At 64.5% G+C, this 55,120-nt stretch carries 61 protein-coding genes (2 of these 61 only partly in view); 20 read left to right on the top strand and 41 right to left on the bottom strand.

Going from position 1 to position 55,120, the window contains the following annotated elements:
- From PCO31110_RS24510 to PCO31110_RS24500, 3 genes are all read right to left on the bottom strand, one after another.
- Positions 1–272 carry the start of a methionine ABC transporter ATP-binding protein gene (locus PCO31110_RS24510; protein WP_010804450.1) on the bottom strand. The gene continues 763 nt to the left of window position 1, outside the view, so only the first 272 of its 1,035 coding nucleotides appear in the window; the start codon lies at positions 270–272; its stop codon lies off the left edge, out of view.
- Between the two features lie 359 nt (positions 273–631).
- Positions 632–1,054 (bottom strand): response regulator, encoded by a 423-nt coding sequence (locus tag PCO31110_RS24505; protein WP_150691661.1) that lies wholly within the window; start codon positions 1,052–1,054, stop codon positions 632–634.
- A 19-nt stretch (positions 1,055–1,073) separates the two neighbouring features.
- Positions 1,074–1,715 carry a response regulator gene (locus PCO31110_RS24500; RefSeq protein ID WP_010804452.1) on the bottom strand — a complete coding sequence of 214 codons (642 nt, stop codon included), beginning with the start codon at positions 1,713–1,715 and terminating at the stop codon, positions 1,074–1,076.
- Between the two features lie 64 nt (positions 1,716–1,779).
- Here PCO31110_RS24500 and PCO31110_RS25825 point away from each other — a divergent pair, with 64 nt between their 5' ends.
- On the top strand, positions 1,780–1,953 hold the full coding sequence (locus PCO31110_RS25825) for a hypothetical protein (RefSeq protein ID WP_168162863.1): 174 nt from the start codon (positions 1,780–1,782) through the stop codon (positions 1,951–1,953).
- 6 nt (positions 1,954–1,959) lie between these two features.
- On the opposite strand, the gene PCO31110_RS24495 is transcribed toward PCO31110_RS25825, so the two are convergent.
- Complete coding sequence (locus PCO31110_RS24495; protein ID WP_010804453.1) at positions 1,960–2,121, bottom strand: DUF1328 domain-containing protein; 162 nt, start codon at positions 2,119–2,121, stop codon at positions 1,960–1,962.
- A gap of 98 nt (positions 2,122–2,219) precedes the next feature.
- Complete coding sequence (locus PCO31110_RS24490) at positions 2,220–2,396, bottom strand: DUF1328 family protein (RefSeq protein WP_010804454.1); 177 nt, start codon at positions 2,394–2,396, stop codon at positions 2,220–2,222.
- 270 nt (positions 2,397–2,666) lie between these two features.
- On the opposite strand from PCO31110_RS24490, the gene PCO31110_RS24485 reads away from it, so the two are divergent.
- The 3 genes from PCO31110_RS24485 (at position 2,667) to PCO31110_RS24475 (ending at position 5,354) form a co-directional block, all read left to right on the top strand.
- Positions 2,667–4,205, top strand: a complete 1,539-nt coding sequence (locus PCO31110_RS24485; RefSeq protein ID WP_150691660.1) for a sensor histidine kinase — start codon at positions 2,667–2,669, stop codon at positions 4,203–4,205.
- A 170-nt stretch (positions 4,206–4,375) separates the two neighbouring features.
- Positions 4,376–4,582: a CsbD family protein gene (locus PCO31110_RS24480; RefSeq protein WP_010804456.1), complete on the top strand. Its 207-nt coding sequence runs from the start codon at positions 4,376–4,378 to the stop codon at positions 4,580–4,582.
- 457 nt (positions 4,583–5,039) lie between these two features.
- On the top strand, positions 5,040–5,354 hold the full coding sequence (locus PCO31110_RS24475; RefSeq protein ID WP_010804457.1) for a hypothetical protein: 315 nt from the start codon (positions 5,040–5,042) through the stop codon (positions 5,352–5,354).
- 97 nt (positions 5,355–5,451) lie between these two features.
- Here PCO31110_RS24475 and PCO31110_RS24470 read toward each other — a convergent pair whose 3' ends face one another.
- Both PCO31110_RS24470 and PCO31110_RS24465 read right to left on the bottom strand, forming a co-directional pair.
- Complete coding sequence (locus PCO31110_RS24470; protein WP_010804458.1) at positions 5,452–6,864, bottom strand: methyl-accepting chemotaxis protein; 1,413 nt, start codon at positions 6,862–6,864, stop codon at positions 5,452–5,454.
- Between the two features lie 216 nt (positions 6,865–7,080).
- Complete coding sequence (locus tag PCO31110_RS24465) at positions 7,081–8,010, bottom strand: LysR family transcriptional regulator (protein ID WP_010804459.1); 930 nt, start codon at positions 8,008–8,010, stop codon at positions 7,081–7,083.
- A 143-nt stretch (positions 8,011–8,153) separates the two neighbouring features.
- Between PCO31110_RS24465 and PCO31110_RS24460 the strand changes: the two genes are divergently transcribed.
- From PCO31110_RS24460 to PCO31110_RS24450, 3 genes are read left to right on the top strand one after another with little or no spacing between them, the layout of a single operon-like run.
- Complete coding sequence (locus PCO31110_RS24460; RefSeq protein ID WP_150691659.1) at positions 8,154–8,936, top strand: sulfite exporter TauE/SafE family protein; 783 nt, start codon at positions 8,154–8,156, stop codon at positions 8,934–8,936.
- A 48-nt stretch (positions 8,937–8,984) separates the two neighbouring features.
- Positions 8,985–9,980, top strand: a complete 996-nt coding sequence (locus tag PCO31110_RS24455; RefSeq protein ID WP_246189971.1) for a carbohydrate kinase family protein — start codon at positions 8,985–8,987, stop codon at positions 9,978–9,980.
- Between the two features lie 45 nt (positions 9,981–10,025).
- Positions 10,026–10,934: a LysR family transcriptional regulator gene (locus tag PCO31110_RS24450; RefSeq protein ID WP_010804462.1), complete on the top strand. Its 909-nt coding sequence runs from the start codon at positions 10,026–10,028 to the stop codon at positions 10,932–10,934.
- An 84-nt stretch (positions 10,935–11,018) separates the two neighbouring features.
- On the opposite strand, the gene PCO31110_RS24445 is transcribed toward PCO31110_RS24450, so the two are convergent.
- Together PCO31110_RS24445 and PCO31110_RS24440 are read right to left on the bottom strand one after the other, a co-directional pair.
- A complete protein-coding gene (locus PCO31110_RS24445) occupies positions 11,019–12,125 on the bottom strand; it encodes an SDR family oxidoreductase (protein WP_010804463.1) in 1,107 nt (368 codons plus the stop codon).
- 40 nt (positions 12,126–12,165) lie between these two features.
- Positions 12,166–13,041, bottom strand: coding sequence for a MipA/OmpV family protein (locus PCO31110_RS24440; RefSeq protein ID WP_174979766.1), 876 nt, complete (start codon positions 13,039–13,041; stop codon positions 12,166–12,168).
- Between the two features lie 252 nt (positions 13,042–13,293).
- Between PCO31110_RS24440 and PCO31110_RS24435 the strand changes: the two genes are divergently transcribed.
- From PCO31110_RS24435 to PCO31110_RS24410, 6 genes are all read left to right on the top strand, one after another.
- Positions 13,294–13,998, top strand: coding sequence for a response regulator (locus tag PCO31110_RS24435; protein WP_010804465.1), 705 nt, complete (start codon positions 13,294–13,296; stop codon positions 13,996–13,998).
- Positions 13,999–14,001: 3 nt separating this feature from the next.
- Positions 14,002–15,303 (top strand): ATP-binding protein, encoded by a 1,302-nt coding sequence (locus PCO31110_RS24430; RefSeq protein ID WP_010804466.1) that lies wholly within the window; start codon positions 14,002–14,004, stop codon positions 15,301–15,303.
- A gap of 167 nt (positions 15,304–15,470) precedes the next feature.
- The gene (locus PCO31110_RS24425; protein ID WP_010804467.1) at positions 15,471–16,601 is read left to right on the top strand and encodes a porin; all 1,131 of its coding nucleotides are present in this window, start codon (positions 15,471–15,473) and stop codon (positions 16,599–16,601) included.
- Positions 16,601–17,296: an ABC transporter ATP-binding protein gene (locus tag PCO31110_RS24420; protein ID WP_010804468.1), complete on the top strand. Its 696-nt coding sequence runs from the start codon at positions 16,601–16,603 to the stop codon at positions 17,294–17,296. Before PCO31110_RS24425 ends, PCO31110_RS24420 begins: the two co-directional genes overlap by 1 nt.
- Before the next feature lie 39 nt (positions 17,297–17,335).
- Positions 17,336–18,274 carry an ABC transporter substrate-binding protein gene (locus PCO31110_RS24415; protein WP_246189970.1) on the top strand — a complete coding sequence of 313 codons (939 nt, stop codon included), beginning with the start codon at positions 17,336–17,338 and terminating at the stop codon, positions 18,272–18,274.
- Between the two features lie 2 nt (positions 18,275–18,276).
- Complete coding sequence (locus PCO31110_RS24410; RefSeq protein ID WP_036661414.1) at positions 18,277–19,935, top strand: ABC transporter permease; 1,659 nt, start codon at positions 18,277–18,279, stop codon at positions 19,933–19,935.
- 73 nt (positions 19,936–20,008) lie between these two features.
- On the opposite strand, the gene fliE is transcribed toward PCO31110_RS24410, so the two are convergent.
- Positions 20,009–20,341, bottom strand: coding sequence for a flagellar hook-basal body complex protein FliE (gene fliE, locus PCO31110_RS24405; protein ID WP_150691656.1), 333 nt, complete (start codon positions 20,339–20,341; stop codon positions 20,009–20,011).
- A 214-nt stretch (positions 20,342–20,555) separates the two neighbouring features.
- Here fliE and PCO31110_RS24400 point away from each other — a divergent pair, with 214 nt between their 5' ends.
- From PCO31110_RS24400 to PCO31110_RS24370, 7 genes are read left to right on the top strand one after another with little or no spacing between them, the layout of a single operon-like run.
- Positions 20,556–21,413, top strand: a complete 858-nt coding sequence (locus tag PCO31110_RS24400) for a hypothetical protein (RefSeq protein ID WP_150691655.1) — start codon at positions 20,556–20,558, stop codon at positions 21,411–21,413.
- Positions 21,414–21,420: 7 nt separating this feature from the next.
- On the top strand, positions 21,421–21,885 hold the full coding sequence (locus PCO31110_RS24395) for a FliM/FliN family flagellar motor switch protein (protein WP_246189969.1): 465 nt from the start codon (positions 21,421–21,423) through the stop codon (positions 21,883–21,885).
- A 29-nt stretch (positions 21,886–21,914) separates the two neighbouring features.
- On the top strand, positions 21,915–22,703 hold the full coding sequence (locus PCO31110_RS24390) for a flagellar type III secretion system pore protein FliP (protein ID WP_370855854.1): 789 nt from the start codon (positions 21,915–21,917) through the stop codon (positions 22,701–22,703).
- Between the two features lie 10 nt (positions 22,704–22,713).
- A complete protein-coding gene (locus PCO31110_RS24385; protein ID WP_010804475.1) occupies positions 22,714–22,986 on the top strand; it encodes a flagellar biosynthetic protein FliQ in 273 nt (90 codons plus the stop codon).
- Positions 22,987–23,024: 38 nt separating this feature from the next.
- Positions 23,025–23,840 carry a flagellar biosynthetic protein FliR gene (locus PCO31110_RS24380; protein ID WP_010804476.1) on the top strand — a complete coding sequence of 272 codons (816 nt, stop codon included), beginning with the start codon at positions 23,025–23,027 and terminating at the stop codon, positions 23,838–23,840.
- Positions 23,841–23,844: 4 nt separating this feature from the next.
- A complete protein-coding gene (gene flhB / locus PCO31110_RS24375; RefSeq protein ID WP_150691654.1) occupies positions 23,845–24,993 on the top strand; it encodes a flagellar type III secretion system protein FlhB in 1,149 nt (382 codons plus the stop codon).
- A gap of 4 nt (positions 24,994–24,997) precedes the next feature.
- A complete protein-coding gene (locus PCO31110_RS24370; protein WP_150691653.1) occupies positions 24,998–27,076 on the top strand; it encodes a flagellar biosynthesis protein FlhA in 2,079 nt (692 codons plus the stop codon).
- Positions 27,077–27,247: 171 nt separating this feature from the next.
- On the opposite strand, the gene PCO31110_RS24365 is transcribed toward PCO31110_RS24370, so the two are convergent.
- From PCO31110_RS24365 to PCO31110_RS24215, 31 genes are all read right to left on the bottom strand, one after another.
- Positions 27,248–28,483 (bottom strand): flagellin N-terminal helical domain-containing protein, encoded by a 1,236-nt coding sequence (locus PCO31110_RS24365; protein WP_010804479.1) that lies wholly within the window; start codon positions 28,481–28,483, stop codon positions 27,248–27,250.
- A 161-nt stretch (positions 28,484–28,644) separates the two neighbouring features.
- On the bottom strand, positions 28,645–29,790 hold the full coding sequence (locus tag PCO31110_RS24360) for a hypothetical protein (protein ID WP_150691652.1): 1,146 nt from the start codon (positions 29,788–29,790) through the stop codon (positions 28,645–28,647).
- 47 nt (positions 29,791–29,837) lie between these two features.
- A complete protein-coding gene (locus PCO31110_RS24355) occupies positions 29,838–30,746 on the bottom strand; it encodes a flagellin family protein (RefSeq protein WP_010804481.1) in 909 nt (302 codons plus the stop codon).
- Positions 30,747–30,776: 30 nt separating this feature from the next.
- On the bottom strand, positions 30,777–32,111 hold the full coding sequence (locus tag PCO31110_RS24350; RefSeq protein WP_150691651.1) for a FlgK family flagellar hook-associated protein: 1,335 nt from the start codon (positions 32,109–32,111) through the stop codon (positions 30,777–30,779).
- Between the two features lie 68 nt (positions 32,112–32,179).
- Positions 32,180–32,452 (bottom strand): rod-binding protein, encoded by a 273-nt coding sequence (locus tag PCO31110_RS24345; RefSeq protein ID WP_174979764.1) that lies wholly within the window; start codon positions 32,450–32,452, stop codon positions 32,180–32,182.
- A 59-nt stretch (positions 32,453–32,511) separates the two neighbouring features.
- Positions 32,512–33,672, bottom strand: coding sequence for a flagellar basal body P-ring protein FlgI (locus PCO31110_RS24340; protein WP_010804484.1), 1,161 nt, complete (start codon positions 33,670–33,672; stop codon positions 32,512–32,514).
- Between the two features lie 13 nt (positions 33,673–33,685).
- Positions 33,686–34,393 carry a flagellar basal body L-ring protein FlgH gene (gene flgH / locus PCO31110_RS24335; RefSeq protein WP_010804485.1) on the bottom strand — a complete coding sequence of 236 codons (708 nt, stop codon included), beginning with the start codon at positions 34,391–34,393 and terminating at the stop codon, positions 33,686–33,688.
- 12 nt (positions 34,394–34,405) lie between these two features.
- Positions 34,406–35,194 carry a flagellar basal-body rod protein FlgG gene (gene flgG, locus PCO31110_RS24330; RefSeq protein ID WP_010804486.1) on the bottom strand — a complete coding sequence of 263 codons (789 nt, stop codon included), beginning with the start codon at positions 35,192–35,194 and terminating at the stop codon, positions 34,406–34,408.
- A gap of 35 nt (positions 35,195–35,229) precedes the next feature.
- On the bottom strand, positions 35,230–35,961 hold the full coding sequence (locus PCO31110_RS24325) for a flagellar basal body rod protein FlgF (RefSeq protein ID WP_010804487.1): 732 nt from the start codon (positions 35,959–35,961) through the stop codon (positions 35,230–35,232).
- Between the two features lie 4 nt (positions 35,962–35,965).
- Complete coding sequence (locus PCO31110_RS24320; RefSeq protein WP_010804488.1) at positions 35,966–37,072, bottom strand: flagellar hook protein FlgE; 1,107 nt, start codon at positions 37,070–37,072, stop codon at positions 35,966–35,968.
- Positions 37,069–37,791, bottom strand: a complete 723-nt coding sequence (locus PCO31110_RS24315) for a flagellar hook assembly protein FlgD (protein WP_010804489.1) — start codon at positions 37,789–37,791, stop codon at positions 37,069–37,071. The genes PCO31110_RS24320 and PCO31110_RS24315 overlap by 4 nt, the downstream gene beginning before the upstream one ends.
- Positions 37,788–38,198, bottom strand: coding sequence for a flagellar basal body rod protein FlgC (gene flgC / locus PCO31110_RS24310; protein WP_010804490.1), 411 nt, complete (start codon positions 38,196–38,198; stop codon positions 37,788–37,790). The genes PCO31110_RS24315 and flgC overlap by 4 nt, the downstream gene beginning before the upstream one ends.
- Positions 38,199–38,200: 2 nt before the next feature.
- A complete protein-coding gene (gene flgB / locus PCO31110_RS24305) occupies positions 38,201–38,587 on the bottom strand; it encodes a flagellar basal body rod protein FlgB (RefSeq protein ID WP_150691649.1) in 387 nt (128 codons plus the stop codon).
- Positions 38,588–38,794: 207 nt separating this feature from the next.
- Positions 38,795–39,241, bottom strand: coding sequence for a flagellar export chaperone FlgN (gene flgN, locus PCO31110_RS24300; RefSeq protein ID WP_150691648.1), 447 nt, complete (start codon positions 39,239–39,241; stop codon positions 38,795–38,797).
- Positions 39,238–39,534 (bottom strand): flagellar biosynthesis anti-sigma factor FlgM, encoded by a 297-nt coding sequence (gene flgM, locus PCO31110_RS24295; protein WP_150691647.1) that lies wholly within the window; start codon positions 39,532–39,534, stop codon positions 39,238–39,240. Before flgM ends, flgN begins: the two co-directional genes overlap by 4 nt.
- Positions 39,535–39,552: 18 nt before the next feature.
- On the bottom strand, positions 39,553–40,434 hold the full coding sequence (locus tag PCO31110_RS24290) for an OmpA family protein (protein ID WP_150691712.1): 882 nt from the start codon (positions 40,432–40,434) through the stop codon (positions 39,553–39,555).
- Entirely contained in the window at positions 40,431–41,303 is an 873-nt protein-coding gene (locus PCO31110_RS24285; RefSeq protein WP_150691646.1) for a motility-associated protein, read from the bottom strand. The genes PCO31110_RS24290 and PCO31110_RS24285 overlap by 4 nt, the downstream gene beginning before the upstream one ends.
- A gap of 14 nt (positions 41,304–41,317) precedes the next feature.
- Positions 41,318–42,175 (bottom strand): FliA/WhiG family RNA polymerase sigma factor, encoded by an 858-nt coding sequence (locus tag PCO31110_RS24280; protein ID WP_217427303.1) that lies wholly within the window; start codon positions 42,173–42,175, stop codon positions 41,318–41,320.
- Complete coding sequence (locus PCO31110_RS24275; RefSeq protein WP_150691645.1) at positions 42,172–43,419, bottom strand: flagellar hook-length control protein FliK; 1,248 nt, start codon at positions 43,417–43,419, stop codon at positions 42,172–42,174. The genes PCO31110_RS24280 and PCO31110_RS24275 overlap by 4 nt, the downstream gene beginning before the upstream one ends.
- Positions 43,409–43,708 carry a hypothetical protein gene (locus PCO31110_RS24270; protein WP_010804498.1) on the bottom strand — a complete coding sequence of 100 codons (300 nt, stop codon included), beginning with the start codon at positions 43,706–43,708 and terminating at the stop codon, positions 43,409–43,411. Before PCO31110_RS24270 ends, PCO31110_RS24275 begins: the two co-directional genes overlap by 11 nt.
- Positions 43,701–44,078 carry a flagellar export chaperone FliS gene (gene fliS / locus PCO31110_RS24265; protein ID WP_010804499.1) on the bottom strand — a complete coding sequence of 126 codons (378 nt, stop codon included), beginning with the start codon at positions 44,076–44,078 and terminating at the stop codon, positions 43,701–43,703. Before fliS ends, PCO31110_RS24270 begins: the two co-directional genes overlap by 8 nt.
- Before the next feature lie 35 nt (positions 44,079–44,113).
- Positions 44,114–45,538 (bottom strand): flagellar filament capping protein FliD, encoded by a 1,425-nt coding sequence (fliD, locus tag PCO31110_RS24260; protein WP_010804500.1) that lies wholly within the window; start codon positions 45,536–45,538, stop codon positions 44,114–44,116.
- Complete coding sequence (locus tag PCO31110_RS24255) at positions 45,526–46,098, bottom strand: hypothetical protein (protein WP_150691644.1); 573 nt, start codon at positions 46,096–46,098, stop codon at positions 45,526–45,528. Before PCO31110_RS24255 ends, fliD begins: the two co-directional genes overlap by 13 nt.
- Positions 46,089–47,372 carry a FliI/YscN family ATPase gene (locus tag PCO31110_RS24250; protein ID WP_150691643.1) on the bottom strand — a complete coding sequence of 428 codons (1,284 nt, stop codon included), beginning with the start codon at positions 47,370–47,372 and terminating at the stop codon, positions 46,089–46,091. The genes PCO31110_RS24255 and PCO31110_RS24250 overlap by 10 nt, the downstream gene beginning before the upstream one ends.
- Complete coding sequence (locus PCO31110_RS24245; protein WP_150691642.1) at positions 47,369–48,094, bottom strand: FliH/SctL family protein; 726 nt, start codon at positions 48,092–48,094, stop codon at positions 47,369–47,371. The genes PCO31110_RS24250 and PCO31110_RS24245 overlap by 4 nt, the downstream gene beginning before the upstream one ends.
- The gene (locus tag PCO31110_RS24240; RefSeq protein WP_150691641.1) at positions 48,091–49,110 is read right to left on the bottom strand and encodes a FliG C-terminal domain-containing protein; all 1,020 of its coding nucleotides are present in this window, start codon (positions 49,108–49,110) and stop codon (positions 48,091–48,093) included. The genes PCO31110_RS24245 and PCO31110_RS24240 overlap by 4 nt, the downstream gene beginning before the upstream one ends.
- Positions 49,094–50,749 carry a flagellar basal-body MS-ring/collar protein FliF gene (gene fliF, locus PCO31110_RS24235; protein ID WP_150691640.1) on the bottom strand — a complete coding sequence of 552 codons (1,656 nt, stop codon included), beginning with the start codon at positions 50,747–50,749 and terminating at the stop codon, positions 49,094–49,096. The genes PCO31110_RS24240 and fliF overlap by 17 nt, the downstream gene beginning before the upstream one ends.
- Positions 50,750–51,113: 364 nt before the next feature.
- Positions 51,114–52,712: an alkyl hydroperoxide reductase subunit F gene (gene ahpF, locus PCO31110_RS24230; RefSeq protein ID WP_150691639.1), complete on the bottom strand. Its 1,599-nt coding sequence runs from the start codon at positions 52,710–52,712 to the stop codon at positions 51,114–51,116.
- Between the two features lie 189 nt (positions 52,713–52,901).
- On the bottom strand, positions 52,902–53,465 hold the full coding sequence (gene ahpC, locus PCO31110_RS24225; RefSeq protein ID WP_010804507.1) for an alkyl hydroperoxide reductase subunit C: 564 nt from the start codon (positions 53,463–53,465) through the stop codon (positions 52,902–52,904).
- Positions 53,466–53,632: 167 nt separating this feature from the next.
- Positions 53,633–54,301, bottom strand: a complete 669-nt coding sequence (locus tag PCO31110_RS24220; protein ID WP_150691638.1) for a Vgb family protein — start codon at positions 54,299–54,301, stop codon at positions 53,633–53,635.
- Positions 54,302–54,345: 44 nt separating this feature from the next.
- A protein-coding gene (locus PCO31110_RS24215; RefSeq protein ID WP_010804509.1) for a hypothetical protein crosses the window boundary here: on the bottom strand, positions 54,346–55,120 show its 3' portion. Its footprint extends 446 nt past the window's final position; only the last 775 of its 1,221 coding nucleotides appear in the window; its start codon lies beyond the right edge, outside the window — the gene reads right to left on this strand; its stop codon occupies positions 54,346–54,348.

The following is a 55,120-nucleotide window of genomic DNA, read 5'->3' as shown; positions in this document are numbered from 1 at the left end:
AAATGCTGAAAGATCATGCCGATGCGACGGCGCGCCTGACGCAGGTCGTCCGACGACAACGATGTCAGGTCCTGTCCGTCAACGCGCACGGTTCCATCGCTCGGACGATTGAGCAGGTTGATCACGCGCACGAGCGTGCTCTTGCCGGCGCCGCTTCGGCCAATGATGCCGAAGACTTCGCCACGCTCGATCGACAGGCTAATTTTGGAAAGCGCGTCGATCGGCCCCTTGGGTCCAGCGAAACGCTGGGTAATGTTCTGGAGTTCGATCATGCAAAAAAATGGCAGCCCCACCGCCGAAACTGCCCGCAGTGCCGCCGCCCTGACCCGGTATATAGCGCAAAGGCGACATTCTAGCCCATGCATCTAAATAGTTGAAAATAATAAAATTTGATCTCTTTATACTAAATTTCAACTGAAGTTCGCATCACGTCGCAACGCGAAAATGAAGGCCATTGCTTCGTGCCGCAATGCAGCACAAATTGGGTGCACGGCAGGACACCTGCCCTCTTAAACGGGAAAAAGTGAGGTGATTTCGCTAATGGCGAACGGCATTCTTGCCCGGCGGGAATGGGTGACTAAAGGGAGCGCAGATGCCGGCTCGAACCGGCAAATCGGGAAATGGGAAAATGTCAGGCTTGCCGGCTGGACGCAAAGTCGTCCAGCACTTCGATCACGCGGTCGAATTCCAGCGATTTGTCGAAGAAATGCTGCACGCCCAGTTGTTGGCAGCGTTTGCGATACGTTGCCAAAGCGTAGTTCGTCAGCACGATGGCCATAAGGTGCGGCAACATGCCGGCGTCGTGCAGATACGAGAGCACGTCCATGCCCGAGCCGCGCCGCAACTGAATATCGACGATCACGGCATCGAACGAATCTTCCTTGAGCGTGCGAACCGCGTCGTCGGCAGTCTCCGCCACACCTGCCACCTGGAGCATCCCGGTCGAGCCGAGCGCTTCGGACAGGCTCTCGCGAATCACCGCCGAGTCTTCGATCAACAGCACCTTGAGGGGCAAACGGGACCCCGTATGCGTTGCCGCGTTCCCGGTCGACATCACAAGCCTCTCTTTTCTATCAACTGATCAGACCGTTCTTGAGCGCGTAGAGCGTCAGGTCGGCATTGGTTTTCAAATGCATCTTTTCCAGCACCCGCGCGCGATACGTGCTGACTGTCTTCACCGAGAGATGTAATTCGTCGGCGATTTCCGTTGGCGTGCGTCCTTGCGCGAGCTTGCAGAACACCTGGAACTCGCGCTCCGAGAGTTGTTCGTGCATCGGCTCGTCGATCGGCTGCTCCAACTTCTGCGCAAGCAGATCGGCCGTCCCTTCGCTGACGTAGCGGTGACCGCGCGCCACCGTGCGAATCGCCCGGATGATCTCCTCGGGCGGGGCGTCCTTCATCAGATAACCGTTCGCCCCGGCACGCAGCAGATTGACGGCGTACTGCGCTTCGGGATACGTCGACAGGAACAGCACGGCCTGCTCCGGACGCAATTGCTTGATCACCCGCAGGGTATCGATGCCGTTCTTGTCGGGCATGGCGATATCCAACAGCACGACATCGAACGGCGCCTCGCGAACGGCACGAATCACTTCGTCTCCGCTCGCAGCCTCGCCCAGCACCTCCATGTCCGACTCGTCGACGATGAACTGCTTGAAGCCAGTACGAACGATCGCGTGGTCGTCGGCAATCAGGATTTTTATTGTCGATGACATCTAAGCTCCAGAGACTGTCCTCATCGGTCAGATGGCCTCACCCACATGTCGGGACACGCAGATCATGGCCGTCGTCGCCCGTTATTCGCGCTCGGCGCAGATCGCGCATCGCATCGGCATGCGTTTGCCCGACCGTCAGCATTCCCCCAAGCCTGCGCCGCGTAGTGGTATCCCGGTCGCCCAAATAATGAATCATCTCGCGGTAACTCTCAATCGCAATATGCGCCGCGCGAAATAGGCACGTCTATCGCCGGACGACCCCGAAGAGCAGCGTGACCAGAAAGATCACCAGGAAGACAAAGAACAGAATCTTCGCGATCTCGGCCGCACCGGCCGCAATTCCCGTGAAGCCGAAAACGGCGGCAATCAACGCGATCACGAAAAACACGACAGCATAGTGAAGCATCGCAACCTCCTTGAATGGGATCGGCCCGCAAGCCGCATAACCGGCGCATCGCGGAATCGCTTCGGCGCAAGACCACAGCCTGCGCCGCAGCGCGCCGTCTAATCAACCATCTTCTTGGCGATGGTCAGTCCAAGCAGCAGGAAGATCACGAATAGCACCAAGAACAGCACAAATAGAATCTTCGCGATCCCGGCAGCACCGGCGGCGATCCCGGTGAAGCCCAACAGGCCGGCCACAATCGAGATCAGTGCAAATAGCAAAGCCCATTTCAACATAGCACTCTCCCTGGTTAATACGTCATCTCCCGGAGATATCCCTCGCACCCGATGGCCTGACAACGTGTTGCATAGTGCGGCGCAACCCATCGAGCACTAAGTGCATGGTAGGAAAAGCGCGCTGGCGGGACTGCCCGGCCGGCGCTGGTTTTTGCGTAGGAATTCGCTGACATTTCCCAAAACGACGGGAATTTCGACTTATGATCAAAGCGCGTCTCGTCCACCGCATTCCTTGCAGGATTACCCCAAAACCACCCCGACGAGCCCCTCATGCCCCGATTGTTTTCGTCCTGGCTGCGCCGCCGAAGCTGGATCATCGCCATGATTGCCGCGATCGTCATCACGGTCGGGAGCCTGATCGGTCTCGAATCGGCGCACCGCCGTCTCGCCTCCACCTATGAGACAGCGCTGCAAGCCATGATCGCAGCCAACGAACTCAACGAGATCATGGCGCACACCTCAACCGTGGTGTCGAGCCAGCGCGGGTACCTGCTCACGAACAACGCGAGCTATCTCGATCCGTACCTGTCGGCCGTGCGGCGCATTCGCGCGCTCGCGATGCTCGTCATCCAGCATTACGAAAACGTGGGCGATGCACAGGCGACGCGGGAGTTTGCCGACGTGATGACGTTGTTCTCGCAGCGCATCGCGGCGATGGAAGCAGCGCGCGCGGCGGTCAGACAAGGGGAAATGAGTCTCGAAGAGGCGCTCTCGCCTGCCAACCTCGGCATGGGCACCCTGGAGCCCGTGCAAAACGGCATCACCGATCTGTACAACCGTGAGCTGGCGCGCGCGCGTGCCGCGCAGGCCAACGGGCGCTTCGATCAGGCGATCTCGGCGGTGAGCGCCGGCGCGCTCTCCGTGCTCACCATCCTGCTGTTCATCCTGCTGTTCCGCACGCTCGGCCGGCAGATGCGGCAGGAGGAATTGGCGCGCGACCAGTTGCGCGAACAGCAGGCACACCTGGACCGGCTCGTGCGCGAACGCACCGAACAACTCGACGAACTGGCCACCCACTTGCAAAACGTCAGCGAAGACGAGAAGACGCGCCTGTCGCGCGAGTTGCACGACGAACTCGGCTCGATTCTGACGGCCTGCAAGATGGATGTCACATGGGCGCACCACAAGCTGCGGAGCACCGATCCGGTGATCGCAGAGAAGCTGGCGCGTGCACAGCGCAATCTCGACTCCGGCATTCAGACCAAGCGCCGCATCATTGAGAACCTGCGCCCGACGGTGCTGATCAACTTCGGCCTTGTCACCGCGTTGCGCTCGCTTGCCGAGGAAGCCGCCGACCAGCAACACTGGCAACTCGATCTCGATCTGCCGGAAGAAGACTTCGCACTGCCTGAGTCGACCGCCATCGCGCTTTTCCGCGTTGCGCAGGAATCGCTCACCAATGCGGGCAAGTATGCGCGGGCGACGGCCGTGCGCGTCGCGCTGGCGTGCGACGATCAGCGTGTGCGTCTGGAAGTCATCGATAACGGCATCGGCCTCACGCCGGACCAATTCAACAAACCCAAGACACACGGCCTGTTCGGCATGCGCCAGCGCGTCTCGGCCAAAGGCGGACGCATCGATATCCACTCATTGCCGCAACGCCTCGGTACCGAGATTCAGGTCGTGCTGCCGCTGTGCAGTCCGGCGGATGCGCTGGACATTGCCACGGAAGTGACCGAAAGCACCGCACCGCAGGTGCCCGCCATTGCGAATCGCGACAGCGATGCCGGCAACTCGCCCGAAACGTCCGAAACGTCCGAAACACCCGAAACACCCCAGCCCCCCTCCCCGCCCGTCGGAATGCACTGACAGCGCAACCCGACTCCGCCTACGTCGCGAGGCTGGCGCAGCTGACAGCGCGAACGTTTCGCACTCCCTATCATGGAATCACTTGCCGCCCAAACAGTGCGGTAATCGCGCGGTAACGATGCGCGAAGTTGTCGTATGGAAACACCTGAACCCAACCTCAAGGAGTTGCCATGAACTCGGATCTGATCAAGGGCAAGTGGAGTCAACTGAAGGGCGAAGCCAAGAAGCAGTGGGGCAACCTGACCGACGACGATCTGCTCAAGATCGAGGGAAACCGCGACAAGTTCGTGGGCGCGATTCAGGAGCGTTATGGCAAGGCGAAGGCCGATGCCGAGCGCGAGGTCGACACCTGGAACAACCGGCACAAGCTCTGGTAAGCAAGTGTCGCCATGCCCACCGGGAGGCGGCCTCCCTTCTTCCTCGCACCTCGGACGACATCATGTCGCGAACGCGGCATCTGCCGCTGTTTTTGCGCCACACGCCGCCCGCCCCTTGTAAATGAATGTAACAAGTGTCGCCCGAGGCGGCGCGCCTGCTTGCGGCCGCCACCTTCTGGCGCGCCAGTCGGAACGAGCGCAAACCATTGATTCTGAATAGAATAGGCGCCTAACTCACACGTTCGACGGCTGCTTTTCTACGCCCGAACGTTCCCCATGCCGTGTCAATGCGCATACTTTGCAACAATTGCGCCACGCCTGCGTTTCGGAACTTCAGTAGAGTTAAGTCAGGGAAATGTGACGAACCAGGGTGTCGGCGGGCACCAGGCGCGTCGAACGGCATGGTGCCGTTCGGGCGCTGTCATCAGTACGCTGCCAAGTCCGCAGGAGAAATATCATGAAAACCAAGTTTGCCGCCCTTGCCATCGCCGGTATCGCGCTCGCCGCGGGTGCGATCGGAACGGCGCAGGCTCACGTCTCGGTCGGTATCGGCATTGGCATACCTCTGGTCGTCCCCGGCCCGGTGTATGCCCCGGCCCCGGTATACGTGGCGCCGCCTCCGCCGGTCTATTACGCGCCGCCCCCCGTCTATGTCGCGCCTGCGCCGGTCTACTATGGTGCGCCGCCGCCGGCCTATTACGGTCGCCCCTACTACGGCCGTCCCTACTACGGCCACGGTTACTGGCGCCACGGCCGCTGGTATGGCTATTGATCGACGGCCGGCATGACCGGCCGCCGAACGTACAACGCGCCGCCGACTGCGAGGTCGGTGGCGCGTTCGCTTTCAGGGGACGAACGGTGATGTGTGCTTAGCGCTCAACCCGGTAGCCAATCCGGAAGCCGCCCCAGTGACGTCCGTTCACATAGATGGGTGCCGACGCGTCTTTCATCACCACAAACTCCCCGCCCCCCATGTCGCGCCGATAGGTTTGCAGGAGCAGCGGTTTAGTGTTGCGTCCCGCCGCAGCCCCCGTGCGATCGTTGAAGAGACGGCGGTTACGACAGTGGGCGGCGTTCCAGACAGGATCGTTGGTCGGCGACTGTGAGAACTTGCGGTTGTGCGTCGGCAGATAGCCGTTCTCGTCAACAACGGCGCAGAAGGTGATGCGCTCGTTGAGTCCGAGCAAGGGCTCCTGAATGGCTGGCAGCGTCTCGTCGGTAAAACGTGTGAAGCGCGCCATCAACTGCGGCGGGTTCGATCCCGGAATCGGCTCGTAGCGACGGTCGAACAGCTCCTGCTCGCTGATCTTGCCCTTGGCCAGCGCCGCCTCGAAACTCTCCCCCACCTGCTTGGCCGCCCGGCGCACGGCGCGAATGAACGGCGTGTCCTGCGTTTCGACGTCGGCTTCGGCAATCAGCCCGATCAGATGCTCCGAGACGGACAGCAGCCCATTGATGCGCTCGCGCGCACTTTCGACGTGTTCCGCCGAATGCGATACCCCGTCGGCCATTTCGTCGACGTGCGCAGCGAGTGTCGTGCACTCGTTTTCGATGGCTTCGCTGACCTCGGCAATCTGCCCGGCTTGACGATCGAACGTGTCGAGCGCCGTCCCGGCCGTCTCGATCACACTCGCAATGGCGCGGGTGCCTTCGCGGGCATCGTTGGCGCGGGCGACGTTGGCGTTGCTCTCGCGCATCAGACGCTCGGTGCGCTCCCCCAACGCGGCGAGCGTGCGCTCGATCTGCTGGGTCGCCTCCGCCGTCTTGCTGGCGAGCAATTTGACTTCCGAGGCAACGACGGCGAAGCTGCGCCCGGCCACCCCCGCACGAGCCGCTTCGATCGCCGCATTGAGCGCCAGCAGATTGGTTTGGCGGGCGATGACCGAAATGCCCTCCGCTACCTTCCCCACATGGTCGAGCGCTTCGCGTAGCCCTGTGATTTCGCCGGCCATGCCGGATACGCCTTCCACGAGGCCGTGGATGGAGGCAAGCGACGCGTCTGCCGTGTTGCGTGACGCCGAGATTTCCGCGCTTGCACGATCGGCCACATCGCGCGCCTCACGCGCGGCGCTGGCGATGCGTTGGTTGCCTGCGCTGGTGTCTGTCGCGGCGCGGCGAAGCGCCTGAAACACTTCGGCCTGACGCTTGATTCGAACGGCGATTTCGTCGACGTTACCGGCGACGTCGCACAATTCAATGCCGAGGGTGCCGGCGTTGGCGGCCACCTCGTTCATGATATCGACGGTCTGCGCCGCTCCCCTTGTGCGCGTGAATAGCCCCATCGTCAGTCTCCTCGCATCGCTGATCTGCTTGTTATGACGAGGGCACGACATCCGCCGGAACTGCCAAAAACGCCGGAAAGACGTTCGCGCCACACGCTGATGTGTCGAAAATTATAACGGGAGAAAAAACGGCCGACTTGAGGGTTTCGTCGCTTGTCGCGGCCCCGCACTTCCGACTTTGTGAAGCCACCCTCTCATGCACGGCTTACGCAGGACTTACTGCCCGGCAGGCAGGCCGGGAGACGCCGCAGCGCCTATCGCGGCACGCATCGCCTCGCCCACGGCCACGACCAGCCCCCCCGCGTCGCGGCGATGCAGCAACGCGATTTCGCTGTCGGCGTTCGCGTCGTCGAGCGCCACGCGGCGCACGCCCGGCCCGGCCATGGCAGCGAGACTTTGCGGCACGATGGCCACACCGAATCCCGCCGCGACCAGATTGACCAGCGTCGCCTTTCGCGACGTCGCCACGGCGGCCTTCGGGAAGAAGCCGTGCTGCTGGCACAACTGCGCAACACGGTAGCTCAATCCGCCACGCTCCCGGTGCGGCAGCGAGACAAACGGCTCGGCGGCCAGCGCCGCCACACTCACCGACGCCTGGTGTGCGAGCGCGTGGCCCGGCGGCACGAGCAGCAGCAAACGCTCCTGCGAAATGATTTCGCACACGAGCGAAGCCGCCGGGCGCAGTACCGGCAGCCGCACCAGCCCCAGATCGATACGGCCGGCCTCGATGTCGTCCTGCTGCTGTTCGGAGGACAGTGTCGAGACGTCGACGCTCACGCCGGGATTGGCCTGAAGATGTGCATACAGCGCGGCGGGCAATGCCCCGGCGAACGGCACCGAACTCGAGTGCGCCAGCCGTACGGTGCCCTGCTCGCCGCGCGCCACGCTGCGCGTAAGCGCCACCGAGCCTTCGAGTTCGGTCAGTACACGCCGCGCCTCGTTCAGAAACGTGCGGCCGGCAGGCGTGAGCGTCACACCTTTTGACGAGCGCTCGAGCAACACCGCCTGCAATTCCCGTTCGAGTTCCGAGATCTGGCGGCTCAGCGCCGATTGCGCGACGAACAACCGTTCGGCCGCCGCACTAAATCCACCGGCGTCGACCACTTCGAGGAAATACCGTAACTGCCGCAGCGACACCATGATCATGCCGTTTCGAGATCGAATATCGCCACATTCTATATTGGCGCCGCCCCGACACGCGGCCCTATGCTGACGGAAAACCTGCGCACACCCTGCTTGCTTCGTCAGGCTGCGCCTCTCTCATCTCATTTCGTCATTTCGTCCGCGCCATGCTTTCGACGTTCTCCCGGCCCCTGTTCGACACCCTTGTCGCCGCACTTCCCACACCGGGTCACTGGTTGCTGATGAGCGCCGCGCTCGTTGTGGCCTATGTCATCTTCGGCATTGCGGGCTTCGGCACTGCGCTCGTCGCGAGCCCCGCGCTGGCCTATGCGATGCCCGTTGCCCAGATCATCCCAATGCTCGCCTTGCTCGACTTCGGTGCGGCATCGGGCAACGTCGTGCGCAACGCGCGCGCGGCAGACGTCGACGAACTACGCCGCCTCGTGCCCGCGATTATCGCCGGGAGTCTCGCGGGCGCGGTGCTCCTGCTGACATTGCGGCCCGAGGTTCTGTTACGTTCGTTGGCGTGGTTCATCTGCTGCTATGCCGTGTTCTCGCTGTTCGGGCCGCGCGCAAAATCGCGTCTATCGCAGGCGTGGGCGGTGCCGTTCGGTGCGTTAGGCGGCATGTTCGGCGCGATGTTCGGCAGCGGCGGCTTTCTCTTCGCGATCTATCTGACGAGTCGTCTCGACCGTGTGGAAGCCATGCGGGTGACGCAGGCGACGCTCATCGGCTTCAGTACCCTGGCACGCGCAGCACTCTTCCTGTTTGCCGGCGTCTACGCCAACCTGTCGATGCTTGTGACGGCGGCATCGCTGATACCGGCGATGATCGCCGGCATGTGGATTGGCAAGCACATTACGCTGCGGCTCTCGCGCCAACAGTTCGTGAAGGCAGTGAATCTCGCTGTGCTGGCGGCGGGCGTCGCGCTCCTGATACGCAGCCAATAGCACTGGCGCGTCGATTCGCCGGACGCCCGAAGCACGCAGGCAGCGGGTATGCTGACGGCCTTGCTCATCACACACGGCCCTCATCTCATGTCGCTGCCCGCCTTGCTCGTCTTCGGCGAAGCCCTCACCGATCTGATTCGTCAACCCGGCGGCGACGCTCGCCAGTGGGTGAGTCGTGCGGGGGGTGCGTGCTGGAATGTCGCGCGCGTGAGCGCCGCGATGGGCGTGGCAACCGGATACGGCGGCGCGATCAGCACTCATGCGCCGTTCGGCACCGAACTGCTCGCGCTCTCCCGCGCTGCCGGATTGGACGACCGATACTTGCAGCCGGTCGATGCGCCGCCGCTCGTGGCCGTCGTGCACCGTCACGATCCGCCCGCGTACTTCTTTCTTGGCGAGGGCGCCGCCGATCTCGCCTTCGATCCCGGCGCGCTGCCGTCCGGCTGGCAAGACGCCGCTCACGTCGCGCATTTCGGCTGCATCAGCCTTGTGCGGGAGCCATTGGCGGGCACGCTCGTGTCGCTGGCCGCGCAGTTGCATGCGCGAGGTACCGCCATCAGCTTCGATCCCAACCTGCGCAATCTGATGGGCCCCGGATACCTCGCCACATTCACGCAGATGGCAAAGCTCGCGACGTGGCTCAAGCTCTCGATGGAAGACCTGCGCGGACTTTACCCCGGTCGTCCGGATGACGATGCGTTGGCGGAAGTCCGTCGTATTGCACCGCAGGCATCGATATTGCTGACGGATGGCGAACGCGGCATGCGATTGCTTCTGCCCGACGGCACAGCGCTCGTCCAACCGGCATACCCTGTCGACGTGGCAGACACCGTGGGCGCGGGCGACGCCACCATCGGCGGCTGGCTGGCCAGTCTGTCGCGCGAACCCAACGCGCCGCTTGGCCGTCACTTGCGCCGCGCGGCCGCCGCCGCAGCCCTCGCCTGCACGCGCACAGGCGCCCATGCGCCAGATTGGCAGGCGGTAGAAGCCCTCATCGCCGCGCAACGCGTTCGCGACACGTCGTCGAGTCAATCATCCAAATAATGGCTATGATGAAAGCCAATCATCACCATAGCCGATGAATTCGACATGACGCCGGACCAATTGCTGACCTTCGCGACGGTCGCCGAACTGGGCAACATCAGCCACGCGGCGCAGGCGTTGCATCTGTCGCAGCCCGCAGTCTCCGGACAATTGCGGCTGTTGCAGGAATCGTTTGGCGAGCCGCTGTATCGGCGCGACGGACGCGGTATCCGGCTGACGGCCGTGGGTGAGCAGGTCGCGGTGTACGCCAACAAATTACGGCAAGACTACCGTCAGGCGCTCGCGTTGCGTGACAGCCTGCGCGGCATGGAAACGGGGGCATTGCGCATCGGCGCGAGCACGACGCCGGCCAGTTACCTGCTGCCCTACGTGATCGCGGAATTCCATCAACGCTACCCCGCCGTGGCCCTGCACATCGTCGACGGCAACACCAGCGAAATCGTGGCGCAGCTCGACCGTCTCGACGTGGCCTTCATCGAGGGTGCGGTGCCGCCGGGCTTGTCGCCGGAGATTGCGGTGCGCCCGTGGCGCGACGACGAAGTCGTTGCGATTGCGCGCGTCGATCATCCGCTGGCGCAACAACCCGAAGGGGCGTCGTTACAGGCCATCGCCGAATATCCGCTGATCCTTCGCGAACCGGGTTCGGGGGTGCGGGCGCTGGTGGCCCGCGCGTTCTCGGTGGCCGGGCTCACACCGCGCGTGGCGCTGGAATTGGCGGGGGTGGAGAGTATCAAGGAGGCGGTACGGGCGGGCATGGGGGTGGGCTTCGTCTCGGCGATGTCGATGCGACATGAAGATGCCGCCCTCGCTTCGGTACGCATTGATCCGCCGCACGGTCTCAAGCGTTTGCTCACTGCGCTCGTGCCGCACGCCGATGCCCTGTCGCGTCCCACGGAGCGCTTTCTCGCTCAGTGCTTTGCGGGGGACGCTCCCGGTCCGGCCGCGCTGCGGTGACACGCGACAGCGACCCCATCGTACGCTGCACGGCACTCGTCGCATCGCCCGCCGGACCGGCGCGTCAGACCGTCTCCTACGGCCTTATTTGAAATCCCAAGCCATTTGCTCGGCCACCGACGTCGCTTCCGACGAGCGCACGCATACCTCCAGATAATCGGTGACGGGCGTCGGGGGACGCGTCCCTTCGGACAGCAGACGACGGTTGTCGAACACGTAATCGAGCGCCGCAAACGCGCCATATCGACGCAGCGCCTTCGCCATCAGACGGCTGTTTCCATGCCCCAGTTGACGGGCCAACGCAGGCGTCAAGCGCGCAATCTCGGCGTCGCCGATGTGCCGGAAACGCTCGCCCAGGGGCGCCACGCCGCGCGCCCTCGCCAGCGCCGCTTCGATCTGGCGAATCGTGCGCGTGCTGCCCTCGCCGGCCGAGACGTGATACAGGTCGTGACGCAAATGCGGCAGGAATGCGAGATCGATCAGCGCGTTGGCGCAGAAATCGACAGGCACCACGTCGAGCCGGTCGTCGAGACCGCAGGTGAATGCACCGAGCAACTGCACCATGCGGAACATCCAGAAAATGCTGCCGGACGGCTCACACCCGAGGCGCGTATGGCCCACGACGACGGAGGGCCGAGCAATCACCAGCGGCAGGCTCGGCCACGCACGGCGCAGGCGACGCTCGGCTTCGGCCTTCGATGCGGTGTAGGGCACGACCTGATGATCCGCGAGCGCCAGATCGTGCGACTCTCGAACCAGCCCCGAGAGCGAATCGCCACACGCCATGGCGGTGCCGACATGCACAAAGCGCTCGAGCACCGGCGACGCCGCGACCGCACGGGCAAGCGCCAGGGTGCCGGTGACGTTGACGGCGTCGAGTTGCGGGTGCGCTGAAAAGGACGCAATCGCCCCGGCGTGAACGACATGCGTGACGCTGCGCATGCGCGGGTCGTCTTCGAACGAGACCGGCTGTGCAAGGTCGCCGCACACAATGTTCGCTTCGCCGAGCGCGAGCCGATGCACGGCTGCAACGCGAAAACGATCCATCGCGGCGCGCACGCGCGCCAGACCATCGCTGCGGGTGCGCGCGCGCACGAGAAGCAACAGCGACGGACCGAATCCGTCATTGAGAAGCTGGGCGACAACGGCGCCGCCCACAAAACCGGTACTGCCGGTGACGAGAATTCGCATGGCTTTGGCCTCGCAGAAAAACGGAACCGCGACGTGTTCGTCAGAACGTGTAGTCGAGCGTTGCGGCGACCTGATAGTTGGTCTTGTTGAATACGATGGGACTCTTCGACGCGTTGCCCGTGTAGCGCATGACGCCGCCGGCTACCGTGGTGCTCCAGTGCTTCGTGAATTTGTGTGTCCAGTTCGCCGTGAGGCTCACGCCGTAAAGCCCGCCGCCCACCGCGTGCTGGCGATAGCCCGAATTGAGGCTCTGGTTCGCGCTCACGCCGAAATAGGTCTGCGCATACTTGCCGCTGGCAAAGTGCGCCGTGGCCCCGACACCGACCGAGTCCGTGGGCGACTTGAAAAGCACGCTGTCCACGGCAAAGCGGTAGACATTGCCGCGATCGCGATGGGTCAGCGGGACATCCGTCGCCACGCTCACGACGGCCAGATCGCCAATCGCATAACCGGCTTGCAGCGTGGTGAAGACCGAACCCTTGATGTCGCCCATGCCGCGCAGCTTGTCCGAGCCGGCGTCGCCCCCCTTGGCTCTGTCCTTGCGCCCGCCGTCATACGAGAGCGCCGCAGACACGAAGAAGCCCGCCGGCAGCGAGAGTCGATAGCCGATGCCGCCCAGCCCCACGAACACGCCGTAAGGCGTTTGCAGCGCAAGGTTGAGGGCCGGCGTGGCGCGATACTCGTCGCTGCCCATGTAGCGAGGGGAGTAGCCCACACCGCCGCCAATCGTGAATTCGTAGCCGCTTTCCTGTGCCTGCGTCGGCAGGCTCTGGTCAGGCTGAATGCCGCTGTATCGCGCGGGTTCGACCGAAAAGGCCTGCGACGCAACGCCCGCCAGCAGCAGCCCCACGGCGCTTGCCGCAAGACGGGGGAGATGGCGATTGCGGCGGGTGTGACTGGGATAGCGACCTTTCATGGCACTCCTACAAGTTCGATGCGTTTCTGGCGTTGGGAAATTGCGATCTGCGCACGGATCGCAAGGTGAGCGCATGGTAGGCGTGAAGCGACTCCCTGGCTGTTACCTGATTTAGGAGAGTTGTGAACAAATGTTTTCATTTGTTCGCAGGTTTGAAACGCCCGCCCGGCGGGGCTCCGGGGCAGTAGAATGCACATCACGGGAGTGCCGCCGAGCGTGTGCGGCACGGCACAACACGAAAGGAATACGGCCATGTACCGTGTCTTGCTTGTCGAAGACGATGCGCGGCTGGCCGCGCTTGTCACGGAATATCTGCATGCCTATCGCTTCGAAGTCATGGTCGTTGCCAATGGGGCGCGCGCTTTGGAGCGCTTTCGCGCGTTTTCACCGGATATCGTGGTGCTCGATCTGATGCTGCCCGGCATGGATGGCATGGAAATCTGCCGCCAGATGCGCGCGGTGAGTACCACACCGATCCTCATCCTCACGGCGCGTGAAGACACTTACGATCAGGTGGCCGGTCTGGAGGTCGGCGCCGACGATTACGTCGTGAAGCCGGTTGAGCCGCGGCTGTTGCTCGCCCGGTTGCGGGCGCTGTTACGGCGTGCCGTGCCGAGCGCCGAGGTGGAAGTCGCGAGCGACGACGGGCTGGCGTTCGGGCTGTTGCGCATCGTGCCGCGCGATCGCATGGTGTTCTGGCGCGGCGTACCCGTGGAATTGAAGTCCAACGAATTCAGCCTGCTGCTGATTCTGGCGCGCAGCGCCGGGCGTGTGGTCACGCGCGACGAGATCCTGCAACAGTTGCGCGGCATTGAATTCGACGGCATCGACCGCACGGTCGACGTAGGCATCTACCGGTTGCGCAAACGCTTCGAGGACACCGACGGTGAGCCGCAACGCATTAAAACCGTCTGGGGACGCGGCTATCTGTTCAGCCCGTCTGCCTGGGAGAGCTGAGCCATGTTTCGCGTACTTTTGAAGGTGTACCTGCTGGCCGGCATCTCGCTTGTGGTCGCGATTCTGCTGATCCAGAACACCTTCGTTTATCTGTTCTACGACCTCATGAACCGCTCCGCGCAAACGCAGTTGGGCTCGTACGTGTGGATCATCAACAAGTCTCTCTCGCAGATTCCCGAGTCGAAGTGGCCGGAGTTCATTGCCGAATTCGAGAGCAAGGGCAAAGACAAGATGGAGATCGTGCCGCTCAAGGGCTTCAAGCTCGCACGCGAGTATGTGCGGCCGCAACTCGAAGCCGGCCTGCCGGTCGTGAACGATACCCAGGGCGATCACATCGCGCTTCGATTGCGCGACTCCGACTGGGTGCTCTCCTACAAGAGCGGCACCGACCTGAATATGAAGCAGACCAACTATCTTGCCTACGCGTTGCTCGCGCTGCTCCTGCTGATGGCCGTGCTGACCTGGGTTCGATGGTATTGGAGCGATTTGCAGTCGCTCAATCGCGCCGCGATCCGCTTCGGGGAAGGTGACTTCAACTCGCGGGCGAAAGTGTCGCGCTTCTCGAATCTCGGCTCGCTCGTCCACGTCTTCAACACCATGGCCGAGCGTATCGATCGTTCCGTCAAGGCACAGAAAGACATGATCAACGCGGTGTCGCATGAATTGCGCACACCGATCGCACGCCTCGATTTCGGGCTGGAAATTCTTCAGCAGCGCCGCCATGACGGCGACGCCCGCGAGCGCATCAACGCGCTCAAAGGCGACATCCGCGAACTCGACGAACTGGTCACCGAACTGCTCTCTCTCGCGCGGCTGGACCAGATCACGGTGCCGCCCACGCGTCACGCCGTCTCGCTACGCCTGATGTTCGACAGTCTCGCGGCGAATTGCACCGAAGTGCTGGCGGCGCGTTCGATTGCGCTCGACATTGCCGCCGAACCCGGTGCGGATTGCGTCGAAGTCGAACCCAAGCTGCTCGCGCGCGCGGTACAGAACCTGCTCAACAATGCGATGCGTCATACATCGCGGCGCATCGTTTGCGGCGCGAAGACCTGCGAAGGCGGCGGCGTCATCATCTACGTCGACGACGACGGCGAGGGCGTGCCCGTAGCTGAGCGCGCCCGCATCTTCGAGCCCTTCCACAGGCTCGACAGCAGTCGCAACCGCGCGACGGGTGGCTTCGGTCTGGGGCTCGCCATCGTGCGACGCATCGCGCTGCTGCATGGCGGCCACGTTGGCGTCGACACGTCGCCGCTGGGCGGCGCGCGATTCACCATCACGCTCCCGGGCACATCCACAGGCTGACATCGAGCCCCCTCCGGGCATACCTCGATCCCAAACCTTGCGGCCGGCGAACCATTCGCCGGCCGTTTTCATTGCAGCGTCCTTTCGGATAACGATGAATTGTCATGTTCACGACATGTTGACCGCCTACATTGGCGGCTCAATCTAATCCCAAAGAGGACCTTGTCATGAAACCCAACTTCCGCATTGCGGCGGCGGGGTGCTGTCTGGCGTTCGCCAGCAGCCTGCCCATGCCCGCGCTGGCCCAGTCTAACGTTCAGCTCTACGGGCTGATCGACTCGGGCGTCGAATTCCTCACCAACGCCGACAAGAACGCCGCCGGCAACACCGTCAACCTGACACGCATCACCTCGGGCAACCTCGCCGGTTCGCGCTGGGGCATCAAGGGCACCGAAGACCTCGGCGGTGGCAACAAGGCCCTGTTCCTGATCGAGAACGGCTTCAACCTCGGCAACGGCCAGTCGCTCCAGGGCGGCCGCGAGTTCGGTCGTCTGGCCTACGTCGGCCTGTCGAACAGCTCGCTCGGCACCGTCACGATCGGCCGTCAGGGCGGCGTGTTCCTCGACTGGGTGAGCAAATTCAACCCGCTCAACAACGCCGTGTACGCCATCAAGATGCAGGACACGGCGTTCTCCGACCGTCTGGACAATAGCCTTCGCTATACGGCCAAGCTCGGCGCGTTCGACGCCATGGTCCAGTACTCGAAGGGTTACGACGACGTGAGCTTCGGCAGCGCCACGCCGGGCGACAACCGCCGGGCGCAAGTCGTCGACGCCGGTGTGCGCTATGCCAACGGCCCGCTATCGTTCGTGCTCGCTTACGATCAGAAGAACGGCGGCTCGACGCTGCCCAAAGCGGCCATGACCCCGAAGGTCGGCGGCTATGAAGGCAACATCGATCGCCGTATCGCCGCCGCCGTGCAGTACTCGCTGCAAAGCGTCGATCTGTACGTGGGTTATCGCTACCTGAACGCCAAGGCGATCCATCTCTCGGCCCTGAACAAGAGCCCGGTGGAAGCGTCGAGTTACTACTGGCTGGGTACGACGTGGCACGCCATGCCGGCGCTCGACCTGTCGGCCACGGCCATGTATCAGGACTTCTACGGAACGAACCGCGACCCGTTGTCGTTCCAGGTCAGCGCCGACTACAACTTCTCGAAGCGCACCGACGTCTACGTCAATCTCGGCTACGTCGTGAACCGCAACGGGTCCGACCTCGGTCTGAACGGTTTCGGCAACAACGTGGTCGCCGGCAAGAACCAGTTCGGTACGATGGCCGGTATCAAGCACACGTTCTGATGACGAGCGACACTCGCGCTTCGCAAGGCGTGTCCGTGTCGCTGCGCGCGCTGCACCAGACGTTTGGTGCAACGCGCGTACTCGAGGGCATCGACCTCGATGTCCCGGCCGGCACCACGACTGCCCTGCTCGGCCCCTCGGGCTGCGGCAAGAGCACCCTGCTCAAGTTGCTCGCCGGCCTGCTCGCCCCCACCGGGGGCGAAATCCGTTTCGACGATACGGTCGTCGCCAGCGACAGCATTTGCCACGCCCCCGAGCGGCGCTCGCTCGGCATGGTGTTTCAGGACTACGCGCTGTGGCCGCACATGAGCGTGGCCGCCAACGTGGCGTTCCCGCTCGAGATGCGCGGAGTTAAACGCGCCGAGCGCAGCGACCGTGTGGAAGAGGCGCTTTCGCTCGTCGGTCTGGCCGGGCTGGGCCCGCGCAGACCGCAGGCGCTCTCGGGCGGGCAGCAACAACGCGTTGCGCTCGCGCGCGCCATCGTCTCGGCCCCGCGCCTGTTGCTGTTCGACGAACCCCTATCCAACCTCGACCGCGATCTGCGCACACGTTTGTGCGCCGATATCGGGGCGCTGCTCTCGCGTCTTGGCACCACCGCCGTCTACGTCACACACGACCGCGACGAAGCCGAGGCGCTGGCGGACCAGATCGTGATCCTCGCCCACGGGCGCGTTGACAAACGTATTACGAGGTAGCCCATAATGTTTCACCGCAAAATTATCGCGACACTCACCATGGCCTTTGCTGCAAGCGTCGGCGTACAACACGCGCATGCGCTGACCGTCTATACCGCCGGCCCCGGCAACCTCAGCAAGAAGCTCGCTACAGGTTTCGAGAAGAAAACCGGCATCAAAGTCGATGTGTTTCAAGCCACCACCGGCAAGGTGATGGCGCGGATCGAGGCCGAACAGGCCAACCCGCGTGCCGATGTTCTCATCTCCGCCTCGTGGGACACCGCGCAGGATCTCGAGAAACGCGGCTGGCTCGCGCCCTACCAGAGCGCTAACGCCGCACGCGTGCCCGCTCCGTTCAAGACGCCGCACTACGTCGCCCAGGGCCTCTCGGCGCTTGGCATCGTCTGGAACGCCAAGTCGGGCACGCCCGAACCGCGTGACTGGCGCGATCTGACCAAGCCGGCCTACCGCAATCTCGTGACGATGCCGGACCCGGCGCTGTCGGGCGCATCGGCCGATCTGTTGCTGGGTCTGCAAGCGCGTCTGGGCGGCGAAGCCTGGAAGCTCTTCGAGGATCTCAAGCACAACGGCATGGTCGTCTCCGGCCCGAACGCGCAGGCGCTCAACCCGGTGCTGCAAGGTGCGAAGGCTGCCGTGTTCGGCGCGGTCGATTACGTTGCCTACGCGGCGGCGGCGAACGGCGAAGCGGTGAAGGTCATCTTTCCGACGAGCGGCACGGTCATCGCACCGCGTCCGATGATGATCCTGAACACGTCGAAGCAGCAGAGCGAAGCGCGTCAGTTCATCGACTATGTGCTCTCGGAAGAAGGTCAGCAGATGGTTGCCGAGGCGTGGCTGATTCCCGCGCGCGAGGACATCGCGATCAAGCGCGCCTCGTTCAAGGATCTGCGCCTGCTGCCGCAGGGTGACGCGCAATCGTCGAGCGCTTCGCGCGCCGATGTCCTGGCACGTTTCGCCAAACTCAACGGCCAGCACTGACGGTGAAATCGTTCCGACTACTCCCCGCGGCGACGGTTGCAGCCCTCGCCGTCGTGGTGGCGTTGCCGGTTGCGTTCGTGCTGTTGCAGGCGGTCTTTCCGCACCTCGCGCAAGGCTCGTTCGCCAAGCCCTTCTCCGCCGTCTGGCCCACGCTGTCGCATGACAACACTTTGCCGTTGCTGACCAACACCTTGCGGTTGGGACTCTCGGTGGCGTTGGGCACGGCACTGGTCGGCGGCGCGCTGGGGGCGGTGCGCGGCCTGTTTCATGTACCGGGCGCCCGGCTCTGGGATCTGTGCTTCCTGCTGCCGTTTCTCGTGCCGCCGTATCTCGCGGCACTCGGCTGGATGCTGCTGCTGCAAACGGGGGGGTATGCCCAGCAGCTTACCGGGCTGGATGCCGGACAGTTCCTGTTCTCGCTGCCGGGCCTCGTCTTCGTGATGACGCTCAACATCTTCCCGGTCGTGTACTTCGCCGTCTCGCGCGCACTGGCCACGACGGGGTCGCGTCTGGCCGACGTCGCTCGGGTACACGGCGCATCGGCATGGCGGGCGTTCGCCCGTGTGACGTTGCCGCTCGCGCTGCCCGCGTTCGCGGCCAGTCTGCTGTTGGCCTTCACAATGGCCATCGAGGAATTCGGTGCGCCCGCCGCATTGGGAGCGCGTGCAGGCTTCTCTGTGCTGGTAACGTCCATCGAGGGGCGCTTCGCCGACTGGCCCATCGATCTGCCGGGCGCGTCGATCCTGTCGGTCGTGCTGGCAGTCATCGCGCTGTTCGCCTTCGTGTTGCAGCACCGGCTCGCGGCGGGCAAGGACTTCGAGACGCAAACGGGCAAGCCGATCGCCTCGCCGCCGCGTGCGTTGGGGCGTGGGCGGGTGCCGGTGCTGTTCGGGTTCGGTCTGGTTGCGCTGCTCGCCACGGTCGCGCCACTGTTCTCGATTCTGGCCACGGCGTTCTCGGGCACGCTCTCGGGCGGCTTGTCGCTCGCCAACCTGACGACCGCGCACTTCGCGGCGCTGCTGGGTCAGGGCGCAGAGGGCGTCGAAGCGCTGGCGACGAGTCTGTCGCTGGCGCTGGGCACGTCGCTCGTGACCGGGGTATTGGGGTTCCTGTGTGCGTGGTGCGTCGTGAAGTCGACGATGCGCGCCCGTGTGCTGATCGACGGGCTCTCGCTGCTGCCGCATGCACTGCCGGGCATCGTTGTCGGCGTGGGGTTGATCCTTGCCTGGAACCTGCCGTTCTGGCCGGTGACGCCTTACAACACATGGGGCATTCTGCTGCTGTCGTATAGCTGCCTGCTGCTGCCTTACCCGGTGCGTTACACCAGCGCCGCCTTGCGTCAGACGGCCGCCTCGCTCGAAGCGGCCGCCCGCGTGCACGGCGCACCGGCCGGTGTGGCGCTGCGGCGCATCACGTTGCCACTGGTCATGCCTGCGCTCGGCGCGTCGCTGATGATCGTGTTCGCTATCGCGTCGCGCGAGTTGGTGACATCGTTGCTGCTGGCCCCCAGCGGGGTTCAGACGGTCTCGATCTTCGTATGGCGTCAGTTCGAGCAAGGCTCCATCGGGCAGGGGATGGCGATGGGTGTCGTGTCGATGACGGTAAGCGGCACGTTGCTCGCGCTCGCATCGAAGCTCAACGCAAAACCAGCGAACGGCTGAAGCCATCGGGTCGCGCCCGGCGTGGAGGCCGGGTGCGACCCTCACGCCACGCTCGCCACACAGTGCGTGCGACTCAGAACGACATGCGCACCAACTCTTCCACCGCCCCTACTACCTTGTCGCGCGTTCGCATCAGCATGGAAAACGACAGGTCGGCCTGAGTGCTCGCCAGCATCGCGCCGGTCAGATCGTCGCTATGGCCCAGATCGACCGCCTTCATCCGGTCGCCCGCGTCGCGTTGGGCGGCGTCCACCCCCCGCAGCATCGCACCGAAATCGGGCTTGCCCGAGGCCCCCGCCAGTGCAGGCGCCGCCTCGCGCACGCCAGCGGCCATATCCAGTTCGCGTTGTGCCGCTTGCATGCGACGCATTTCAGTCATCAGCGACTGTTCCATCGAGACGGGCATTCGAATCTCCGTGAGGCGTTTAAACGTGTGCCCCCGCGCGATGCGCAGCGGCACTGACTAGACTCCGCACTCTACGCACACCCGACGCCACCGTGATTGGGCAATCCCCTAAAGCGCGCGCGGTTGAGTCTTTCCCCATCAACAAGGACGAGCGACGCCTTTAGGATGCGAACTCCCCTGCGCGCTGAAGCGCTGCGAACCGTCTATCAACCAAATGAACACTATGCACGCGCCTACGCCGCCCGGCGCGATCCGGGCACTCGATCCGTGCCGGCTCGGACAGCCGACGCAGCTCCTCGATCCTCTGACCGAGCGGCTGCGCTCACGCCTCGATGTTCAATTACCGCAGCACGTCCGTCATCGCCATGCTATGGCGTGGCGCGTCGCCGCCATGTCGGTGAGTGCCAGCGCCCCGGCTACCGCCGACGTCATCGTGCAACGCTTTCGCGTCGACGGGCATTGTATCGACGTGACGCTCGACGCCGGCCTGTTGCGCGACGCGTTCCGGTTGCGCTACGACGCGGATGAATTCGTCGGCCCGCCAGCCTTGCATGCCACGCTGCCGGCGGCAACGTACGAGCGCTTTGTCACACGCTTTGCGAGGCAAATGCTCGATGCGCTGCGCCAGGCGGTCTCCTCCGAGATGGCACAGGTGCCGTCGGATGTCGAGACGATGGACCTCGATCCCCGATCGACGCCCCCGTCCCTATGGATCGGTGCGCGCATTGCGGATCGCGCCGGCGACACGCCACTGGGCACCGTCACATTCCGGCTCGCGGCCGAAGACGCCCGCCGGTGGCTCACGATGCTGGGCCCCGATGCAAGCGAACGCGCAGCACAACACACCCGGCCGGCATGCGACATCGCCACGATTCCGGTGCGTCTGAGCGCACATTGGCTTGACATCGACCTGTCGCTCGGCGCGTTGCTCGACGCACAGCCGGGCGACGTGTTGCCCGTGCGCTTCGTGCAGCGCGCCCTCGTTTGCGTGGACAACGACCCGCTGATGAGCGCCGACATCATCGAGCGCGATGCGCATCTGTGTCTCACGCACTTCCAAACTCTTGAGTAAGGTTCCCATGTCTACCCAATTCCCTCACGATCCCTCCGGTCTGGTCTCCGGCGCCGCCGATGCGAGCGACCTACGCCCGGACGCGCACATCGACGATCTGCCTTCCCTGGACGATCTCTCTCAAGACCTTTCGGGCGACTGGCTCGGCGACGCAGGTGCGCCATCAACGTCGACGCCGCCCCTGTCGCAAGCCGGCAGTCCGGCACAGGTGCCGCTCGCCATGCGCGAGACACTGCGCCGCGTGCCTGTGAAACTCACACTTGAGGTCGGGGCGACCCGCCTCACGCTGGGTGAGCTGGCGGCCCTGCGCGCCGACGACGTCCTGAGCCTTGATCGCGCAGCGGGTGCGCCGCTTGCGGTGCTGGTCAATGGCGTACCGGTAGGACTCGCGGAAGTCGTCGCCTCGGGCGCGCAGTACGGGCTGAAGATCCTCACGCTCGACGCAATCGAGCTGGACCGGCTAGCCCGATGAACGCCGCCCTACAGGTCGTGCGTCAGCGGGTGCTGCGCCCGCTCAGGGCGCGCGGCTTCCCGCTGGGCGCCTCGGAGACCTTCATTCTCGCGATTCTGGCGATCGGGTTCGCCCTGTTCGCCACCGGTGCCCGCGCCGATGAGACGGGCGACCTGATGCGCCTGCGCTCGCAGGGCGGCACCACCGACTTCACCGTCAAGACGCAGTTGCTCATTCTCATGACGCTGCTGGGCCTGCTGCCCATGATGCTGATGGTGATGACCACGTTCGTGCGTTTCGCCATCATTCTTGCGCTGCTGCGTCAGGCGCTGGGGCTTCAGCAGGGGCTCCCCGCGCGCGTGCTGACCGGCATGGCGCTACTGCTCAGCCTGCTTGTCATGCGCCCGGTCGGCGAGGCAATCTGGACTCAAGCCGTGGTGCCTTACGACGAAAACCGGATCACGCTGACCGAAGCGATCCGTGCCGGCGAGGCACCGCTCTCGCGCTTCATGCTCGCGCAAACCCGTCAGTCGTCGCTCGACCTGATGGCCCGCCTGACCGGTGAGACTGACATTGCCGAGCCGCAGGCCCACAGCTTTCTGGTCAAGGCGTCGGCCTTCCTGTTAAGCGAACTCAAAACAGCGTTTCAAGTCGGCGCCATGCTCTTCGTGCCGTTTCTCGTCATCGATCTGGTGGTGGCCTCGGTGCTCATGGCAATGGGCATGATGATGCTCTCGCCGCTGGTCGTCTCCCTGCCGCTCAAGCTCTTGCTGTTCGTGCTCATCGACGGCTGGACGCTCACCGTCAGCACGCTCGTCACCAGCGTGCAGGCAGTTTGAGGAGAACGTCATGCTCACCAGCGATATTGCCATCGACATCGGACTCGACGCCCTGCGGCTCGTGATCGTCATCGTGCTCGTGTTGATCGTCCCGAGCCTCGTCATGGGACTGGTGGTGGCGTTATTTCAGGCGGCCACGCAGATCAACGAACAGACACTGTCGTTCCTGCCTCGCCTGATCGTCACGCTGCTCACGCTCGGGTTTGCCGCGCCGTGGCTCGCCGGCACGCTCACCGATTTCGCCGCCGAAACCTTCGCCCGCGCGGCTTCACTGGCCGGTTAGCGCTGCGCGCCCCGACGCCCGCAGCCGGACGAACGATCATGCCGTTTCCCCTGCCCTTTACCGCGTTCCCCGGCCTCGAAGGCTGGCTCGCCCAGTGGCCCGCACAGCTCGTGATGCTGTGGTGGCCGTTCTGCCGCTTCGTTGCGGCACTGAGCATGCTGCCGCTCGTTGGCGAAGGCGTGGTGCCGATGCGCTGGCGTGTGCTCATGTCGCTGGTGCTCAGCCTGGCGCTGTGGCCGGTGTTCGCCCAGACCGGTGTGCCGCCGACCGATCCGTTCTCGCTCGCGGGCATTGCGCTCGCCGCCGAACAAGCGATCATCGGCGCGTGCCTCGGTCTGGCGTTCTTCATCGTGCGCAGTCTGCTCACGCTCGTGGGGTATCTCTGCGCGTCGCAGATGGGATTAGCCATGGCGGCCATGAACGATCCGATGAACGGCGAGGCCAGCGAACCGGTGTCGCTGCTGATGGTCTGCCTCGGCACGTTGCTCTTCTTCATCGCCGATGCCCACCTGATCGCGGTATCCGTCGTCGCTCGCAGCTTCGAGGTGTGGCCCATCGGCGCCGGCCTGCCGCTCGCCGATCTGAGCGGACTGTTGCGCGCCCTCGGCTGGACGCTGGCTGCTGCGATGACGCTGGCGTTGCCCGTCGTGCTGACGACCTTCATCGTGCAATTCGGTCTCGGGTTGCTCAATCGCGCCGCGCCGGCCCTGAATCTGTTTTCGCTGGGCTTCGCCGTCACGACGCTCGTCGGGCTGGTCGTGCTCTCTGCGATCGTGCCGGCCCTGCCCGCCCATTACCTGACGTTGACCGAGCGCGTACTCGACTCGCTCGGCCCCGTCGCACGACCGGGGTGAGCGCATGACGACCCAAGACACCGGCGACAAGTCCGAAGCCGCCTCCTTCCAGAAGCTGCGCCGCGCGCGTGAGCAAGGGCAGGTAGCGCGCTCGCGCGATACCGCCACTGCGGTGGGCATCATGGCCAGTGTGGCCGTGCTCGCGGTCGCCGCACCTGCGCAGCTCGACGATTTCCACTCGCTCTACGCGGAGGCGTTCGCCGACCTCGCGGGCATCGGCTTCGACGACGCCTGGACGGCCCTGCTGCCCGCCGCGATGTGGCTGCTCGTCAAACTCGTCGCGCCGCTGGCCGCCATTCCGCTATGCATCAGCGTGGCCGCCATGCTGCCCGGCGGCTACGTCTTCAGCACCACGCTGCTCAAACCAAAATGGCAGCGTCTCTCGCCCAAGGCGAACCTCGGCCGGTTGGTCTCGATGAAACACTACGCGCAGGTCGGCGCCGCCGTCTTCAAGGTCGCATTGGTCGTGACGGTGCTGGTCCTTGTCGTAAGCGCACGCTGGAACGACTTGCTTGTGTTGCAGGCGAGCGCACCGGGTGAGGCGATCACCGTGGGCTTATGGCTGTTGCGCGATGCCGTGCTCGTGCTGGGCGGCGCCTTCGTCGCCTTCGCGCTGCTCGATCTGCCCTTGCAGCGTTTCCTGTTCATGCGCGATCAACGCATGACCAAGCAGGAAGTGAAGAACGAGCACAAGCAGACCGAGGGACGCCCCGAAGTGAAGCAGCGCATTCGCCAGATCCAGCGCCGCATGGCCGAGCGCAGCTTGCGGCGCACGGTGCCCACTGCCGATGTGGTGATCGTGAACCCGACGCACTACGCCATTGCTCTGAAGTACGACACCGGCCGGGCACAAGCGCCCTATGTGGTGGCGCGCGGCCTCGACGAAATGGCCGCCGTACTGCGACAGATCGCCCGCGAACACAAGATCGACGTCGTGAGCGCCCCGCCGCTCGCGCGAGCGCTGTACCACACCAGTCAGGTCAACCAGCAGATTCCGGTCGCCCTTTACGACGCGGTCGCCGTGATTCTGGCCTACGTCCTGCAATTGCGCGCCTGGCGTACAGGCGAGCGCACTACCCAACCCGACCGTCCGGACACGCCCGCCGTGCCCGCGACGCTCTCCGATCCACCCGTCACGCGACCGAATCCCTGAACTTATGAGCCGACTACTGACCGACCTTCGGCGTCACAAATTTCTGACGCCGCTTATCGTCTTCGCCATCCTCGCGATGGTGATCCTGCCGTTGCCGCCGCTGCTGCTCGACACGCTTTTCACGTTCAACATCGTGCTCTCGATGGTTGTGATTCTCGTGAGTCTGTCGGTGCGGCGTCCGCTCGATTTCTCCGTCTTCCCGACGGTCATTCTCGCCACGACGCTCATGCGTCTGACGCTGAACGTGGCCTCTACGCGCGTGGTGCTGCTCAAGGGCAACGAAGGCACGCACGCGGCGGGTAGCGTCATCGAATCGTTCGGCAATGTGGTCATCGGCGGTAACTTCGTCGTGGGTCTCGTGGTGTTCGTGATCCTGATGATCATCAACTTCGTGGTGGTCACCAAGGGGGCGGAGCGCATCTCGGAAGTCTCGGCGCGCTTCACGCTCGACGCACTGCCCGGCAAGCAGATGGCCATCGATGCCGACCTGAACGCGGGTCTCATCAATCAGGAAGCCGCGCAGACGCGCCGCCGCGAGGTGGGCTCGGAAGCCGACTTCTATGGCGCGATGGATGGCGCATCGAAGTTCGTTCGCGGCGATGCCATTGCCAGCATCCTGATCCTGCTCATCAACCTGATCGGCGGTGCTGCCATCGGCGTGACGATGCACGACATGAGCGCCGGCGACGCCTTCCGTCAGTATTCCCTGCTGACCATCGGCGACGGGCTGGTCGCACAGATTCCGGCGCTGCTGCTGTCGTCGGCTGCGGCCATCATCGTGACCCGCGTGTCCGACGCGGGCGACTTCGAGAAGCAGGTGGGCAACCAGTTGCTCGCGTCGCCCTCGGTGCTCGCGAGCGTGGCGGTGTTGATGTTCATCCTCGCGGTGATCCCGGGTATGCCAACGGTGCCGTTTCTGGCTTTTGCCGGCGTCATGGGGTTCGTGGCATGGCGCGTGAGCCAGCGGCGTGCGCCCGACGCCGCCGACGACACCGAAGCTCTGGAAGCCGCACTGACGGCGCATGAACCTCCGGCGCTCACCTGGCAGCAACTGCCGTTCGTCTCACCGGTAACGGTCAGCCTCGGCTACCAGATCGTGGGGCTTGTGGACAAACGCGAAGGCGCCCCGCTCGTGCAACGGCTCTATGGCATGCGGCAAACGCTTTCGCAGGCGATGGGCTTCGTGGTGCCTGCGGTCAGGCTCGACACCGGCCTCGGACTCGGCGCCAGCGAATATGCCATCGACGTTGGCGGCGTACGCGTTGCAAGCGCGTCGGTACCGCACGATCGTCTCATGGCGATTGCCGCGCCCGATTGCTACGGCGAACTCGACGGCATGCCGGCCATCGATCCGTCATTCGGCATGCCCGTGGTGTGGATCGAGCCCGAGCAACGCGCGCATGCGCTAGGGCTGGGCTACCAGATCGTCGATCCTGCGGGGGTGATCGCCACGCACGTTCAGGAGGCGATGAAGGCGCATCTGGCCGATTTGTTCACCTATCAGGATGTGACGTCGCTCGGCGAACGGCTGCAGGAACTGTCGCCATCGCTGGCCGATGCGCTGGACAAGGCGCTGACGCATCAGCAGCAGTTGGCGGTTATCCGTCTGCTGCTCGCGGAGGCCGTGTCGTTGCAGGATATCGACGTGTTGGCGACGGCGCTGGTCAACGCCTCCGCGGTGAGCAAGGAGCCGCTGGTGCTGGCTGCCGAGGCGCGCAGCGCGCTCAAGCGGCGGCTGGTGCACGGGCTGATCGGCGACGAGCCGACGCTTCACGTCTACCAGCTCACGACGGATCTGGAGAACTTGCTGCTGGGCGCCTATACGGCCGCGCAGCAAGCGGGCAAGTCAACCGCCGATGCCTTCCCGCTCGACCCGCAATTGCTTGAGCAATTGCAGTCGCACATGCCGCAGGCCCGCGAGAACATGACGCAAACAGGCCGCGCGCCGGTGCTGCTTGTCATGCCGCAACTGCGTCCATTGCTCTCGCGTTATGCACGGATGTTCGCGAGCGGCCTGCATGTGCTCTCGTATAACGAAGTGCCGCAGACCAAAGAGATCGAAGTGGCGGGAACGTTGGGGTAAGGAAAGGGTTTATCAACGCGCAGGTGGGTTCGCAGTGACAAAGCGCCAACGGCATGAGGTCGTTGGCGTTTTTTCCATGCTGCATAAGAAAAAAGAGCCAATGGCACGAAGCCGTTAGCTCTTTTGTCAGACTTGCCGGCCGGAAGACATCACCCGGCCGGTGCGGCGCAATTAACGCAGCAGCATCTGGATCATGCCCGGCATTTCGCCGGCCTTTTGCAGCATTTGCAGATTCACGTTCATCTGCGTTTGCAGCTTGGTCAGTTCCGACACCGATTCCGCGAAATCCACTTCGTTCAGACGCGAGTTCGCTTCACGCGTATTTTGCAGCAGCGTCGATTGGACTTCTTCACGACCGTCCAGATCCATCATGGCAGCGCCGATGCTGGCTTGCACGGTGGCGAGTTGACCGATGGCCGCTTCGAGGTTGGTCAAAACGCTGCCTGCGCTCGCAGAATCAGCGAGTTGATCCTGCGCCGTCAGCTTCGATTGGAACAGCTTATCGATTTCCGCGACGAGCTGGGCCTTTTCACTCACGCTAGCCGAACCGGGACCAGACGCATTCAGTGCTGTTTGCAGGCTACCCAGGGCAGTGTTCAGAAGCGCGTTGAAATCCGTAGCATTAGTGGCAGAATCAAGTGCCAACAATGTTGTCAGCGACGCCTCCACAGTGGCATCCACAGTGGCAGGCGCTGTTGTGCCCGTCTTGGCCAGAATTTGGGCCATCGCAGGATTCGATTTGAGTTCCGAAAGCAGCGAGACAGCGCCGTCGGCCGCGGAGGTGTAGCCGAGCACTGTGGCCGCGGCGGTACCGTTGGAGAATTGGGCCGTTGCTACGGTCCCGAAATTTCCGGTCGCACTGCCAATGCTGTTGAAAAGCGTCCCGAGGTCCGCGCTGAGGTTCAGCGTCTTCGTTTCGGCGGCGCCAGCGCCGACTTGCAGATCGATCGCGCCCGCTGCCAGAATACCCGTTGCCTGCTGACCAAACTCCATCTTCAACAGGTTCTTACCGGCGAACGTGGTGTTCTCGAAGATGGCTTGCAGCGCTTGTGCATTGTTCGTGTATTGCTGTTGCAGCGCGGCCTTTTCAGCGTCGCCCTTCAGGCCGTCTTTCGCTTGCGTGGCCAGATCCTTCATGGTCACGAGCAGTTCGTTGGCCTTGTCCAGCGCGCCTTGCGCAACGCGGGTGCTCGACTGAGCGTACTTCATGTTGCTGATCGCCGACTTCGTGCCGCTGGCGTGCATGTTCAGCATGGCGGAGATACGAGCGGCGGCCGGATCGTTCTTGTACAGGTCGTTCTTCTTGCCGGTCGAGAGATCGCGCATGATGGCGTTCAGCTTGCCGCCGGTGCTGCGTTGCGAGTTCAGCGACGACATTTGCGCCACGTTGGTATGCAGAGTCAACATTGCTAGGGCTCCTTGTTCTGGTGAGCTATTCGGCAGACCGGATTGCCTGCCTCACCGTGTTAAGGCGTCCCTCCGCGAATTTTGTTAACCCTTTCCCCCGGAGATTTTTCCCATCTGCACCCGCCACTCGACAGGGCGTTGGCCAAATCCGCGACGCTTACCTAGATCGCGCCAAGCAACGCCCGCACGTTTGCACGCGTCACGGGGATACCCTTCGGCATCGCGAGCATCAGCGCAACGAACGGCGGCTGTTTGCCCAGTCGTGACGTCCATGCCTTTGCCGATGCCAATGCAATGTCAAATGCTTCGTCGTCGATAGCGGCGCGGTCATTCACCAACGCCGCACTGCCGACAGCCTGCGTCGAAGCTCGCGCCGTGTTCTGCGCCAACACATGAGATGCCCGAATGGCCCGCACCATCGATGCGAGTGCGCGGCGCGTCTGTGCAACGGCATCCGCGCCATCGAGACGCCATGTCTGCGGCGCGATGGCATCAGGTGCCTCCCGAAGCGTTGCACGTTGCGCATGGCCGCTAGCGCCCTTGCTCGTTTGCGCAATGGCCATGCGCGACACCAGCGACGGCCACGCCGTACCCGGCGTGCTCATCACCCATCCGCGCTCGGGCGGGGGCGGTTCCAGTGTGATGCCGTAGGCCGCCAATGCTCGCGTCGCGCGGCGACGCAACCCGGCTTGCGACACCGCGTTCGCCACGTCGATCTCGACACCCGCTTTGTGGGGGCCGGCGGGGAAGAGCGTAATCTGCTCGGCCTTCGACGCGCGCCACTGCGCGGGGGCGACACCATCGACCGTGAACCGTCTCGGCGCGTTTCCCCGTTCGTCGAAATGCAAGCGGTCATCGACCGTGCCCAGGCTACCGCGCTCGCGGTTCTGCCAATGCGCGCCGAGGGCGTCGAGCGCCCGGCGGGCCTGTGCCTGCGATACGGGGTCGCCGTCTTGCCAGCGCGAAAGCGACGTCATTGCCACACTCGCCGAGGCATGAAGCGTCGACAACCATTGCGCACCGGCACTCGCACGGCTGGCCGTCGCATGCCGAGCAATCAGTTCGGTCACTTGCGCGACGCGCTGCTTGTCGAACCACTCAGCGCCTCGCGACGCGGGCCATGCCAGCGCGCCAACGCGCGCGCCCCCGGTTACGCCCGGCACGGCATTCGTCGAACCGACGCCGGCGGGCGCACGGGCCGAAGCGCCGGCTTCCTGAGCGTCGCCCCTGCGGGGATTCAGACGCGACGGCATCAGTGCGTCGTCGAGCGCGGCACTCCCGGGAATCTCACGGACGATGTCAACCATGGACAAAATCCTCTTGGGTCAGACGGTGCAAGTCCACGACGAGCCTCTTAGATCGCATCGAAGAACGACAACTTACCCACTTCAGCGTGCGCGGTGCGCGCGGCCGAAATGGCACGGTACATGGCCAACAACGCCGGCAACGCCTCGTTGGCACTCTTGCCCTCGATGGCGACACGGGCCTTCACCAACACCTCGCCCTGCAACACATGATCCTTGCGCACGGCTTCAAGACGCTTCACGCTGTGGTCATTCACAAACTCGGCGGCCGAGACCTGGCTGGCCTGATTGCCAACCGGCTCGGCGAGACCGCGCAGCACAGCACTCGACACGGTGCCCTGACCCGCGTTACCCGCATTCGTCAACGACGCGGCTGCCGCCCCGAGACGATTGAGCAGATCCGGCATTCCTTGCCACACCTGCGACGCGTGGGTATGGTGCAACCCGTCGCCGATTTCGACGGCCGCCGGGGCTTGCGCGGCTGCGCTCAGCGCAAAGTTCACTGCCGCAGCGCCCGGCCCGGCAGTGTCGCTGATGGGTGCACCGCTGCTGGCAAAAAGATAGCTGCCGTCCGCACGGCGGGTGTTGATCGCGCCAACCAGTCCGCTCATCAGTTCTCGAATCTTGTCTGCGGACGCCTGCGCCTCGCCGGCCTGCAACGCATCGGCCTTCAGCGACACTTCGTTCCTGAAGGCGCTGAGCCGGTCGCGAGCATTCTTCAGGCTCACGCTCGCTTGCTTGAGATCGGCCTCAAGGCTGGCAATAACCTTCGTGCGATGCGCGATGGTCTGCTGTTGACGGTCGATGCGGGCGATACGCTCGAAATCGACGGGGTCGTCCGACGCCCGCAGTACGCGCTTTTCTTCGCGGGCATGGTCGGTCATGCGCGCCAGCCGTTCTTTCATGTCGCGCAGCACGTGCTCGCGCTCGAAACGGCTGAAGTGGTGATTGATCTGCATTGTGTTTTCCTTTCCCGAGCGTTACCCGGATCAGCGCACCATCGCCAGCGTGGCGTCGAACAGTTCGTTGGCAACCGAGGCCACCCGGGCGTTCGCGCGGTAGAGCTTCATGTAGGACATGAGTGCGCCGCCCGACTCGGTCTCGTCGACACCCGCCTGCTTTTGAAACTGGGTTCGCGCAGACACCAGCACCGCACCGGCAGACGTTCCGCTGGCTTCGATTTCGCTGGCCCGGCGGCCGGTGTCGGCGGCCAGCGCACTCATGGCTTCGACGAGCGTCCCGCTCACACGGCCCGGGAGCGATACCGGCGCGTTGATCGCACCTCTCAGGCGCTGCAACGTCTTGCCGTTGCCGTGGAGGCTATCGGCGTTGAGGTCGAGACCTTGCGCCGTCGCGAGCGTGCGTTCCAGTCGCGGCGCGCCATTCGGGCTCGTCGTCATCGACAGTAGCGGTGTACCGCTGAAGGATGAGGACTGGTCGTCGGCATGCGCCCGATTCAGTTGCTCGACGAGCGTGCGCGCAACTTCCGTCACGTCGGCGATGCGTTGATCCAGCTCGCGTGCGAGAAACCTGTCGTGCCCGCCCAAGCGGCCACCCAGCCCTTCGGCCGGCACATTCACCCGCGACGCGCCGGCCACAGGCGTGTACCCGCCAGCCGGCAGGGCTTCGAGTTGCGCCGCGCGATTGCCCAGCACGAGCGGATGTCCGCTGCGCGTGAGCACGTGGTACACCCCACTGCCGTCCTCGCGCACATCCACGTCGATAAACGTCGCCAGTTCGCTCAGTGCCTGATCGCGTTGATCCTCAATGGCGAGACGGCCAGCCTCGTCCGGCGCCAGCCGATGCAGACGGTTCAGGTCGGCAAGCGTGGCCGTCAGCCGATTCACCTTTTCCGCATCCCCGGTGCGCACCATGTTGACGTTCTCGCGCATGCGTTCCAACGCAGAGAACATCAGGTTCGTGCGTTCGGCAACACGCCCCAACGCCGCGAAGACTTCATCCGCATGAACGTCGCCGCCGACCGTCTGCGCCTCGTGGTCGAGCGCCTTGACGAAGTCACGCAGACCCAGCGGGTCGCTCGCCACGTCGGTCCCGCCCAGTTGCGTGAGCAACGCGTCGGCATGCGGCTTTTGTACCTCCAGCTCGCTGGCGCCAGCCACGGCGCGCCACAACTGACGCCGCTGCTCCAGCCCGGCCACACGCACGACTTCCTGCGCCTGCACCGTGCCATCGGCACGCGACGTCACGCGCACATTACGGCGCGTGTACGCCGAATTTCCCATCTGCGAAATGTTCAGCGACTCGTTATCGAGCAGCAACTGCGCAGTTTTCACGCCTTGCGTGGCAATGTTCAGCATGTTCATGGTTAAGTGCCTGTCGTGTCGGTGTTAGCGCGGCGTGGGGTCGGGTGCGGCGCGCGCTCAGCGGCGCGTCATGTCATTTGCCGCACGATCGTGTCGGCAATGCCGAAGGCGCGACGCGATGCCAGCGCCTGCGCGACCTGCGTGTCGGCCCAGTCATGCAGGCCGTCGGTCGAACGGTCGCGCTTGCCCAGCCCGCCGGCGTCGTCGCGATCGTCGCGCAACGCCTGAGTGGCCCGTCGCATTTCGCCAAGCAGCCGCGCGATGAAGATCGCCTCGAACTGTTCGGCGGCCGCCTCGAGATTCGCGCTCGGCGCAGCCGATGCCGCGCCCGCATTCTGCATAGGCGACCCGGCGGCGGAATTTATCAAATGGTTGTGCGTTATCGGCGTCATCAGATCTCTCAAATCACATGCAGCTCGCCGTTAAGCGCGCCAGCTTCGTCCAAAGCTTGCAGGATCGCAATCACGTCGTCGGGGGTCGCCCCCGAGCGGCGCAGACTGTCGACGATGGTTTGCAGATCGACGCCATCCGGCCAGACCTGAATGTCCATGCCGTCTTCCTGCACGTCGATGCGCGAGCGTTGCGCCTCGGCCGTACGGCCACGCGAGAACGGTGCGGGTTGGGAAATGATGGGCGACTCGGTCACCGTCACGCGCAACGCGCCGTGCGACACGGCCACCGGACGCACGGTCACTCCTTGCGAGATCACCACCGTACCCGAACGGGCATTGATGACCGCACGCGGCACCCGGCTCACCCCCGGCACGGGCAGCGAGTGAACCTCCGCCAGAAAACGCACGCGCGCATCGGCATCTTCGGGCGCGCTCACCTCAACCGTGCTGCCGTTCACGGCCTGCGCCACGCGCTCGCCAAAGCGGTTGCTGATGGCGTCGGCGATGTTGGCCGCCAACTGAAAGTCGGGCCGCTTCAGGCTCAGACGCATGGCGCCGCCCTCGCCCACCGGCACGGGAATCTCTTGCTCGATCGTCGCCCCATTGGGCACGCGTCCGGCGGTGGGGGTGTTTTTCTGAACGCGAGACCCGCTGCGCCCCTCGGCCTGCATGGCGCTCACGACGAGATTGCCTTGTGCGAGCGCATAGGTCTGTCCGTCGACCGCGCGAAGCTGGGTCAGCAGCAGCGTGCCGCCACGCAGGCTGCGCGCGTCGCCCATCGACGACACGGTCACGTCGATGGTCTGTCCGCGCAGGAAGCCGGACGGATACGTTGCGCTCACCATAACCGCGGCAACGTTGCGCGAGCGCAGTCGCACGTTATCGGGCATGCTCACGCCAAATTGCTTGAGCAGGTTGGCGAGCGACTGACTGGAGTGGCGCGAGCGCGGACCGTCGCCGCTCCCTGGGAGCCCCACGACCAGACCGTAGCCGACAAGCTGGTTGTCGCGCACGCCTTCCACGTTCACGTAGTTGCGCACGGTTTGTGCATGACCTGCCGGTGCCGCGACCAACGCCGCGATCACAGCGATAGCGGCGATCGTCGTCGACAACGGCAATGCGTTGAGCCAGCGGGGCACACGCGAAAGCGCGCCAGATATTCCGAACATACGAATCTCCCCCTCAGAGCGGCGCGAACTGGCTGTTGAAGAAGCGCGTGAGCCAGCCGGGATTGTTGCTGTCGGCAAGCGCGCCCGTACCGAAATACTGAATGCGGGCATTCGCCACACGCAGCGACGACACACGGTTGGTCGTATCGATATCGCCCGCACGTACGTACCCGGCGACGCGCACGGTTTCTTCGCCCTGATTCAGGAACAGGCGCTTCTCACCGCGCACGTGCAACAGCCCGCTGGGCAATACGCGATGTACAACGACCGTGATCGCGCCACGCAACGTGTTCTGCGCCGTGCTCGAGCTATCGCCGCGAAAGCCGCGTCGCGCGCCGAGCGCAGAGTCGCCTAACGTCGACTTGCCCATCAACGTGATCTCGTCGATCGACATGTCGCTGCGCTTGTCCAGCCGCGTGCCTGCACGCTTGCTCGCCTGTGTCTGCTCCTGCAGCACGATGGTCAGCACATCGCCCGAGCGAAACGCGCGCTGGTCCGATGTCAGCGACAGCGCGTTCCCGGTGGAAAAGAGGCCGCCCGCCTGCCCCTGCGACGACATCTCGGCCACGCTGGGCAGGTCGTCGCTCTCTTCGAGTTGCGGTGGCAGATAGCCCGCGCAGCCCGTGAGCACGGCGGCAAGCGCTACCACGACCACCGCGCGCACGCCGCGATAAGCCATCCGGGCATCGCGCGGCAGGTGGCGGGTCGTGTCCGTCATCATCGTCCCCGTCCGTTACCGCGCGACCTGCGCGAGGCTCTGCATCATGTTGTCGGCCGCCGACAGCACCTTGGTGCTCATTTCGTATGCGCGCTGGGCCTGAATCATGTTCACCATTTCCTCGACGGCAACCACGTTCGAGCCTTCGAGCGCCTTCTGCCGCAGCAGCCCCAGGTTCTCTTCACCCGGGTTGCCTTCGATGGCCGGGCCGCTGGCGGCCGTCTCTGCGAACAGGTTGCTGCCCATCGGGCGCAGGCCCGACGGGTTCACGAAACCGGCCAATTGCAGGCGGCCGAGCGAGGTCGGCTCGGTGTCGCCGGTTTCGAGGGCGCTGATATCGCCGTCAGCACTGATCGTCAGATCGCGCGCACCGGGCGGCACGACGATGTCGCCCACCAACGGGTGGCCTGCCTGCGTCACCAGACGTCCATCCACGTCCAGACGAAGATTGCCGGCGCGCGTGTAGGCGGTCTCGCCGTCGGGCATTTCAACTTGCAGGAAGCCGCGCCCGGTGATGGCGACATCCAGTTCGTTCTGGGTGTCCTGTTCGGTGCCGTTGACGAACTGCTTCTGCGTGCCGGCTAGCCGCACACCGGTACCGAAGTACATGCCGCCGGGCAGCGTGGCGTCGCCCTGCGTGCGTGCGCCCGCAGGACGCACGGCGCGATAGAACGTGTCTTCGAACGCGAGTCGGTCGCGCTTGAAGCCCGTGGTATTCACATTGGCCAGATTGTTGGCGATGGACTGCAACTGCGCGTCTTGCGCGCGAACCGCCGTGCGGGCGATGAGGAGTGCGGGATTCATGACATCTCGATGGGAATGGGGTGAATGGGCGCGGTTTATCCGCGCATGAGGCGATTGCCGCCTTCTGCCATGTCGTCGGCGATCTTGAGCACGCGCATCTGCATTTCGAAGTCGCGGCTCGCGTTCATGCTCTGCACCATCGCGCCCACGGCCGAGACGTTGCTCGCTTCGAGATGGGCGCCGCGCAACACGACGTCATCGCCGGGCAACGTGCCTGCATCGCTCACGAGCAGGCCGCCCCCGGTGCTGCGCATGTCGCCCGGCATGGCGAGCACACGTTGCAGCGTGCCTACCGGCACCAGTTCGGTCGATCCTTCGAGCAGCACGGCCACCGTGCCGTCTGCGCCGATATCGAGTGCTCGATGCGGCGGCACGACGATGGGACCGCCCTCGCCCATGACCGGGCGGCCATGCAACCGCAATGTGCCCTCGCCATCGAGCTTGAGCGAGCCCCCACGCGAGTAGACGGCATCCGCACCGTCTTCGGGACGCGCCGCGAGCACCAGATAGCCATCGCCATCGATGGCGACGTCGAGCGCGCGTCCGGTCGATTCGAGAACGCCGGGCGTGGTATCGAGACCGGCCGGCGCCTGCACCGCATAGTGGCGCGAAGCCAGGCCGGCGCCGGGCACGGCATTGGCCTGCGCCACGGCCAGTGACGCACGAAAGCCGGTGGTCGTGGTGTTGGCGAGATTGTGGGCCACCATATGCTGGGTATCCTGCGCACGCTGCGCGCCGGACATGGCGGTATAGATCAGGGCGTCCATCGCGTCAGATCGATTGCATCAGGTTGCGCATCATCTCGTTTTGCGTCGAGATGACTTTAGTGTTCGCCTGATAGTTGCGTTGTGCGGACATCAGGCTGACCAGTTCGTCCGTCACGTTGACGTTCGACCCTTCGAGCGAACCGCTGACGAGTACGCCCGTGGCGCCCTCGCCGGGCCGGCGCAGTTGGGCAACCCCCGAATCGCCGGTTTCGCGCCAGACGGTGCCGTCCACGGGCACCAGACCGCCCACGTTGGCGAATTCGCCGAGGGCGAGTTGATATTGCGTATTGCTCGTGCCGTTGCTGTACTCCGCGACGACCGAGCCATCCTTGTCGATGCGCGCGCGGACGAACTCGCCCGCTTCGCGGCCCCCGACTTCGGTTGCGGTCGCGGAAAACGCACCGCGCTGGGCGTTCATGCCGCTGAAATTCAGGTCAGGAAGCGTGCCGCTGCCCGGCGTCCGGGTCAATAGCATCGTTGTGGGATCCAGATCGCCCAAAGCAACGGCGTTCGGCCCGTCGACTTCGGAAACTCGCACCGTGTCCGGCGCGCCCGCCACCATTTCGAACCTCAGGTTTCTCACGGCAAGTTCGCCGCTGGCGTCACGGTACGTGACCGATATCTCTCCGACCTGACTGGGCGCCGTCGGCAAAGGGTCGGGCAAACGGCCGGAAACGTTGATTGCCGTGCTCGGCAATGCGCCAACGGGGCTTTTGTCGATCTTCACATCCGACACATTCGACTGGCCTTGGGCAAAGCCCTGTACGCTACGCCCGCTTCCGTCGACCAGCTTGCTGTCCTTGTCGATCTGGAAGTCGCCCACCCGCGAATAGACGCGCTGTCCGTTGGTCTCCTTGAGGATGAAGAAGCCGCCGCCCTGAATCGCCTGATGCAGGCGATCGCCGGAACTGCGCAAGCTGCCGTTGGCCTCGACCGAATACCGGGTACCGCTCACTTTGACACCCGCTGGCTGCGTCTCGGCCATCGCCGACGCGAAATGGGTCCGCCCCGACTTGTAACCGTTCGTCTCCGAATTGGAGATGTTCTGCGAAATCGTCTCAAGCGATTTGTTGATGGCGTTGATGCCCGACAGGGCGATATCGAAACTCATGCTGCACTCCCGTTATTGGCCGCACCCGAGGGCGTACCAGCCGACAATTCCTTGATGTTTGCCGCGTCGATGCGACGACCCACGCCCGACACGTCGATTTGTGCACCAGCACGGTCGAGATGCACGCGCTGGATACGCCCCGAGACGAAAACCGGCAGCTTGTTGGTGCCCGCCTGAACGTGGATACCGAGCTGGCCCGCACCCAGGTTGTTCGCGGCGAACCAGGTGTCATCGATACTGAATTCCGTTCGTCCCGTGGCGGCCGGCAACGGCTTGCGAAACGTCTTGCCATCGCGGCTCGTGAGCACGATCTCGGCAGCTTCGCTGCCCGCCGGCAGTTCAACGGTGCCGCGAACGCCTTGTCCGCTCACGCGCGCTATGCTCGACGTCTGCACGCTCACGTCCCGGCCGACATGGCTGCCCAACGCGTAGCCCTGCAAACCGGAAAGCATGTTGGTCTGCGCCAGCATGCGCTGGCCGACCTGTTGCATGGTTTCGGTCTGGCTGAGTTGCGTGAGTTGCGCGACAAACTGCGCCGGATCGGTCGGATTGAGCGGGTCCTGATTGCGGATCTGCGCGACCAGCAACTTCGTGAACATCATCCGGATGTCTTCACCCGAATCGCCCGTCTTGCCCGCATTGCCTGCGGGCGCCGGGGCGGCTGCGGTATTCGCCGGCGCGTTCAACGCGCCGGAGAGGTTCCCAATATGTGGCGTCATCCGCGTTCTCCGAGTCGTAACAATTCCTGCTGCGCCGTGCGCACACGGGCCAGCACTTCCAGATTGGTCTGAAACGCGCGCGACGCATCGAGCATGTCCGTCATTTCCTCGATCGCATTCACGTTCGCGTAGAAGACGTTGCCATCGGCATCGGCGACCGGATTGCCAGGTTCGTAAGCAACACGCGGCAAATCCTCGCTCTCATAAATGTCGATGACTTGCACGTGCTGCGCGCCTTGCGCCTCACCCAGCACCGTGGCGAACACCGGTTTGCGCGCGCGATACGCCGTCTCGGCGTCGCCCGTCACGGCGTTGGCGTTCGCCAGATTGCTCGCCACCGTGTTCAGTCGAATCGTCTGCGCGGCCATCGCCGAGCCGGCGATTCCCGCAATTTCTCTGAAGCTCATCGTCAACGGCCTCCGTCGATGACCTTCTGCAATCCGGCAAGACGCCGGTTCAGAAAGGAAAGGCTGGCCTGCCAGTCAGACAGGTTCTGCGCAAAGAGCGCCTGCTCGATACCGAGTTCCACGGTGTTCCCATCGGCGCGCGCCTGCATCGGCACGCGATAGCGCAAGGCGTCTGCTGAGTCGCCTGCATGGAACGCATCGGCACTGCCGAGCGGCGCCATGCCTGCGTCCAGATGCCGCTGCACCCGCTCGCCGAAATCGAGGTCGCGCGCCTGATAGCCGGGCGTCGCCTCGTTCGCGAGATTGGCCGCAAGCACGCGCGTGCGTTCCTCTCTCGCGCGCAAAGCCGCAGCGTGTACGCCAAGCGCCTGAGAAAAAAATGTCTGCAAAACTCCGCCTCCGTGGGTCACTGATATCGACTGCACCCATTGTCGGCAAAACTATCGAAAAGCGGCTCGAAAGCGCTTGAAATTGACGTGTTTCCCAAGGCGCTTGCCTCGCTTTGGGCAAATGACGCTGGTTGCGTAGGCGGTCGTCTATTGACTTTGTTTTTGCGCTACGCGATGTCGCCCGTCGCTGAGCGCGATACCGGGGATTCAGCGCTGCGGCGAGTAGGTCGCCGAGGCAGGAGACAACACGACATCGAGTGCCTGAAGGCGCATGCCGATGTCTTGCAGGTTGCGCGCGTTACTGGCCTTGCATCGCGCCGCGCATGCCTGAAGGACTTGCCAGCGCGCGGAAAATGTCTCACGCGCGGGCGCGTCCAGCCACTGCAATACCGGGGCCATCGTATTGGCCGATGCCTCGCCGAACGCCTGTTCGAGCCATTGCACCCGGTGCCGCGCGCGGACCTGCAATCGGCTCACCAACTGCGCCGCCCGGTCATGTGCGCGCCCAAGCGCGCCAAGTTGCTCGTCGACGAGCGCGCGATGCAGCACGTCGAGCGTCTCGATCAACAGACGATAGTCGCCGAGATCGGCATCGACGTCCGCCACGATGCGCGCCACGCACTCGCTGCGCATACGCTGTAGCTCGGGACTCAACGCAACATCCCGTGATGCGAGAGAATCCCGTTCGCCACGCGCTCACTGTCGAAAGTCAGCTCACCGCTTGCCAGCATCGCCTTGATTCGGGCGACCTTGCCGGCGTCGATGCGCGGCGCGGACTCGACGGCAGCGCGTGCGCTGGCGAGCCATTCGCTCGCGCCGGCAGGCACCGCACGAGCGGTACCGGCGGCGGCCGGCATCGCGGCCTGCCCCTTGTTCTGCCCTGCCGCCAGGCGCGGGCGCACGGCGTCGATAGGCGTGACATTGGCAATCGAGTCGATCTTGGGCATGAGAGGTGTCCTTGGAAATTACGGTTCACTCGAATCAGGCGACCGGTCGCCGTCGTTTGTTAAACGCGCAGGGAGCGTGGCGATCTCGGCCGCATCTGCCGCAGCGTGCTGACCGGAAAGCACCATCTCGCCAGCGTGTGGCGCGCTGAACATCTGGGCCAGTTGCATCGCCCTCGCCTTCGTGAGCACCACGAACTCGATGCGCCGGTTGGCTGCCGCGACGGGATCGTCTGTCAGTAACGGCGCGTGGTCTGCCATGCCGACAGCCATCAACACGCGGTCGAGTTCCAGCCCCCCCGCAACGAGTGCGGTGCGCGCCGCGAGCGCGCGTTCCGAGGACAGATGCCAGTTTGTATACCCGTCGGCCGCCGTCGTGCGATAGCGAACCGCATCGGTATGACCAACGATCATCAGCGAATTCTCGACGCCCGACAGCAGCCCGCCAATGCGGGTCAGGAGTGCGCGTGCGCCGGGCGAAGGAACGGCGCTGCCACGCTCGAACATGCCACGTTCATCGAAGTCCGCCAGCCGCACGCGCAACCCGTCCGGCGTGATGGCCGTGCTCACGTGATCCGACAGCTTGGCGGTTTCGCTGAGTTGCTGCACGGCGGTGGCAAGCCGCGCCATATCGGCCGGCGACTCGAACTGACCGTGGGGGAACTCGCCCGCCGACTGTCGGGCGTCGGACGGCGAGGCGCTCGCGGAGGAAGACGACTTCCACGCCGGTTGCTGAGTACTGGACGCCTGCGAGTCGGCCGGCGACGGTGCTTCGAAGACTCGCCGCTCGAGCATCCACATCACGACGAACAGGCACATGAGGACCAGACACAGGTCGGCAAACGCCACCTTCCAGGCACCGCTATGCTCTTCCTGTGCGTAGCGCGATCGACGCGTGCTCATCGCCCATCCTCGACGTTGCGCACCCACCCCTCAAGCGCGTTGAAGCTGGGCAACGTGCCGTATTGCAGCATGCGGCGGCCGGCATCGGCCGAGAGTAGCGGCGTCTTGCCGCTCAGAAAGGCGATAAGCGCCGCATGGACGCATTCGTAGCCGGTCATTTCCACGACGACGGACTGCGACAGGCGGTTCGCCAGCGGGCCGATGACCGCATAGCAAGCGAAAACGCCAAAGAACGTGCCCACCATGGCGACCGCAACCTGGCGCGTAATCGTGGCGGTAGCGGCACCCGCGCCGATGTCGTACATCGCAAGCACCAGTCCCAGCACCGCCGCGATGATGCCGAAACCCGGCATCGACTCTCCCAGTTTGTGAAGCGCCTGTACCGGGTGCATCATGCGGCGCTCGCGGCTCTCGATCTCCATCGCCAGCAGGCTGTCGAGTTCACTGCGCGAGCCCTTGCTCAGTGATGCCACACGCAAGGCATCGACCGTGAAGTCGACCAGTTTCGTATTGGAGAGCACGTGGCGGCTGCGCTGGAAGATCGGGCTGCGCGACGGGTCGTCGAGGTGCGCATCGAGCGCGCGAACGCCGTCGCGCGACGAGGTCTGAAGCAGCGAGTAAGTGAGGGTGAGCAATTCCTGCTCGAAGGCATCGCCATGACGCCGGCGCCGCATTGCCGCTACAACCACGGCGCGCAAGTCGCCCAGCACGCGGGCCGTATTGCCGACGAGAAACGCGCCCAGCGCCGTGCCGACAACCAGCACGAGTTCGTTCAGATGGAAGACGGTCTCGAACTGGCCACCATTGAGCCAGAACATGCCGAACACGCTGCCCCCGATCACGGCAGCCCCAAGCATCAATAGTTTCATTTCCCTTGCCTCGTCTAACAATTCGGTAGTGGTGTACGTGCGGCGCGCGCGCCGCCTCGTCCTGCGTCCTGCATGGCGGCGTTCATTTTTGCGAGCGCCCCCTGATGGATCTGGCAAATTCGCGCCCGGGTCAGTCCCAGCACTTCGCCGATCTCTTCAAGATTCATGTCGAACTCGTAGTAAAGCTGCACAATGCGTTGTTCTCGCTCGTCGAGCGCTTCAAGCGCTCGTGTCAGGCTCTGCCGCGTGGCGACCAGATACTCCGGGCTGCGCCGCTCGACGAGCGCATCGTTTGCCTCAAGTCCCCCATCGGCGAGCAACTGATCGAAGCTCGCGATGCTCTCTGCATATCCGGCCATTTCGGCTTCGTCCAGCGTGGCATCGCCCATACCGGCGTGCGCACTCAATTCCTCACGGGTCGGGCCGCGACCGAGGGCACGTGTCAGTTCGCGCTCGGCATCACGGCGCCGATGCGACGCCTGACGCAACGTGCGCGGGCGCCAGTCGAGGCGCCGAAGTTCATCCAGCACCGCGCCACGAATGCGCGTTGCCGCATAAGCGGTGAAACGTTCGTCGGGCGGCCCATAGCGTCGAATGGCATCGAGCGCAGCGATCAGCGCAATCTGCGTCATGTCTTCCTGCGCGATCGCCACGCTTGTCTGCGGCATCAGCGAGCGCACGATGCGCGCGATCACCGGCATCAGACTCAGTACCTGCGCCTGCTCGTCGGCTACCGGTATGGCCTGCCATCCGGGCGTGGCCGGCGCGGGGCGCGTCGACGTCTCCGATCCTTCGGCGACTTTTGCCGGGTGCGCACTGCCGCGCTTTTCGCCCCGCTTGCGCACGACGGGGCCGTACATCGGCGTGTTCATAACCGGAATGCCTCGCGCTGACGCGCCGCTTCACCCAGGGCAAGGCCGGGCCCCACATCGCCGGACCGCTCGTCGCGCGAATGCCGCTCGCGCCCGTTGCCCGAAGCGCCGTCGCCGCCGGACGACGGCATGCTCCCGACGCTCACATTGACATCCCCGGCGTGGCGTTGCGACAGCATGTCGCGCAGCAGCGCCGCCGTGCTCTGGACGAGACTCAACGCCTCGGGACGCGCCACCTGCAAACTCACACTGAGTTGCATGGCCGACTTCCGGACCACGATGGCGATGTCTCCCAGTTCATCCGGCGTCAGGCGCAGGCGAGCTTCGTGGACACCGTTCTGCGTCATGGTCTGCACCCGCTCGGACAGCGTGCGGGCCACGGGCGTACCGTCCCCCGCCACCCCGTTGGTACTCGGGAATCCGCCCGGCATTGCAACGGTGGACGGCTCGCCCACGAAGGTGTTGCCGAATGTTCCTGCGGCAAACGTCGTGCGAAGCGCTTGTGCCGCTGCGTTATCGACGGATGCAGCGCCCGGCGTTGCCGGGTCCGCCGCCAACGGCAGCACCGTCAGTGACGCGGGCAACGGGCTCGCCAATCCAAGGGGCAATGAGACGCCAGGAGGCGTCGCCACCGGGAATGCCGCGCGAACAGCAGCGGCCGGCGAGGACGTCATTGCGCTGGCGGCCCCGTCCCTTGGCTCCGCTAGCTCCCCTGGCTCGGCCTGCGCATGGCTTTCGAGCGTGCCGCGCATCCGATGCTCATGTGCGGCGAGCAGCATCGCGATGTGTGGCAACACCGGGTCGCGCAGAGATTCGATCCCGCGTGAGGGTATGTCCTGCGCCGCACGCACCGAATCCCCCGCGGCGGCCGCCATGACGCCCGGCGTGATGGGAACGTCTCGCGCGGCATCGTCTGCCATAGACAGCTCCCCGAGGTCCGGCGTGATCTCCGGCATGTCCGCCACCACTGGCGCGCCAGCCACCGGGGCCACATCGACGCGCTCCGGCGCACCTGCCTTCAGCGCTTGCTCGGGGGTTTCCGGCACGGCATCGGCCTCGTACGCAGGCAGTTCAAGCCCTTGCGCCGTCGAGCGACCGAGTGTCGCGGCGAAGTCGCTCAACACGTCTTCCTCGGCGGGAGACGGCACACCCTGCGCCAACCCGATGGGCAGCGCACCGTCGGCCACTGGCGCCGACAGGTCCGTATGGGCAGGTGTCATGAGACGTGAGTATTCAACGATCATCGTGCATCCTCAGGTAGCTGAGCGCGCCGTCGCGCCAATGACCCAGTCCGGCCAGATGTCGGCGAGCCTCCGACGTGGCTCGCTGAGTCAACAGGTATGCCTGGTCGTGCGCGGCACGGGCGTCGGCCATGGCCTGCGTCAGCGAGACGTCCCGCGCGCCGGGCGCAGGTGCATGTCGCCACGCCCGCCGAAGCAGAGCGTCGGTGGCTTGCAGCAAGCCCCATTCGCGCGCGGCAGAATGCCGTCGCAGATCTCGTGCCAGCGCCCGGAAGGTCGCCGCATTAACCACGCCGCGTCTCCAGCGCGCGCCAACCTTGTGTCAGTTGCGTGATGACCGCCACGACCTCGTCGAGCTTGGCAACATCGAGTTCCACGCTCGCCTGTGCGACGCCGCGCATACAAAAGTCGTACACGGCGCTCAGCGGCTGCGTGACACCCGGGCCATCGGCAACGTCGATATGCGATGCCAGGCCGTTGATCAGATTCAGGCATTTGGTCACGCTGCGCAGACGCGCGTCATGGCGTGCGTGTTCGATATGCCCACGCGCGCGGGCCAGTTCGTCGAGCAGACCATCCAGAAGGATCAGCATGAGCTGCAAGGGCGTTGCCCCTGCGATGCGTGCATCGAGGTCGGAGGCATGGTATTGCTGGTAAGTCATGATCGGATTGACTCCCTAAAGGATGGTCACACGCGTCATTCGTCGGACTTGCGCGATCCGCGGAAGAGCGCATCGACAAAGCCGCGTGTTTCTTTCATCTGTTGCTGAACCTGCTCGGCGCGAGCGAGTTCATCGGTGTAGCGCGCTACGAGCGCCAGAAAACGGGCTTTGAGCTGGTCTTCCTTGGCGGCGAGCCGCTGCGTGATCACTTCGTCGGTATCCGTGCGGTGCTTGAGCACCCCCGTGATCTCGTCAGTCCATTCGCGAATCCGAACGGCAAGGCGCATGCCCGCCGGTTGTTTGTCCAGATCGGTCCCGGTATCGCGCTTCATCACGTCGGCACTCTCGCCAAACCACTTGCTCAGCAACGCCTTGTCGTCGGAATACGCCGCTTCGAAGCGCTTCTGATCGAAAGTGACCGAGCCGTCGGCGTTTCGCTTCACGCCGAACAGGGCGGGGTCGAACGTCTTGCCGTCGATCGTCATGGGCCGCTCGAAGTTGCGTTCGAGATCGCGCAGCAAGGCGCGCACGCCGGCGTCCGCATAAAATGCCCCGGCCGGTTTGGTGTCGCCCTTCTCTTCGCTATCGGGCGACATCGACGCCCCCGGTGTGCCGGGGTCCATCAGATCGCGCAATTGCTTGCGCACCGCGTCGTAAGCCTGAACGAGGGCGCGCATGTTCGCGGCCGTGCCCTCCATGTCGGGCGTGATCGACACACGCGTGGTTTCGGCTGCCGCGTTGGCCTTCTTCAGCGAGAGGGTCACACCGGTGAAGAGCGTGATCTCATTGGTCGGGTAAGTCTCTTCCGCTCCCTGGTTGCCGATCCGCACGATGGCGCTCTGTCCTTGCGCGAGCACCGCCGCATCCGGGGCCCCGAGCTCCACGCCGGTCGTGGACTGCACGTCGAACGTCGCCTCGGCACCGGACTTCGTCGCGGTCAGCAGCAGGTACGGCGTCTGTTGCCCCGGCACGTGCCGCAAGTCGGCGCGCACGGCGTCCTTGAACTCGGCGTTCGCATTGATTCGTCTGGCAAGCTCGCGCACTCCCTCGGCCGTCGTCAGATCGAGTCCCGATGTGTTCAGCGAGATCACGTCTGCGCGCCCGGCAACCTTCAGGTTGCCATCGGCCAGTGCCGCCACATTCGTGATCTGCACCTGATGCACCGTCGCAAGCTGTTTGACGTGCACGTCGAAGTCGAGCTGCTGTGCGCCTTTCTCCAGCTTGACGGAGAACGCGGAATCGTTCGATTGCGTTGCCTTGTGCTGATGCAAGTCGGCGCTGTCGCCGACGCGCCGCAGTTGCTTCTCGAAATTGCCGAGCGCTTCCTTGAGCGTGGCCACGCCTTTCTGACGGGCGTCATTACCCGCCTTGTCCTTGCCCAGACGACCGAACTCCGCCCCCATCTTTCTCTGGGCGATTTCGGCGGCCATATCATCGATACGATTTTTTACTTGCAGCATGGCAAAGCTCCTGGTTCGGTAGGTATACGAGACGCGAGACGCGTTTTCCCAACCAAAGCGACCGCCGCCCGTGCTTTGTCAATGCGAGCGCCCGAGGCAATTTCCTCATTTCGCTCACGCGCCGCCTCGCCGCGCTGCCAAACCGCGAGGGCCTGAGCTACCTGCGCCTGCCCCTCGCGCCTGAACCGTGCCTGCTTCACTGCCGCCTCATGGCGGGCGACGAGCGTTGCCACGCCCTCGCGCCGGCGCTGTGCGTCGCGCACGGCCTGCGCCGCGACCGCCTGCCATCGCGCCAACTGCGCCATCGGTGCTTGCTGCGTCTCGATCATCTGCACGAGCGTGCATTTGTAATCGGCGCGATTCTGAAAGCTGTAGGCATTCGCCCGCGTGCCGCCGATGGCCACAGCGCGATACAACCGCGTGAGCTGGTCGACGTTGCGTGTGAGCCGCACGTGCCGCTCGGCGAGTTGCCGGCTGTCGTGTTGCGCCGCCGCGAGCGCGCGGTCTCGTATGGACAGCAACGCATGCAGTGCGCGCGGTGTTTGCGGGGTCATCGGCATAGCGCCTCCAGCCGTTCGCACAGGCCGTGCGGCGTATTCGCCTCGCCGTCGCGCTGGCGCAGGAATTCGAGCATGAGCGGATGCCGCGATACGGCACGGTCGGTCTCGGCGTGAGCGCCCGGTACATAAGCGCCGAGCGGCATCAACTCCCGAATCTGTTGATAGGCGTGCCACTGTGCTTTGAACGCGCGCGCGGCGTTGGCATGGCGTACACCCACGGCCTGAGTCATGCACCGGCTCACCGACGCGCCGATGTCGATTGCCGGGTAATGTCCGGCGTCGGCCAATTCGCGCGAAAGCACGATATGACCGTCGAGCACGGCGCGAGCGGTGTCGACCACCGGGTCCTGCAAGTCGTCGCCCTCGGCCAGCACCGTGTAGATCGCACTGAGGCTGCCCGTGCCCGCGCCATTGCCCGCACATTCGACCAGCCGGGGCAAGCGTGCGAACACCGACACCGGGTAGCCGCGTGCGGCAGGGGCTTCCCCGAGCGAGAGCGCTACCTCGCGGCACGCCATGGCGTAGCGCGTGAGCGAATCGACGAGCAACAGTACGTCGTGGCCGGCGTCGCGAAAATGGGCGGCAATCGCGTGACACAACTCCGTGGCCTTCATGCGTTGTGCAGGCGGTGCATCGGCCGGCGCAGCCACCACAACGGCCTTGGCGAGCCCGGCTTGTCCGAGCGTCTCGGCGATGAACTCGCCCACTTCTCGCCCGCGCTCGCCGATCATGCCGACCACGACGATCTGGGCGCCGGTATGCCGGGTCATCATGCCCAGCAGAACACTTTTGCCCACACCGCTACCGGCGAACAGTCCTACACGCTGCCCCTTCCCGAGACTCAGCAGGCCGTCAATGGCACGCACGCCCACGGGCAGCGGCGCGTCGATAGCGCGACGCGCCAGCGGCGCGGGCGGCGAACAACGCGTATCGAGCAACGCCTCGCCACGCAACGCCCCTTTGCCGTCGAGCGGCTGCCCGAAGGCATCGATCACGCGGCCGAGCCACGACGATCCGATACGCAGCGCGGGCGTTGCCGTTCCGGGCAACACCCGTGCACCGGGCACAATGTCGGCCACGGACGCGTACGTCAGCAGTTGCAATGCGCCGTCGGAAAACCCGACCACTTCGGCCTCGGTCCATCGTCCTGCGGCGGTCTCGACACGGCAGGCTTGCCCCAGCGAGAATCGTTGTCCGCGCGCCTCAAGCACGGCGCCCGTAGCCCGTGTGACGAACGCCATCGGGATGGCGAGTGCGATCTCGTCGTTCATCATCGCGTCTCCGACGCCTCGACCGGCGCCGAGGCTTGCACGCATGCCTCCACCCATTCGCTCAGACGCCTACGCGCGATCGTTTGCGCCTCCGCCTCACGGCCTTCGCACCCCGCGTCGTACCAGAGGCCATCGACGTCGACGCGGCAATCGCCGCGAACCAACGACGGATCGGCGGCGATGCGCCATCCCGGGCGGGTGCCATCGGCGTGAGCCGGTGTGCTCCCAATACGGGCGCAAAGTGCTTGGGCATCTTCGGGACTCACGTGGACGGTGACGGCATCGTCGCTGGCGCCAAGCTGCGTGAGCAAGCGCTGCACAATGCCCGCGATGTCCGCTGGCGCGGTCTGCAACTCGCGCTGCACGACGGCGCGCACGGCACGCGACGCGACGTCGCCCAGCACATCGACGGCACCGGCCGCAAGGCGTGCATGCACCTGCTCACGAGCGGCCTGAAGTGCCGCGAGCGGCAGCTTCATCGCCTCGAGTTCGTCGCGCAGCCGCTCGGCGTACGATGCCTGCAAGCGCGCCTCGGCCGCCTGCTCGCCATCTGCACGCCCGGCGTCAAAGGCTTCCTGCCAGACTTCCTGACGCGTGTTTGCTGCGCCCTCTGCCATCCCCTGCGCATAGGCGTGAGCGCGCAAGGTTTCCAGATCGGGCTGGACCGGCAACCAACCACGCTGGGCGGCGACATCGGACTTCGTGCCAAACCGATGCGGCTTCATTCGAGTACCTCACCGTCGGCCAGACGCAAAAGCATGTCGGCCTCACGCGCTCGCGTGCGTAGCATTGCCATGATCTCGTTACGTGTGGCTTCGACACGGGCCGCCGATATGGCGCCCAGACGCTGCATCGCCTGCGTGAGGGCATCTTCCTGAAGGCGGGACATGCGCTCACGCACGACTTGCCGCATACGAGCATCCGTCCCCTTGAGCGCAATGGCCCACATGTCGGTCGACACTTCGGCTACGGCCAGGTCGATAACTTCCGGTGCCTGGGAAGCCAGGATTTCGAAGCCGTACATGCTCGCCTCGACAGACTCCGCGAGCGACGCGTCATGGGCGCGCAATGCGTCCATCAACCGCTTCTGATCGTCGGGCACATGGCCGATGATCTGCGCCGCGAGCCGCGTGCCCGGCACATCGGTGCTCTCGGCAGACAAGCCCGCGAGACAACGGTCGGCGATGACTTCCAGATCGGCCAGCAGTTCGCGGTCGACACGTTTAAGTTGTGCCGTCTCCAACAGCAGCGCTTCCTGCTGCGATTCGGGCAACGCACGAAGCAATTGACCGCCCAGATCGGCAGGCAGGTAGGCCAGCAACAGCGCCTGCATACGGTGATGTTCGCGCGAGAGCACATCGGCGAGTCGCGCCACGCTCACCCATTGGAGACGCGCAAGCTTGGGACGAATTCGATCGCCGTAGATGCCGTCGAGCACATTGCTGGCGATGCCTTCACCGAGCGCGGCGGCGAGCGAGCGCTCCAGATAGGCACGCGGTGCGGCATTCGCACCGCCGTGCTGCGTGCAGGCGTCGAGAAACTGGTCGACGATGGCATGCACGTCGTGCTTCTTCACGCCGCCGGCACGCGACATGGCGTGCGCCACGCGCAGAAGCTCGTTGGGGGCGAGTTGCGCCATCACGCCGGCGGCAGCCTTCTCGCCCATACAGAGCAACAGGACTGCGGCGCGGTCAACGCCATTGATCTCGGTCAGAGTGGAAGTTTCAGCGGACAGAGGCATGCGAACCGATCCATTGTTTGATGATCTGGGCGACCCGCTCGGGTTCGCCGTCGGCCAGTGTTGTCAGGCGTCCGAGCTTCGTGTCGAACGAAGCGTCCGAGTCTGGCGGCATGTCGTTGGCGAAGGCCGGCAAGGCGGCCTGCTGTGCCGCGTTCTCGGCTTCCCGGCGGCTGCGCTCTCGCGCGTCGTCCTCGGCAACTCGCGCGGCAGCCTTGCGACGGCGCGCACGCCGGGCCAGCGCTGCCCACGTGATCAGCGCGATCAACAGCACCGCAGCGGCCGCAATGGCGGCGTATTGCTTCTGTGTACTGGTGAGCACCAGCCCCTGCGCAGCGGTGTCCGGCGTGTCGAATGCGATGGCGCCATCGGTGGCGACAAACGGCATCGCGCTCACGACCAGCGTGTCGCCACGATCGATCTGAATTCCCGCGCTGGCGCGCAATGTGCGCTCAAGCTCGGCGATGGTCTCGGCAGTCCAGCCGTTGCCACCCGGCGCCGCCTGAGCATCGACCATGACGGCCACGTGCATTTGGCGCACACGCGGGCGATGACGCTTGGTCTGCGTGATCGAACGGTCGTAAGCGAACTGACGCGTGGACGAGGTGGTGCGCATTGCGCCACCCTCGGCACCGAGCAGCGGCGCCGCGTCGATCGGACGATTGGCCATGGCCCCCGGCACGCCGCCGACGACCGCGTCGTCGTCGCGCGCTTCGCGCACGGCTTCCTGCATCACGCGGGGATCTGCACCGAGCGCCTCAGTGGTGTTAGACACCACGTTCTCGTCAAGATCGATACTCACGCTCGCGCGGTAGCGATCGGGGCCGAGAATGCCATCGAGCAGGCCCCGGACGTTACGAAGTGCGTCGTCGCGCGAACGTGTGCGCGCTTCCGCGTTGCCGTTTGTTGCGTCGTCAAGATCGAGATTCGCAGTGAGTGGCGTGCCTTGCTGATCGACGACGGAAACGTTCTCCGCAGCCAACCCGTTCACGCTGCCGGCCACAAGCTTGACAATCGCACTCACCTGCTGGGGCGCGAGCTTTTGGCCGGGGCGCACCGAGATCAGCACCGATGCGCTGGCCGACGCCTTGGTATGCGTGACGAACGATGTCTGCGGCGCAAGCGCGATGTGCACGCGAGCGGCGTCTACCGCGTCGATCGACATGATGGTGCGCGCAAGCTCCCCTTCCAGTCCGCGACGAAAACGCACGTCCTGCACGAACTGACGTACACCCAGGCGCTCGTCCCGATCGACCAGTTCCAGTCCCGGCGGCAACTCCGGCGTTACGCCCTTGGCGGCCAGCGCGAGACGCGCACGTCCGAGCCGGTCGTGCGGCACGAGGATCGCACCGGTGTCCGGATGCATGCGAAACGGGATGTGCTCGGCTTCGAGCACGCCCGTGGCCTGCGCGATTGGAATACGCTGGTTCTGCCCGAAAAGGGGCGCGTAGCCCGTATCGTGCGAGTACCAGGCGAGCGTGGCTGCGGTAATCGCACCGGCAGCGACGACGAGTGGCAATGCGCTGCGCAATTGCCCGGCAAAGCCCGATGGCTGAGCGCGCCACTTCACCCATCGCTCACGCGATCGAATGCCAGCGCTGCCTAACGTACGAAAGGCACGAAAGATATTGTCGATTCCCATATGTCGATTCACTTGCCTCGTTGTTGAGCGCCCGGATCGAAATCCGATATCGGTGGCCCGTCGAAGGCATGACGCATGAGACTCACGCGTCGGGTGTCAATTTGAAGGAGCACATGGTGACAACGAATCGGCTAATTAACGAAAATCTGCGTAGTCTTTGGGCATCGTCTGTACCCTCACCGGAAATTTGATACGTTTTCCCATTAACGCCAGAATCGATGCCCCGTCGATCGGCTTCCGATAGACCAACGGTGTGCAGCGCACAGACCGATATGAGCCGGAAACAATAAAAAAGCCCTCACGCGTTTCCTGCGTGAGGGCTTTGCTGTCAAGGGAATGCGGCACGAGGCCGCTTCGGCGAATGTCAGGCGGCGATCTTCTCGGGCGTCGCCGCCTCGTCTTCCACTGAACTGAGCATCAGGTGCTCGAAGGCGCCCAGCGAGGCCTTCGCCCCTTCGCCGACGGCGATCACGATCTGCTTGAACGGCACGGTCGTGACATCGCCCGCCGCGAACACGCCCGGCACCGACGTCTGGCCCTTGGCATCGACTTCAATCTCGCCGTGACGCGAGAGCGCCACCGTGCCTTTGAGCCATTCGGTGTTGGGCACCAGCCCAATCTGCACGAACACCCCTTCGAGAGCAATCGTGGCCGCCTGGCCGGAGACGCGGTCACGGTACGCAAGGCCGTTCACCTTCTGGCCGTCGCCGTGAATTTCGGTCGTTTGCGCGTTCATCAGCACCCGCACGTTCGGCAAGCTGCGCAGTTTGCGCTGCAGCACTTCGTCCGCACGCAGTTGCGCGCCGTATTCGATCAGCGTGACTTCCTTGACGATGCCGGCCAGATCGATGGCGGCTTCCACGCCCGAGTTACCGCCACCAACGACCGCGACGCGCTTGCCCTTGAAGAGCGGGCCGTCGCAGTGCGGGCAGTACGCCACGCCGCGGTTACGGTAGTCGCGCTCGCCCGGCACACCGATTTCGCGCCAGCGGGCACCGGTGGCAAGCACCACGGCACGGGCCTTGAGCACGGCGCCGCTGGCCAGACGCACCTCGTGAATCTTGCCCGGCATCAGGGCATCGGCGCGTTGTGTGTCGATCACGTCCACGTCATACGTCTTGACGTGCTGTTCCAGCGCCGTGGCGAACTTCGGCCCCTCGGTGTGCGTCACCGAGACGAAGTTTTCGATAGCCATCGTGTCGAGCACCTGACCGCCGAAACGCTCGGCGACCACGCCCGTCGCGATGCCCTTGCGCGCCGCGTAGATGGCAGCGGCGGCGCCTGCCGGGCCGCCGCCCACGATCAGCATGTCGTAGACCGGCTTGGTCTCGAGGGCCTTCGCGGCACGTGCGCTCGCACCGGTGTCGAGCTTTGCGAGCAGTTCCTTCACGCTGGTACGGCCTTGCGTGAAAGATTTGCCGTTGAGAAATACGGTGGGCACAGCCATCACCTGACGCGCTTCGACTTCCCCTTGAAACAGCGCGCCGTCGATGGTGACCTGCTGAATACGCGGGTTGATGAGCGCCATGACGTTCAAGGCCTGCACGACTTCCGGGCAGTTCTGGCACGACAAGGAGATATAGGTCTCGAAACGGAAATCGCCGTCGAGTGCACGGATCTGCGCGACGGTGTCGTCGTCGAGCTTGACCGGATGACCGCCCACTTGCAGCAGCGCAAGCACCAGCGACGTGAACTCGTGGCCCATGGGCAGCCCGGCGAAACGAATGCGCGGTGCTTCACCCGGCGTACCGATGGCAAACGACGGACGGCGCTCGCCGGCATCCCGATCGCCGTCGTGATGCGTCACGACGGCGATCTGCGGCGAGAGCGGCGCGATCTCGTCCACCAGCGCCTTCATCTCGGCCGCCTTGAGGCTATCGTCGAGCCACACGGCGATCTCGATGGGGCGCGTGACTTTCTGGAGGTACGTTTGCAACTGGGCTTTGAGGTTCGCGTCCAACATGGCGTTTATCCGTCTCGATGGGATGAAAGGGCGAGCAGAGGCCACCGCGTCGGCCTCAGGCGGGCGCAGGTAAGCGTCGGCAATTCGGAATTAGGTGCCGGCGCGGCAGGTTCAGGGGGGGCCGCCGCGCCGGCGGGGACGCCGCTCTGTGACCTGAGCGGCGCTTGCTACGGTGATCGCTTGTGTCGCTTAGATCTTGCCGATCAGGTCCAGCGACGGGCTCAGCGTTTCGGCGCCCGGCGTCCACTTGGCGGGGCAGACTTCACCCGGGTGGGCGGCGATGTACTGCGCTGCCTGCACCTTGCGCAGCAGTTCCTTCGCGTCGCGGCCGATGCCGTTGTCATGGATTTCGCACAGCTTGATCTCGCCTTCCGGGTTGATCACGAACGTGCCGCGCAGCGCCAGACCTTCCTCTTCGATCAGCACATCGAAGTTGCGCGAGATCGCGAGCGTCGGGTCGGCAACCATCGGGTACTGAATCTTCCGGATCGTGTCCGACGTGTCGTGCCACGCCTTGTGCGTGAAATGGGTATCGGTTGAGACGCTGTAGATTTCGACGCCCAGCTTCTTGAATTCTTCGTAGTGATCGGCCAGATCACCCAGTTCGGTCGGACACACGAAGGTGAAGTCGGCCGGGTAGAACACCACCACCGACCACTTGCCCTTCAGGGTCTCGTCGGTCACGGTGATGAAATCGCCGTTTTGGTAGGCGTTGGCTTTGAACGGCTTGATCTGGGTGTTGATGATCGGCATGTCGTTGTCTCTCTGACGGGGTGGAAAGTGTTGACAGTGTGCCGATTGCTATTGAGAAGTGGAAATTGATTGTTAGAATCTACTCAATTGAGACAGGCTATCGCTCGCGATAGCCTGTCTCCTATGATGCTGTCCGCGCGCAGACGGCCGGGCCCGCGAAAGGTCCGTCAGTCCTTGGGGTAGCGCACAGCACGCACCTTGCCGCTGGCACCGCCACCGCAATAGAACAGGCCGTGGCCGTCGTATTCCAGACCGCTCACGCCAACGCCGTCGGGCATCTGCACGCGCTTGAGCACCTCGCCGCCGGCCGGATCGACCTGACGCAACTCGCTCTCATCGTTCTCCCACGTGCCGTGCCACAGTTCGTCACGAACCCACGTGACGCCTGTCACGAACCGGTCGGACTCGATACTCCGCAGCACCTGCCCGGTGGCCGGGTCAACTTGCAGGATGCGGCGGTCCCGGTACTGCCCGACCCAAAGGCTGCCCTCGGCCCACGTCAGCCCCGAATTGCTGCCGCTGTCCGGTGCCGGAATCGAATGCACGACGCGACCGGTGGACGGTTCGATCTTGTTGATGCGGTCTTCGCCGATCTGGTAAAGGTGAGTGCCGTCGAAAGCGGTACCGGCATCGCTCGGGGCGTCGATGATGTGGCGAACCTCGCCGCTCGCCGGATCGAAAGCCAATACCTTTTCTCCGGTGGCGGCCCAGACCTGCCGTCCATCGAAGGTCACACCGTGGATGCGCCCGGCATCGGGGAAAGGGCCATATTCGCAGGTGATATCGGCCGCGCTCACAGCGGTGGTGCGAAGGTTTCGTTGCGGTTTGCTCGTCATGTCAGTCTCCTGTCGTTACGCCACGGCTGGCGTGCAAGACCACTCTAGCCAAACGACCATCCGGCAGGGAGTAACAAAATCGTCGTGAATTCGGTGAGCGGCGGCGCCATCCAGCGCTGCGCTCTGGCGCGGCCGATGGCGCGTACCCGGCCTTGCGATTCGAGTTCGCCCAAGGCACGTTGCACGGTGCGTTGGCTGGCACCGAGCGCTAACGCCAACGCGGAGGTCGACCACGCCGCACCATCTGCCAGCAACGCGATCAACGATGCACGCTCACCGTCGATGGGCGGCAACAGCACGGTGATCGCGGTAGCGGTGGCGGTTCGCAAGGCGAAGCCGCGCGGTGTCGCGTCGATCTCCGCGATGCCCTTGAGCAGCGCGCGCAGACGCCCGATTTCGACACGCAGACGTACGCGGTGCGTCTCGTCCGGGTGACGCAGCCGAAAGGCTTCAGCAATCAGCGTTTCCCTGTCGACATCGCCGGGCCAGGCGCGCGCCAATGGCAACGCCAGTGTGAAAAGCACGGGCCGTTTTGCCAGTGGTCGCCACGTGTTGCGGATGCTCACGCCACGACGACAGGCATCGATCACCAATGCGTTCGAGTGAAGCAGCGTCACCACCTCGTCGAGGCGCAGCATGCGCTCGCCGTGCGCTTGCCATTGCCGCGCGGCCGGACGCCCCAGCGCATCGTTCAGGCGCTCGATTTCGGCGCGCAGCGCTGGGACACCGGCGGCAACCGCGGCGTCCTGCGCGCGCGCGAGCGCGTTGCGGGCGTCGCCGATCCGCAGCGTACGCAGCGCCAATTCCGCGACGATCAAG

The organism is Pandoraea communis, from assembly GCF_902459745.1.
GTDB lineage: Bacteria > Pseudomonadota > Gammaproteobacteria > Burkholderiales > Burkholderiaceae > Pandoraea > Pandoraea communis.
The sequence above is the reverse complement of the archived record's forward strand: the minus strand, read 5'-3'. Positions and strand labels throughout refer to the sequence as shown.

Bases quoted from the DNA above. Each gene is read 5' to 3' on its own strand.
- PCO31110_RS24380 (WP_010804476.1), top strand. From the start codon at position 23,025: ATGCCGTTTCCCCTGCCCTTTACCGCGTTCCCCGGCCTCGAAGGCTGG.
- PCO31110_RS24365 (WP_010804479.1), bottom strand. From the start codon at position 28,483: ATGTTGACTCTGCATACCAACGTGGCGCAAATGTCGTCGCTGAACTCG.
- PCO31110_RS24315 (WP_010804489.1), bottom strand. From the start codon at position 37,791: ATGACGCCACATATTGGGAACCTCTCCGGCGCGTTGAACGCGCCGGCG.
- PCO31110_RS24240 (WP_150691641.1), bottom strand. From the start codon at position 49,110: ATGCCTCTGTCCGCTGAAACTTCCACTCTGACCGAGATCAATGGCGTT.
- PCO31110_RS24290 (WP_150691712.1), bottom strand. From the start codon at position 40,434: ATGAGCACGCGTCGATCGCGCTACGCACAGGAAGAGCATAGCGGTGCC.
- PCO31110_RS24280 (WP_217427303.1), bottom strand. From the start codon at position 42,175: ATGAACACGCCGATGTACGGCCCCGTCGTGCGCAAGCGGGGCGAAAAG.
- ahpF (WP_150691639.1), bottom strand. From the start codon at position 52,712: ATGTTGGACGCGAACCTCAAAGCCCAGTTGCAAACGTACCTCCAGAAA.
- PCO31110_RS24500 (WP_010804452.1), bottom strand. From the start codon at position 1,715: ATGTCATCGACAATAAAAATCCTGATTGCCGACGACCACGCGATCGTT.
- PCO31110_RS24320 (WP_010804488.1), bottom strand. From the start codon at position 37,072: ATGAGTTTCGATATCGCCCTGTCGGGCATCAACGCCATCAACAAATCG.
- flgM (WP_150691647.1), bottom strand. From the start codon at position 39,534: ATGCCCAAGATCGACTCGATTGCCAATGTCACGCCTATCGACGCCGTG.
- PCO31110_RS24430 (WP_010804466.1), top strand. From the start codon at position 14,002: ATGTTTCGCGTACTTTTGAAGGTGTACCTGCTGGCCGGCATCTCGCTT.
- PCO31110_RS24475 (WP_010804457.1), top strand. From the start codon at position 5,040: ATGAAAACCAAGTTTGCCGCCCTTGCCATCGCCGGTATCGCGCTCGCC.
- PCO31110_RS24445 (WP_010804463.1), bottom strand. From the start codon at position 12,125: ATGCGAATTCTCGTCACCGGCAGTACCGGTTTTGTGGGCGGCGCCGTT.
- PCO31110_RS24425 (WP_010804467.1), top strand. From the start codon at position 15,471: ATGAAACCCAACTTCCGCATTGCGGCGGCGGGGTGCTGTCTGGCGTTC.
- PCO31110_RS24415 (WP_246189970.1), top strand. From the start codon at position 17,336: ATGGCCTTTGCTGCAAGCGTCGGCGTACAACACGCGCATGCGCTGACC.
- PCO31110_RS24495 (WP_010804453.1), bottom strand. From the start codon at position 2,121: ATGCTTCACTATGCTGTCGTGTTTTTCGTGATCGCGTTGATTGCCGCC.
- flgC (WP_010804490.1), bottom strand. From the start codon at position 38,198: ATGAGCTTCAGAGAAATTGCGGGAATCGCCGGCTCGGCGATGGCCGCG.
- PCO31110_RS24455 (WP_246189971.1), top strand. From the start codon at position 8,985: ATGCTGACGGCCTTGCTCATCACACACGGCCCTCATCTCATGTCGCTG.
- PCO31110_RS24350 (WP_150691651.1), bottom strand. From the start codon at position 32,111: ATGAACATGCTGAACATTGCCACGCAAGGCGTGAAAACTGCGCAGTTG.
- PCO31110_RS24245 (WP_150691642.1), bottom strand. From the start codon at position 48,094: ATGAAGCCGCATCGGTTTGGCACGAAGTCCGATGTCGCCGCCCAGCGT.
- PCO31110_RS24345 (WP_174979764.1), bottom strand. From the start codon at position 32,452: ATGCAGAATGCGGGCGCGGCATCGGCTGCGCCGAGCGCGAATCTCGAG.
- PCO31110_RS24400 (WP_150691655.1), top strand. From the start codon at position 20,556: ATGAACACTATGCACGCGCCTACGCCGCCCGGCGCGATCCGGGCACTC.
- PCO31110_RS24490 (WP_010804454.1), bottom strand. From the start codon at position 2,396: ATGTTGAAATGGGCTTTGCTATTTGCACTGATCTCGATTGTGGCCGGC.
- PCO31110_RS24420 (WP_010804468.1), top strand. From the start codon at position 16,601: ATGACGAGCGACACTCGCGCTTCGCAAGGCGTGTCCGTGTCGCTGCGC.
- PCO31110_RS24435 (WP_010804465.1), top strand. From the start codon at position 13,294: ATGTACCGTGTCTTGCTTGTCGAAGACGATGCGCGGCTGGCCGCGCTT.
- PCO31110_RS24470 (WP_010804458.1), bottom strand. From the start codon at position 6,864: ATGGGGCTATTCACGCGCACAAGGGGAGCGGCGCAGACCGTCGATATC.
- flgG (WP_010804486.1), bottom strand. From the start codon at position 35,194: ATGAATCCCGCACTCCTCATCGCCCGCACGGCGGTTCGCGCGCAAGAC.
- PCO31110_RS24480 (WP_010804456.1), top strand. From the start codon at position 4,376: ATGAACTCGGATCTGATCAAGGGCAAGTGGAGTCAACTGAAGGGCGAA.
- PCO31110_RS24250 (WP_150691643.1), bottom strand. From the start codon at position 47,372: ATGATGAACGACGAGATCGCACTCGCCATCCCGATGGCGTTCGTCACA.
- fliE (WP_150691656.1), bottom strand. From the start codon at position 20,341: ATGCCCGTCTCGATGGAACAGTCGCTGATGACTGAAATGCGTCGCATG.
- PCO31110_RS24450 (WP_010804462.1), top strand. From the start codon at position 10,026: ATGACGCCGGACCAATTGCTGACCTTCGCGACGGTCGCCGAACTGGGC.
- PCO31110_RS24355 (WP_010804481.1), bottom strand. From the start codon at position 30,746: ATGCAGATCAATCACCACTTCAGCCGTTTCGAGCGCGAGCACGTGCTG.
- PCO31110_RS24440 (WP_174979766.1), bottom strand. From the start codon at position 13,041: ATGAAAGGTCGCTATCCCAGTCACACCCGCCGCAATCGCCATCTCCCC.
- PCO31110_RS24275 (WP_150691645.1), bottom strand. From the start codon at position 43,419: ATGATCGTTGAATACTCACGTCTCATGACACCTGCCCATACGGACCTG.
- PCO31110_RS24285 (WP_150691646.1), bottom strand. From the start codon at position 41,303: ATGAAACTATTGATGCTTGGGGCTGCCGTGATCGGGGGCAGCGTGTTC.
- PCO31110_RS24385 (WP_010804475.1), top strand. From the start codon at position 22,714: ATGCTCACCAGCGATATTGCCATCGACATCGGACTCGACGCCCTGCGG.
- flhB (WP_150691654.1), top strand. From the start codon at position 23,845: ATGACGACCCAAGACACCGGCGACAAGTCCGAAGCCGCCTCCTTCCAG.
- PCO31110_RS24255 (WP_150691644.1), bottom strand. From the start codon at position 46,098: ATGCCGATGACCCCGCAAACACCGCGCGCACTGCATGCGTTGCTGTCC.
- fliS (WP_010804499.1), bottom strand. From the start codon at position 44,078: ATGACTTACCAGCAATACCATGCCTCCGACCTCGATGCACGCATCGCA.
- PCO31110_RS24395 (WP_246189969.1), top strand. From the start codon at position 21,421: ATGTCTACCCAATTCCCTCACGATCCCTCCGGTCTGGTCTCCGGCGCC.
- PCO31110_RS24340 (WP_010804484.1), bottom strand. From the start codon at position 33,672: ATGTTCGGAATATCTGGCGCGCTTTCGCGTGTGCCCCGCTGGCTCAAC.
- PCO31110_RS24325 (WP_010804487.1), bottom strand. From the start codon at position 35,961: ATGGACGCCCTGATCTATACCGCCATGTCCGGCGCGCAGCGTGCGCAG.
- PCO31110_RS24485 (WP_150691660.1), top strand. From the start codon at position 2,667: ATGCCCCGATTGTTTTCGTCCTGGCTGCGCCGCCGAAGCTGGATCATC.
- fliF (WP_150691640.1), bottom strand. From the start codon at position 50,749: ATGGGAATCGACAATATCTTTCGTGCCTTTCGTACGTTAGGCAGCGCT.
- PCO31110_RS24505 (WP_150691661.1), bottom strand. From the start codon at position 1,054: ATGTCGACCGGGAACGCGGCAACGCATACGGGGTCCCGTTTGCCCCTC.
- PCO31110_RS25825 (WP_168162863.1), top strand. From the start codon at position 1,780: ATGGCCGTCGTCGCCCGTTATTCGCGCTCGGCGCAGATCGCGCATCGC.
- PCO31110_RS24370 (WP_150691653.1), top strand. From the start codon at position 24,998: ATGAGCCGACTACTGACCGACCTTCGGCGTCACAAATTTCTGACGCCG.
- PCO31110_RS24460 (WP_150691659.1), top strand. From the start codon at position 8,154: ATGCTTTCGACGTTCTCCCGGCCCCTGTTCGACACCCTTGTCGCCGCA.
- ahpC (WP_010804507.1), bottom strand. From the start codon at position 53,465: ATGCCGATCATCAACACCCAGATCAAGCCGTTCAAAGCCAACGCCTAC.
- PCO31110_RS24220 (WP_150691638.1), bottom strand. From the start codon at position 54,301: ATGACGAGCAAACCGCAACGAAACCTTCGCACCACCGCTGTGAGCGCG.
- flgH (WP_010804485.1), bottom strand. From the start codon at position 34,393: ATGATGACGGACACGACCCGCCACCTGCCGCGCGATGCCCGGATGGCT.
- PCO31110_RS24360 (WP_150691652.1), bottom strand. From the start codon at position 29,790: ATGGTTGACATCGTCCGTGAGATTCCCGGGAGTGCCGCGCTCGACGAC.
- PCO31110_RS24465 (WP_010804459.1), bottom strand. From the start codon at position 8,010: ATGATCATGGTGTCGCTGCGGCAGTTACGGTATTTCCTCGAAGTGGTC.
- fliD (WP_010804500.1), bottom strand. From the start codon at position 45,538: ATGCTGCAAGTAAAAAATCGTATCGATGATATGGCCGCCGAAATCGCC.